Origin of the sequence: Thioalkalivibrio sp. AKL9 (assembly GCF_000377825.1) — a bacterium.
GTDB classification, from domain to species: Bacteria; Pseudomonadota; Gammaproteobacteria; order Ectothiorhodospirales; family Ectothiorhodospiraceae; genus Thioalkalivibrio; species Thioalkalivibrio versutus.
Genome location: NZ_KB905109.1, coordinates 111,805 through 166,881 on the forward strand (window position 1 = coordinate 111,805; position 55,077 = coordinate 166,881).

The following is a 55,077-nucleotide window of genomic DNA, read 5'->3' on the forward strand; positions in this document are numbered from 1 at the left end:
GGTTTCTTTGCCAAGTTCATCATCATCCGCGCGGGCATCGAGGCCGAGGCCTACTGGGTGGTGGCGGTCGCGCTGGTGGTGGGTCTGCTGACGCTGTACTCGATGATCAAGATCTGGGCCGAGGTGTTCTGGAAGGCGCAGCCGGAAGGGGTCGAGGGCGAGACGCTTGACGTCACTTCCGGCCCGATGATCTGGATGTGGGTCCCGGTGATCATGCTGGCGCTGATGACCGTGGCCATCGGCCTGTACGGCGAGCCGATCTACCAGATGGCTTTGATGTCGGCCGAGCAGTTGCTGGATCCGTCGCAGTATATCGAGGCGGTACTCGGGGAGGCCCGCCAATGATCGCGCTGACGTGGAACATCGCGCTGGCCCTGATCTGGGTCTTTCTAACCGGGACTTTTACCACCGGCAATCTGCTGGTCGGATTTTTCCTGGGCTACGTGCTGCTGGCCTTTGCCCTGCGTGACAAGCCGGGGTTTGCCAGCTACGCGCGGCGCGTGCCGCGCTTCATCGGGTTTATCGGCTTCTTCCTTTGGGAGCTGTTTATGTCGAACCTGAAGGTGGCCTACGATGTGATGACACCGACCCACCACATGGTGCCGGGTGTGATTGCCTTTCCGCTGGATGCCAAGACCGATGGCGAGATCACGATTGTCGCCAACCTGATCTCGCTGACGCCGGGGACGCTGAGCCTGGACGTCTCCACCGACAAGAAGGTGCTGTACATCCACGTGATGTACCTCGAGGACCGGGATGCGGTGATCCGCTCGATCAAGTACCTGGAACACCGCGCGCTGGAGGTCCTGCGCTAGTGGGCCATGCGGTTAATAAGGTAACGCTCAGAGCCACTGTGCTGGCGCGAATCAAGGCGCGTTTCGCAGGGAATGGCAGCGTCCTTGCCAAGAAACGCAACGCCGAGTCGCGCCAGCACAGTGGCTCCCGAAGGGCCGTCGCACAAGCGCCGTGGTCTGCGTTCCGCTCGCTTGAATGGGCGAAGGCCAGTCCTGCGCTTGCGCGCCTTGCCCACAACGCTTGTGCGACGGCTGAGCGTTACCTTATTAACCGCATGGCCCACTAGGCGCGGGGAGGTCCGATGTTCGATATCGCCATTATTGCTTCCAATGCGTTGCTGAGCCTGGCCCTGGTGCTGGGGTTCTGGCGGCTGTACCTGGGGCCGACGCTGCCGGATCGCGTGGTGGCACTGGAGCTGATTGCGTCGCTGACCATCGGTTTCATCGCGGTCTACGTGATCTCCAGTGGCCGCACCCCGTTCATCGACGTGGCCATGGTGTTGGCGTTGACCGCGTTCCTTGCCGCAGTGGGCTTTGCCCGTTACCTGGAGAAAGGGGGGCATCGGGACGATGACTGAGTTCTTGACGGGGTTGTTCCTGGTCGTCGGGGCCGCGTTCATGGTGGTTGCGGCGCTGGGTCTGGTGCGCATGCCCGACCTGCCGATGCGCCTGCATGCCACCACCAAGGCCGGTGTGCTGGGGGCGGGTCTGATGATGGTCGGCGTGGCGGTCTACTTTGGCGACGGCGGGGTCACCACCCGTGCGGTGGCGGTGATTGGCTTCCTGCTGCTCACCGCACCGGTGGCCGCGCACGCGATCGGGCGCGCCGGCTACTTTGTCGGGGTGCCGCTGTGGGAGCACAGCAAGACCGACGAGCTGAAGGGCCGCTACGACGAGAAGAATCACACCCTGGCCTCGCCCCCGGAGATGCAGGACGCGAAGCAGGACGACGACGTCCCGCGCGCGTGAGCCCGCCGGCGCTCGTGCGCGGATAGCCGATCATCCGGGTAGGGGACATGACGGCGCGCCAGACACGAAAAAGCCGGGGCGCAAGGCCCCGGCCATGGGTACAGTCGTCGGAGAGACGATCGTGCCTGAATAGCGGCCCTCAGGCCGCGTGGGTTTCCTTCGCCTCGCGGGCGGCCCTCGCCTGTTCCGGATCGTAGGCTGCGCCGGACCAGAGCATCTCGTAGGCGATCTCCTCGTTTCCGTTCTCGCACAGTTCCAGTACCTGCTGAAACAGGGGCTGGAAGGTCTCGCTCTGGTGCGACGCTTCGTGTTCGTCGAAGCTATTCCAGAAGGTGATGATGAGGGCTTCCTTGTCTTTCATCGGGCTCTCGACCGCCTGGCCGATGGTGGAGCCTTCATTGGAGACGGAGCCGGAGTTCAGCGCGACAAAGCCGCCGACGAAGCCGGTATCCGAGTGATAGGTCTTTACGTTCTCGCACAGGACGGCGACACGTTCCTGCAGATCGTCGATGGTGTATTCCGGCTTGAGGATCACGCGGTTGATGGTGACGACACCGTCGGCCGGGAAGTTGTTGATCAGTTGGCTCATGACGTTCTCCTGTTGCAGGGGAAGTGTGCCCGAAGGCACGGGTTGCTCGTTAAGTTAGTAAGCAACTTCTAATTGAAGTTCCCGAGTAAACTACTCAGGAATAGGCGAGACCCCAAAATCACCCAGAAATTGGAGGGCCCGATCCAGCGCGCCCCTGGCGGCGGGAGGGCTTTTCCGCGGCTAGATGCGGGTCATCACCGGACTTGCGTGCGATCCCTGGGTCATCTATCGTTCATTCCAATGAATATTGGAGCGAACGCCGTGTCCGGACGTGAACTCAAGGATTTGCTTTACGAACAGGTGGCCCGCATCGCCCGGGCCGCGGCCAGCCCGAAGCGCCTGGAGTTGATCGAGGTGCTAGTTCAGGGCGAAAAGAGCGTCGAGCAGCTTGCGGCCGATGCAGAACTGAGCGTGAAGCTGACCAGCGCCCACCTGAAGGAGCTGCGTCAGGCACGGCTGGTCGAGGCCCGGCGCGAAGGGCGTCATATGTTCTATCGCCTGGTGGATCAGCATGTCGCCGATTTCTGGGTAATGCTGCGTACCCTCGCGGAGGAGCGCCTGCTCGAGTTGCAGGCCGCGACCCGCGAAATGGCCGAGGGTCCTGGCGAGCTGGCCCCGATGGCCGGCCCCGAACTGCTGGAACAGGCTCGTCGGGGCGATCTCATCGTTCTCGATGTCCGTCCCGGGATGGAATACGCGAACGCCCATCTGCCGTATGCCCGATCCATCCCGATCAGCGAGCTGCGCAATCGGCTCGGCGAGCTCCCGACCGACCGACCGGTGGTGGCTTATTGCCGCGGTCCCTACTGTCTGATGGCCAGCGAGGCTGTAGAGATCCTGGCCGCGCACGGGTTCCAGGCGACCCGGTTCGAGGATGGCGTCGCCGAATGGCGCTATCACGGTCTGCCATTGGCAACTGTGAGCAACGAGGACAAGGAGAACGCCACATGACGGACCATCACAAGGCCGCGGAGGCCTATGCCCACCTGACGCACGGGATCCGGGAGAACCTCGGGCAGTTCGGTCAGCAGCTGATCCAGGTTTTCTTCGTCGGCCTGACGATCGGGATGATGCGCACGGTCGTGCCGGCCCTGGCGGAGAGCGAATTCGGCGTGGCCGAGGGCTCGTTCATGCTGCTGACCGCGTTTGTGGTCGCCTTTGGCGTGGTGAAGGGGGCGCTCAATTTTGTTGCCGGTCGCCTGTCCGAACGGCTGGGCCGCAAGACCGTCCTGATGCTGGGCTGGGTGGCGGCGATCCCGATCCCGTTCATGATCCTCTACGCGCCGTCCTGGAGCTGGATCGTGGCCGCGACCGTGCTGCTGGGCGTGAACCAGGGCCTGGCCTGGTCGATGACCCAGACGGCCAAGATGGACATCACCCGTGCCGATGAACGCGGTTTCACCATGGGGATGAACGAGTTCTCCGGCTATGTCGGGGTCGCAGTGGCGGGGATCGTGACGGGCTACATGGCTGCAGCGTTCGGTCCGCGCATGGGGCTGTTGATTTTTGGCCTGGTGGTCATCGCGCTGGCGATCGTGCTGACCGCGCTGTTTGTGCGCGAGACGCTGGACTGGGCGAAGGCCGAGGGTGCGCGGCATGCCGCGGGGCAGTCCACTGGGCCCATCCCGCGGTATTCGAAGAATATCTCCGATACGCCCAGCACCTGGGAGGTGTTCACGCTGATGTCCTGGCGCGACCGGCGCATGGCCGCGTTCAGTCAGGCGGGGCTGGTCGAGAAGTTCGTGGATGCGCTGGTGTGGGTGTTCTATCCGGTGTTCCTCTATCAGCAGGGGCTCAGTCTCGCGGCGATCGGCTGGGTGGTCGGGATCTACGGTTTTGTCTGGGGCGGATCGCAGTTCCTTACCGGCCGCCTGTCGGACCATGTTGGCCGCCGGCAGCCGATTATCTGGGGCATGTGGATCTGCGGCGGCGGGGTGGCCCTGACGCTGCTGGGCGAGGGCGTGCTGTGGTGGTCGTTCGCGGCGGCGGTGACCGGTCTCGGCATGGCGCTGCTGTATCCCAACCTGAGCGCGGCAGTGGCGGATATCGCGCACCCGAACTGGCGCGGTTCGGCGATCGGGACCTACCGCTTCTGGCGGGATCTTGGCTACGGAGTGGGGGCCTTCGGGTTGGGCATCGTGGCCCATATTGGCGGGTCGGTGGTCTGGGGCTTCTGGTTCGTGGTGATCGCGATGTTTGCCTCCGGCGCCGTGGTCTGGTGGTGGGGCGAGGAGACGCATCCGCGCCTGAACCCCGACGACGATTAGGCGTATGGCGGCTCGTCCGCCGGGCGCCGCTACCAGCGGCGCTTGTCCCACATCTCCGGGTTGGCCCAGAAACGGGCGTTCAGCCAGTCGGGGGTGAGCTTGTAGTCGTACAGACTGGTGCGATAGACCGTGTGATCCGGCGCGGCCGCCTCGGCCTCCGGGTCGTGGCGGAAACCGAGGGCGAGGAAATCGTTCAGGCCCCAGCGTTCGTCGTCCCGCCGATGCAGGATCAGCACCTCGTCGGCCCAGCGGTCGCGCAGCCCGCCCAGGAGTTGCTGGCCCGTCGTGACGTCCAGTGCGCTCAGCGTATCCGGCAGCAGGACCAGCGGCACGCGCGGCCCGGGCGGGTGCTCGAGAAATGCCGCGACGCTCTCCTGCTCCACGCCCGGAGGGCTTTCCTGGCTATTCGAGTCGGCTACAAGCAGGACGGCCCTGCCGTCGCGCAGGCGCCGCGGCAGGTGGCGGCGCAGGGCATCGATGTCGATCAAGCGGTACCTCCCCGGTGGTCTTGGTCGCCCCGTCCCGGGGTCGCGTTCGTTATACTCTAATCTACTCCCACTTCTACTGCGGACCCGTCAGAAGGAAGCCTCTCCATGTCCAAGGAACTGCTGACCGAATTCCTCTCCAAACACCCGATCTCGGCGTCGCTGACGCCGGCCGAGGTCGAGATCCTTCTCGAATACCTGGAGGTGCTGGAAACCCATCACAAGCAGGTGATCGCCGATATCGGCGAGGTCGGGGAGTCGTTGTTCTTCGTCGTCAGCGGGACCGCCGCGCTGTACCACGACGACGGCAACCAGGAGATCGAGGTCGGTCGCATGCAAACCGGCGAGCTGGCCGGGTCCATGTCGTTCTTTGACCGCGTGCCCCGCGGCGTGCGCATGCGCGCCCTGAGCGACAATACCCGCCTGCTGCGCCTGTCGCGCTCCATGTATGACCGCCTGCGCGTCGAACAGCCGTACATCGCGGTGAACCTGCTGGAGTTCGCCATCATCAGCCTGGATCACCTGATCCGCCGGGTTTCCGAGGACGTGGCCACCTACGCCCACTACCTCTACTCCCCGGGCAAGAAGTAAAGCGGGGCGCAGGCGGAGAGCGTCGTGCTCGCGTCCCTGCAGACGGCGATCGAATACCTGCTGCTGCCCCCGGGGCTGGGGATTGCGCTGACCCTGGTCGGGGTCGCCTTCTGGCGCGCCGACTGGCGCGGGGGGCGGCCGTTATTGGCGCTGGGTCTGCTGGCGCTGGTGCTACCGAGCCTGAATGTCGTCGCCCAGCCGCTAGCACACAGTATCGAGCGCGATCTGCGCGATGCCGTGGTCGCGGTGGGGCGGGCCGATGCCATCGTGGTGCTGGGCGGCGGACGCTGGCCCGGACGCGGCGAGGACGGCGGCCGCGATGCCCTGAATCCCCAGACCCACGAGCGTCTGCGCCATGCCGCCAGGCTGCACCGCGACACCGGGCTGCCGCTGCTGGTCTCGGGCGGGCGTCCGGGCGCGTTGCCCGGGCGGCGCTCCGAGGCCGAGCTGATGGCGGCCACCCTGCAAGCCGATCTGGGGGTGCCGGTGCGCTGGCTGGAGAGCACCTCGCGCAACACCTGCGAAAACGCCACGCACACCCGCCAGCGCCTGCAGCAAAGCGACGTGCAACGGGTGCTGGTGGTGACCCAGGCCCTGCACATGCCGCGTGCCCTGGCCTGCTTCGAACGTGCCGGCCTGGCGGCCGACCCGGCACCGACCGGCTTTCGCGGCCCCACGAGCGATCTACGGCGGGTCGAGGACTTCCTGCCGACCCTCGAGGCCTTGGAGACGTCGCGCTTCGCGATGCGTGAATGGCTGGCCCGCCTGGCACCGCCGCTACGCGACCGTCTGCCGGAGCGGGGCGACCCGGCCTGATGCTCGCGCTGCGCCGTGCACCGGGCTTGTATGGCGCGGCGGCCGGGCTGCTCTTTCTGCTGGCGGGTGTGGCCGTGGCCGCGGATGCGGAGGTGGAGTTCGATGGCGGCATCCAGCTGGATCTGCGGATCGAATCCCTGTTGCGCGACGATCTCGACGCGCATGGCCTGAGCACCCGTGTGCAATGGACGCGCGAAGGCCTGTCCCTGGCGATCCGCGCGGATCGCGTCGAACTCCCCGAGCCCATCGGGGCCCTGCAAGACCTGCGCGTGGAATGCAGTGATCTGCAGGTAAGTCGTGCCGAGGTCCGCTGCGATACGGCGCGACTCTGGGGTGATGCCGGGGATCTGCACCTGCGGGGTGCCCCGGTAGGCCTGTATTGGGGGCGCGAGACGGGCGCGCTTGCGCTGGCGGGTGCGTGGCCCGGTTGGTTCGGGGCGCAGGGCGATTTCCACGTGCGGCTGGATCCCGCCCGCGGCTGGGATGTGCGGGCCGATTTCGCGGGGATCAACCTGGCGGCCCTGGCCGGGTCGGCGCGCCTGCCAATGGAGTTGCCCGTGCATCTGGGGCAGGGCACGGCGGATCTCGCGCTGCACTGGCGTGAACGCGGGCGTTCCGAGGGCACGCTGACGGTGCATGATCTCGCATTCAGCGACGATCTGGGCCTGCAGGCGGGGGAAGAACTGGACGGCCGGCTGCGCCTCGCGGGCGATGCCGACGGCTGGGATGTTGATCTGGCACTGACAGCGGGTGTGGTGTTCGTCGATCCCTGGTTTGTCGACCTGGATGCCGAGGGTCCGCTGACCCTGGACGCCCGCGGGGTGGTGGTGGACGGCGAGAGCCGAGCGGTGCGAGCGGAGTCGCTGTCACTGGATTATGGCGAGGCGGCCTCGCTGCAGGGACAGGGCCTCGCCTTCGCGCCCGAACGTGGTCTGGATGGCCAGTTCCGGGGTGAGGTCGGGGCACTTGGCGTGATCTACGAGACCGTGCTGTCGCCGTGGCTGGTGGGCACAGCCCTGGGCGAACTGGATGCCGCAGGGCGTATGAGCGGCGAGGTCGAGGTGCAGGCCTCCGAGCCGCACTACGCCCGGCTCGAATGGTCCGGGGTCGAGGCCCAGGACCGGCGTGGGCGTTTTGGTGTGAGCGGTGCGCGGGGCGAGCTGGACTGGTCCGCCACCGTGCCGGGTGGCCCCGGCCGCATCGGCTTTGATGCGGCCCATCTGTACGGCCTGCCGTTCGACGGGTTTTCCGCCCGGGTGCGTGCGCGGCCACAGGGGCTGGAATTGCTGGAGGCGACCGAGATCCCGATCCTCGATGGGGGCCTGCGGGTCAGGGCCTTCAGCGTGCAGCAGACCGAGACCGGGCCGGACGTGCAGTTCCAGGGGGGGATTCGGGCGATCAGTCTGGAGTTGCTGACCGACGTGCTGGGCTGGCCTCGCTTCTCCGGTCAGGTGGCCGGGATGATCCCGCGGGTGCGCCTGGAGGACGGTGATCTGAACGTGGATGGGCGGCTTCTGGTCCAGGTGTTCGATGGCGAGGTGGTGCTGCGCGATGTCTATATTCACGATCTGTTCGGGTACGCACCGGAGCTCGGGTTGTCGACGCAGATCCAGCGTCTGGACCTGGAACTGGTCACGCGGGCCTTCGATATCGGCCGGATCCAGGGACGGCTGTCGGGGCACGTGAACGACCTGGTGATGGTGGACTGGTCGCCGGTGCACATGGACCTGGAGCTGATGACACCAATGGACGATCCGGGACGGCGGCGCATCAGCCAGCGGGCGGTGGAGAACATCACCGAGCTGGGTGGCGGCCTGCAGGCGGCGGCTTCGTCGATCTTCCTGCGCGTTTTCGAGAACTTCAGTTATCGCCGCCTGGGCTTTCGCTGCGAACTGCGCGGGGACGTGTGCACGGCCTCCGGGGTGGCAGACCGCCCGGACGGCGGGTTCGTACTGGTACAGGGCGGTGGCCTGCCGCAGATCGAGGTGATCGGCTACAACCGCCGGGTGGACTGGCCGGAACTGATCGACCGCCTGGCGCAGATTCAGGGCGGCGAGGGGCCGGTCGTGCAATGAGTCAGTCGCGGTGTTTGGTTACGGTTCAGGATGATGGTGTAGATTGGGCACATGCGGGGTTCACCCGCCCGAACAAGGGATGACAGGCATGAAGGCTTTGTGGAGTGTTCCGGGACTGGCTCTGATGTTCGCGCTGCTCGCGGGCTGCGTGACCATCAATATCTACTTCCCCACCGCAGCGGCGGAGGAGGCGGCGCGCGCCATCGTGCGGGATGCGCTGCAGGTGCCCGAGGCCGAGCCGGCACCGGAGCCCGAGTCCGGTGTGCAGCTGCATCCGTCGGAGCCGCGCCACACGGGCACGACGAGCGCCGCGCCGGTGCTCGTGTGGGTGCTGGAACGCCTGGTGAGCCCGGCCGCCGCGCAGAGCCCGGACCTGCAGATCGAGACCCCGGCCATTAACCGCATCCGGGCCTCGCTGCGCGAGCGGGGGCCGCAGCTGGCACCGCATTTCCGCAGCGGTGCGATCGGTTTCGGTAACAATGCGGATGTGGTGATCCGCGATCTCTCCGAGGTTCCGCTGCGCGATCGCAGCACCGTGCAGCGACTGGTCAGCGAGGAGAACTCGGATCGGGATTCGCTCTACCGCGAGATCGCCCGGGCCAATGACCGTCCGGACTGGGAACGCCAGATCCGCGAGACCTTTGCTCGCGTCTGGGTGGAAGAGGCCCCCTCGGGTTACTGGTACCAGGACGGCAACGGCCAGTGGCAGCAGAAGTAACGGCGCGTGAGGGAACCCCCCATCCACGGGAGTGATGCGTGGCCGGCATAGCCTGGGCCGAGCGCCTGGATGCCCGGCGCCGCCAGTTGACCGAGCTGGTCAATGACACGGATCTTTCGGCGTTGCCGCGCTGGAAGGCCGTCCCGCTCGGGATGGTACGCGGTGTCTTCGCGCTGGTGCGCGAGGTCTCCGAGGGGCAGCTGACGCTGCGCGCGATGAGCCTGGTGTTCACCACCCTGTTGTCGATGGTGCCGCTGCTGGCGCTGTCATTCTCGGTGCTCAAGGCCTTTGGTGCCCACAACGCGGTGGAACCATTCTTGCTGGGCGTGCTCGAGCCGCTGGGCGAGCAGGGGGTGGAGATTGCCCACAATGTGCTCGAGTTTGTCGACAATATGCGCGTGGGCGTGCTCGGGTTCGTGGGTCTGCTGTTCCTGGTCTACACGGTCATCGCACTGGTGCAGAAGATCGAGCTGGCCTTCAACGCCATCTGGCGGGTGGAGAACAACCGCAGCCTGGCCCAGCGCTTCTCCAACTACCTGTCGGTGATCCTGATCGGTCCGGTCCTGGTGGTTTCCGCCCTGGGGGTGACCGCCACCGTGATGTCGTCGGCGGCGATGCAGACGGTCGCCGGGATCGGGCCCGTCGGTATGCTGATCACCGAGATCTCGCGGCTGGTGCCCTATCTCCTGATCATCGCCGCCTTTGCCTTTATCTATGTGTTTGTGCCGAACACCCGGGTGAAGGTGATCCCGGCGCTGCTCGGGGCCGTGGTGGCCGGGTTGCTGTGGCAGAGCGTTGGCTGGGTGTTCGCCAACATGGTGGCGGGTTCGACCCGCTATGCGGCGATCTACTCCAGCTTCGCGATCATGATCATGCTGCTGATCTGGCTCTATCTCGCCTGGCTGATCCTGCTGATCGGGGCGAACGTCGCCTTCTTCGTGCAGCACCCGGAATACATGAACGTGCGCGGTATCCGCCTGCGCTTGTCCGGCGCGGGGCGCGAGCGCATGGGCCTGCACCTGATGCAGCAGGTCGGACTGCGCTTCCATGACGGGCATCCGGCGCCGACGCTGGACGAGGTCGCCGCGGCGCTGGCCGTCCCGGGCAATGCCCTGGGAGGCTCCGCGCGCCGGCTGGAGGAGGCCGGGCTGTTGCTGAAGGCGGGCGAGGACGGGCAGCAGCTGGTCCCGGCGCGGGATCTCGACGCCATCCGTGTGGACGAGATCCTGGAGGCCCTGCGCGCGGACACCGACGACCGCGCGATCCGCCGCTTGCGTGGCAGTGCGGCGGTGGAGCGGACCCTGAAGGACGTCGATGTGGCGCGGCGGGAGCGTCTGGATGGACGCACCCTGCGCGATCTATTGAACGAGGCTGCCGGCGATTCCGGGGCGGTGGAAACCGCCTGACGGCTCGCCTGCAGGGCCGTCAGGCGCGTGGCGCCTGGGCATCCAGGCGCTGCTGGGCGCGGTCCATCAGCTGCCCCGATACGCGCTCCACCAGCGACTGGGCGACGCGTCGCACGGCGGCATCCAGGATCGGATTCAGCTTGTACTCCAGTTCGAAGTCCACCCGCGTATGGCCCTCGCCATCGGGGGTCAGCCGGTAACTGCCGCGATTGTGAATCCCGCGGATGGACCGCCAGGCGAAGTGTTCGGGGGCGATGGCGCTGCAGACTTCGACGTCGAAGCCCATGCGCATGCCGGCGGCGCGAATGGTCCAGCGGTAGCAGTCATCGCCCAGTCGCTCGATATGTTCCACGTGGTCGCACAGGTCCACGAAATTGGGGACGTGGCTCAGGAGCTCGAAGACCCGATCCGGCTCGGCGCGCAGGGAGGTGGAGTGGCTGATCGTTCGCATGGCGGATTCGTCTTCGCTGGCGGCTCTTTGGACTAAGAGCCTGGCGCGGGTTCGGGGTTCCACGCAAGCGTGGGTCGGATCGGTTTCCACCGGCTTGTCGCATCCGGGGTGGGGGCCTACGATGTTCGCTTACGCTGGCGACCCCCGGATGCCCTTGATGTCCACCGCGCAACAATGTCCCGAACTCGACTTCCTGCAACGATTCGAGGCCGGGTCCACCGGCATCCTGTACTGGGAGCAGCTGGACCAACTGTGGGAGCGTCTGCGCGCGCGCGCAGACGCCGGATGGTACGTCTATGCGGTGGGCGACGACGTCCCGGATCAGCCGGTGCCGGAGGAGACCTTCCGGCGTTTCGTGGACGAAGTCGACGCCCTCTTGCGGCGTGATCACGACGAGGATTACTGCGGGATCGTGTACGTCGATGACCGCGAGCATCCGGAGTTCGTGAAGATCTTCGATCCCAACAACCTCGGCTCCAGCTGTGGCTCCTCCGGGCTCCGGGTCCTGCCGGGCTGGGTCGTGTCGCGGGTGCCGCCGGTGGATCTCGAGGTCGCGGTGCCCCCCACCGGCAGTCGCCGGCGCTGGTGGCAGCGGCTGTTCGGTGGTGCACAGTGAGACCAGGGGCCGGGTTGCTGGTGCGGTTCGTCCGGGCGCGGCTGGAAGCGTAGCGTGAGCGGGTCTGTCTGGCATCGCCTGCGCGCCCAGTCCCGGTTGTTCATCGCCCTGGGCATTCTGATCCTCGTGGTGGTCTGGATCGTCTCCGGGATGCTCGGGCGCGAGACGGAGGAGGCGCCGCGGGCAAGCGATCCCCAGCCCATGGCGGTGGCGGTAACGGCGCTCACGGCCGAGCCGGTAGAGCGTTTGCTGGTGCTGCAGGGGCGGGTAGAACCGGATCTGCGAGTAATGGTGCGGGCGGAGACCGAAGGCCAGGTCGCGGAGTGGGCCGTGGCCCGCGGGGCGCGGGTGGATGTGGGGGATGAACTCGCGAACCTGCGCATGGATGATCGCGAGGCGCGGCGGCGGCAGGCGATTGCCCGGTTGCGCGGGGCGGAGAGCGAATACGAGGCGGCCCAGCGCCTGCACGACCAGGGCCATGTCTCGCGTACCCAACTGGAGGCCCGCGAGGCGGAGCGCGAGGCCGCACGGGCCGAGCTCGAGGCAGTCGAGCTGGATATCCGCAACACGCGGATCGTCGCACCCGTCGCGGGGATCGTGAATCAGCGCCTGGCGGATCGCGGCGGCTTCGTCAGTCGCGGCGATCCGGTGGCGGAGGTGGTCGACAACGACCCGCTCCTGGCGGTGGTGCATGTCCCCCAGCACCAGATCGGGCGGGTCGAGCCGGGCCAGCCGGCGCGGATCCGTTTTCTCGATCGACGGCGTGCCGAGGGCGAGGTGCGGTTTGTTTCGCGCGTGGCCGAATCGGGCACGCAGACCTTTCGCGTCGAGATTGCCGTGCCGAACCCGGACGAGGCCCTGCCGTCGGGTATCAGTGCCGGCGTCGAGATCCCGACCGCCGTGGTGCGGGCGCACAAGCTGTCCCCGGCCTGGATGGGGCTGGATGACGCCGGGCGTGTGGGCGTGAAGACGGTCGACGCGGCGGATCGGGTGGTGTTCCACGCCGTAGAGGTGATCCGGGCCGCGGCCGATGGCGTCTGGGTGACCGGCCTGCCCGAAACGGCACGGGTGATCACCATCGGCCACGGTTTCGTGACCGATGGCGAGCGGGTGCGCCCGCAAGCGGCGCAGGCGGACCCCGGGGCGGCGGTGCCGGAATCGGTGGACGGGGCGGCGCCGTGAGGTCCCTGATCGCCTGGGCGGTGGCACATGCCCGGACGGTACTGCTTTTTCTTCTGTTGATCCTGGTGCTGGGGGCGACCGCCTACCACATCGTGCCCAAGGAGGCGGCACCGGAGATTGATGTGCCGATCTTCTTTGTCTCGGTGCCGTATCCCGGGGTCAGCCCGGAAGACGCCGAGCGCTTGATGCTGCGTCCGCTGGAGCGCGAGCTGCAGGCATTGGCCGGGGTGGACGAGATGCAGTCCTGGGCGGGCGAGGGTTTTGCCCTGGTGCGTCTGGACTTCGAGCCGGGCTGGGACAATCGTCAGGCGCTGTCGGACCTGCGCGAGGAGGTCGACCAGGTGCGTCCCGAGCTGCCGGCGGGTGCAGAGGAGCCGAGCGTCTCCGAGGTCGATCTGTCGCTGTTTCCGGTGCTGACGCTGAATCTCTCCGGGCCGCTGGACGAGCGGGCGCTGGTGCGCCTGGCGCGCGAGCTGCGCGACCGGGTCGAGGCGATCCCCGGGGTGCTGGAGGCGGATGTCGGCGGGGATCGCGAGGAGCAGATGGAGGTCCTGGTCGATCCCCTGGTGCTGGAGACCTATTGAACTGTCCTTCAGCGAACTGACCCGCGCGATCGAGCGCAACAACCGGCTGGTGGCGGCCGGCGCGCTGGACACCGGGGCCGGGCGTATTCCGCTGCGCGTGCCGGGCACCATTGATGATGTCGACGACGTGCTGGACACCGCGATCCGCGTGGAGGGCGATGCGGTGGTGCGGGTGCGCGATGTCGCGGAGGTACGTCAGACCTACCGCGACCCCGAGGGCTTCACCCGCATCGATGGTCAGCCTTCGGTGTCCCTGGAAATCCGCAAGGCGTCGGAGGCCAATGTCCTCGAGGTGGTCGCGGCCGCCCGTGCGACCATCGAGGCTGCCCGCGCCGACTGGCCGGAAGCCGTGGAGGTGACCTATCTGCAGGACATGGCGCGGGATGTGGGTGACCTGCTGGGGGACCTGGAGAACAGCGTGATCACCGCGATGCTGATCGTGGCGCTGGTGATCCTGGCGATGATGGGGGCGCGGGCGGCGCTGCTGGTGGGAATGGCGATTCCCGGGGCCTTCCTCGGCGGCATCCTGGTGATCTACCTGATGGGTTTCACACTGAACGTGGTGGTGCTGTTCGGCCTGATCCTGGTTGTGGGCATGCTGGTGGACGGTGCCGTGGTGGTCGTGGAGCTGGCGGATCGCTACGTGGCCGAGGGTATGGCCCGGGCGGATGCATTCCGCGCGGCCGCCCAGCGCATGGCCTGGCCCATCACAACGGCCATTGGGACCACGCTGGCGGTGTTCGCGCCCATGCTGCTGTGGCCCGGCATGGTCGGCGAGTTCATCGTCTACCTGCCGGCCACCGTGATCGTGACCCTGATCGCCTCGCTGGCGATGGCACTGGTCTTTATCCCGGCGCTGGGTGCCGTGATCGGGCAGAGTCGGCCGATCAACGCCGCGCAGACGCGCTACGTGCGCGCGGCGGAGGAGGGACGCTACGACGAACTGCAGGGGATTACGCGTGCCTATATCCACCTGCTGCAATCCCTGGTGCGGCATCCCGGCTGGACGCTGGCGGGGACGGTCGCGGTGGTCGTGGTGGCCTACGCGCTGTATGCCACGCAGGGCCGGGGTGTGGAGTTCTTCCCGCAGGTCGAGCCTGACTTCGTGCAGGTCCAGGTGCAGGCACGCGGCGATCTCTCGGTATGGGAGGCGGATGCCCTGGTCCGCCAGGTGGAGGGCACTCTGCACGGCGTACCCGAGATCCGCCACGTCTACGCGCGCACCATTGGGACCCAGCTGGGCCGTCTGCAGGGCGACTATGCCGAGGACGTGATCGGGGTGATCCAGCTGGAACTGATTGGCTGGCGGCAGCGGCCACCGGCGGAGTCGATCATCGAAGACCTGCGCCGGCGGACCGCGGACCTGCCGGGGATTCGCCTGCAGTTCCGCGCCCAGGAACGTGGACCGAGCGAGGGTCGTCCGATCGTGCTCGAAGCCGCCAGCGCCGACCCCGAGCGGATCGCACCCGTGATCCGGCAGCTGCGCGCCGAAATGGACGTCCTCGGCGGGTTCGTGGACGTGACCGACGACCTGCCCCTGCCCGGGGTGGAGCTGGAGGTGCGCTTTGACCGTGAACAGGCGGCTCGCTTCGGGGTTGATGTCCCGTTGCTGGGCGAGGGCGTGCAATTGGTCACCAGCGGGATCTTGCTGGGAACCTACCGTCCGGACTACAGCGACGAGGAGGTTGATATCCGCTTGCGCTTGCCGGCCGCGCAGCGCCATCTTCAGCAGCTGGCGGGCCTGAACCTGCCGGGGGCCACCGGGCTGGTGCCGCTGGCCCATTTCGCCGAGCTGGTGCCGGTGCCGGCGACCGGCCTGATCAAGCGCCGCGATGGCCAGCGTGCGTACACCCTGGAGGCGGATGCGGGCCCCGGCTATCTGGTAGACGAGCGCCAGCGTGCGCTCGAAGGCCGGACGGCCGACCTGGAGCTGGACGCCGAGGTGCAGCTGCGCTTTCGCGGTCAGGCCGAGGAGCAGGCCGAGGCCACGAACTTCCTGCTGGGGGCGTTCGGGCTGTCGCTGTTCCTGATGCTCGTGATGATGGTGACCCAGTTCAATCGCTTCTCCCAGGCCTTTCTGGTGCTCTCGGCCATCGTGTTTTCCACCGCCGGGGTGCTGCTGGCGTTGCTTCTGCGCGGGGAGCCCTTCGGTATCGTGATGAGCGGGATCGGCGTGCTGGCGCTGGCGGGGATCGTGGTGAACAACAACATCGTGCTGATCGATACCTACAACGAGCAGCGCAGGCTTGGGCTGGATGCGATGGAGGCCGTCCTGCGCGCGGCCGCGCAGCGGATGCGGCCGGTGCTGTTGACGGCGATCACGACCATCCTCGGCCTGTTGCCGATGGTGCTGGCGTGGACGGTGGACTTTGCCGGGCGGGACTTCTACGTCGGCGCGCCGGTCACCGGGTTCTGGGTCCAGCTGGCGACGGCCATCGCCGGAGGGCTGTTGTTTGCGACTCCGCTGACCCTGCTGTTTACGCCCGCCATGCTGGTATTGCTGGACCGCTGGGGTCTGGACCGACGGCCGGTATCGGTGGGCGGGTCGGGTTCCGCGGTCAGCGGCTCGCCAGGCGCTTGATGCACTCGAGGTAGGCGTTCTCGTCGGGCGCGGCGTTGCTGCGCTGGGCTTCCCACAGGATCTGGCCCAGGCACTCCATCATCCGGTGCTCGGCATCCATGACGCCAAAGCGGGCGCACAGGCCCTGGTGCAGCTGGCGGGTGCCGGCCGGGCGGTCGGTGCGGGCCTGGTCGCGCAGGCTCAGGTGCATCGCCATGTGCAGGAAGGGATTGGAGGTGCCGAGTTCGGGCGGGAACTCGCCGGTCAGCGCGGTCTCGCGGTCCTTCAGGTACTCGTGGTACTCGGGGTGGTCCGAGATCACGTCCACCAGCTGCTGTTCCAGGTCGGTCAGGGGCTCGCCGGCCAGCGCCTTCTGCCAGGCGTCGACGAACTGGGTGCGGATCTGGTCGCGGTTACCGTACATGGGATGTTCCTTGAAGGGGACAGGTTCGTTCAGGCGCCGACCGGGGCAGGCGTCTTCGCCTTGTATTCGCACAGGTCCGCGATCGGGCAGCGCCAGCACTCCGGTTTGCGCGCCTTGCAGACGTAGCGCCCGTGCAGGATCAGCCAGTGATGGGCATCCTGCAAGTAGGCCTTCGGGGTCAGGCGCATCAGGCGCTTTTCCACCTCCAGCACCGTCTTGCCCGGGGCCAGGCCGGTGCGGTTGGCGACCCGGAAGATGTGGGTGTCCACCGCGATGGTGGGGACGCCGAAGGCGGTGTTGAGGATGACGTTCGCGGTCTTGCGCCCGACGCCGGGCAGGGCCTCCAGCGACTCGCGGTCACGGGGGACCTCGCCGCCGTGGCGCTCGACCAGCATGCGGCAGGTCTTCATTACATTCTCGGCCTTGGCGTTGTACAGGCCGATGGTCTTGATGTGTTCCTTGAGGCCGTCGAGGCCCAGCTCGAGGATCGCCTCGGGCGTGTTGGCGACCGGGTAGAGGCGGCGGGTGGCCTTGTTGACGCCGACATCCGTGGCCTGGGCGGACAGGATGACCGCGATCAGCAGTTCAAACGGGGTGGCGTAGTCGAGCTCGGTGGTCGGCTCGGGATTCGCCGCCTTCAGGCGCTCGAAGATGGCTTCACGCTTCGCGGCATTCATGGATGCGGGGGGGCTCCAAACAAACCGGCCCCGCTTCGCGGGGCCGGCAACTCGCGTAGTGACGTTGCTCAGACGTGGCGGAAGAGGCCGACATCCGGCGCGGCGTCGCGCGGGTTGGACTCGGCTTCCTTCTCCAGGTCCTTGATCAGCTTGGCGTGCTTTTCTTCGATGTCGTGCATCGCCTTTTCGTCCATCTTCGGGAAGATGACGTCACGGATGAACGAACCCAGCTCGTCCAGGCAGCTCGGCCAGTACTTGTCGTTCAAGTGGAACGCATGGTGGGCATGGGTGCCCATCGGGTAGCTGTCGAACTTGCGGATCATGGTGTAGGACAGGTCGCTGTCCTTCTCGACAAAGTCCTTGGCGAAGTCGTACCACCACTTGTAGTACTTCTCCTGGAGCTCGTCGTTGAACCCGTGGTTCTCGAAAAAGGCGGCGATCGTGCCGCGCGGGGCGAGGCCGTAGCGCGTGCCGCGCTTGCCAGCAAACGGGAAGTGTCCAGCCATGCCAATCTCCTGGGACGTTTGAATGTCCGGGGCGGTGGCCCCGGTAGAACGGATTCGTGGCGCCGGAAGTTTACCGGCTGACAGCCAGGAATCAAGGCCGGAGCCGATCAGGCGTTGTCGGGGCTCGCCTCGGTTGCGGTCGCGGTCTCGTCGCCGGTGGGGCTCGGTTCCGCTTCGAACTGGCTGTCGATCCAGTTCTTGGCGGCGATCAGCAGGCCCATGGCCATGAAGGCGCCGGGGGGCAGCAGGGCCAGCAGGAAGCCGTGCTCGGACGGGTAGAGCTGTAGGGTCATGCCGTGGCCCCAGTCGCCGAACAGCAGGTGGGCGTTGGCCATCAGGGTGCCCTGGCCGAGCACCTCGCGCAGGGCACCCAGGGCAATCAGCACGCCGGTGAAGCCCAGTCCCATCATCAGTCCGTCCAGCGCGGCGCGCGGAACCGAGTTGCGCGAGGCGAAGGCCTCGGCGCGGCCGATGATGGCGCAGTTGGTCACGATCAGCGGGATGAAGATGCCGAGGATCAGGTACAGCCCGTGAAACCAGGCGTTCATCGCCAGTTCGATCGCGGTGACGATGGAGGCAATGATCAGCACGTACACCGGGATGCGGATCTCCGGGCGCGCATGGTCACGGATCAGCGAGACCAGCACGTTCGACAACAGCAGGGTCAGGGTGGTCGCGATGCCGAGGCCGATCGCGTTGACCATGGTCCCGGAGATCGCCAGCAGCGGACACAGTCCCAGCAGCTGCACCAGCCCGGGGTTGTTGTGCCACAGGCCGTCGCGAATGATGTCGGTCAGGGTCGGGTTCATCGGCTTGCCTCGTCGTCCCCGTTGGTCTCGCTGGTCGGGAGCGGTTCCGTGACGGAGCCGGTTTCCTCGGGCCGGGTCGCCAGCAATTCGTCACGGTGATGGTCGAAGTATTCCAGCGTGCGATAGACGGCGCGAACCACCGCACGCGGGGTAATGGTGGCCCCGGTGAACTGGTCGAAGACCCCGCCGTCCTTGCGCACGTGCCAGCCCTCGGCCGGTGGGTTGCCCAGCGAGCGCCCGTCGAAGCCGCGGATCCAGTCGGAGCGCTCGGCCTCGATGGCATCGCCCAGGCCCGGGGTCTCGCGGTGCGCGGAGACCCGCACGCCCTGGAGTTCGCCGTCGCGGTCGACGCCGATCAGCAGGTGGATATTGCCACTGTAGCCGTCCGGGGCGATCGCGGAGAAGACGATGCCGACCACCTCGTCCTCGGCATCGCGGGCGAACCAGACCGGCAGGGGACCTCCACCCAGCAGATCGTGGTTCAGATCGATGGTGTCGTGGACGGGGTCGTTGCGGTAGTCGAGTTCCCCGGTCAGCTCCGCGATGCGGTTGCGATTGACCGCCATGCGGTTCTCCGCGATGCGCGCCTCGGTGGAGTCCTGTACCAGGGCGACGATGCCGGCCCCGGCGGCGGCAAACCCAGCGAGCAGGGCGGTCGCCAGCAGGATGTCCCGTGGCTTCAGGTTACCCATGGCCGTCCCCCGGTGGCGGTCCGCGGCGCTCGCGCCCGAAGATGCGCGGGCGCGTCAGGTGGTCCAGGGTCGGGGCGACCATGTTCATCAACAGTACGGCGAAGGCGACCGCATCCGGGTAGCCGCCCCAGGTGCGGATGACGAAGATCAGCACGCCGATGCCGGCCCCGTAGAGGATGCGCCCCAGCGGAGTGGTGGAGGCGGACACCGGGTCGGTGGCAATGAAGAAGGCGCCAATGATCACCGCGCCGCTGAATACATGGAAGGCCGGCGAGGCGAAGGAGTCCGGGTCCAGCATCCAGAAGAAGCCGGCCGGGATCGCCACGCCCAGGATCACCGCCACCGGGATGTGCCAGTGGATGATCCGCCGGAACAACAGGTACAGCCCGCCGAGCAGGAAGAAATTGCCGATCCACTCCCAGCTGGTTTCGCTGAAGGTGCCGAACAGCGGGCTGGTGGTGATCTCGTTGACCGTGCGCCCGGCGCCCAGGCCCTCGCGCATCGCATCCAGCGGTGTGGCGCGGGTGATGGCATCCCAGTCCATGGCGGCCGGCAGGCTGCCGGTGAGGACCGTCTGCAGCGTCTGCCCGAGGCCCAGCGACATCTCGGACAGGGTGTCCGGGGCCGGCCACAGGGCCATTTCGCGCGGGAACGAGACCAGTACCACCACGTAGCCGACCATCGCCGGGTTGAACGGGTTGTAGCCCAGCCCGCCATACAGGTGCTTGGCGACGATGATGGCGAAGGCGATGCCGATCAGGGTGACCCAGACGGGTGTGAGCGGCGGTACCGCCAGCGCGAACAGCCAGCCGGTGACGATCGCCGAGTTGTCGCCCAGCGTGGCCATCACCGGGCGCTTGCGGGCGGCGACGATCGCGGCCTCGAAGGCCACCGCGAACAGCACCGCCAGGACCACATTGACCAGTACGCCCCAGCCGAAGAACCAGGCCATCGCGAGGGTGCCGGGCACCAGCGCCATCAGGACCTGCTGCATGACCCCGCCCACCGAGTGGGCCGGGATCATGTGCGGCGAGGATTCGGTGCGAAAGCGCATCAGCGGTTGCCCGTGTCCGTGGAATCGCGTTCGCCGGATTGGGCGGGTTCGGTGTGCGTCTCGGGGGTGGCGGCCGCCTTGTCCGCTTGCTCGGTCGCCGCGCCCTCGACGGCGTCCCCGGCCTTGGCGGCCTTGCGCGCTCGGGCGCGCTCGAGCGCGGCCTGAATGGCGGCCTGTTTGTCGCTGTTTTCGTTACTGTCGCCGTCGGCGCTGCTGTCTTTCTTCTTGAGCGCGGCCTTCTTCTTGGCCATGCGTTCGGCCTTTTCGCGTTCCTCGCGCTCGATGCGTTCCTGGCGGAACTCGTAGCGTTCGCGCGCGATATCCGACTTCTGGCGCTCCTTCTCGCGCGCCCAGATCTCGTTCTTGGCATAGCGGTAGTACTGCACCAGCGGGATGTTGCTGGGGCAGACATGCGCGCAGCAGCCACATTCGATGCAGTCGAACAGGCCGTAGTCCTGGGTCGCGTCGAAGTCCTTGGCCCTGGCCTGCCAGTACAGCTGCTGCGGCAGCAGTTGCGCCGGGCAGACGGCCGCGCACTCGCCGCAGCGGATGCAGGGCATCAGCGGGCCGGGTGCGGGCGTGTCCTGCGGACGGGTCGCCAGCAGGCAGTTGGTTCCCTTGATGACCGGGATGGCGTCATCATGGACCGAGAAGCCCATCATCGGGCCGCCCATCACCAGGCGGTCCACGCCCTCGGCATAGCCACCGGCGGCGGCGATCACATCGGCGAACGGGGTCCCCAGCAGGGCCTCGACATTGCGCGGATGCTGCACGCCCGGCCCGGTGACGGTGACGATGCGCGACAGTAGCGGGCGACCCTGGATCACCGCATCGCAGACCGCCTTGAAGGTACCCGGGTTGTTGCAGATCATCCCGATATCCGCCGGCAGGCCGCCGCTGGGGACCTCCTGGCCGGTGAGGACCTTGATCAGCTGGCGCTCGCCGCCGGTGGGATAGATGGATGGCACCGAGACCAACTGGACCCGCTCGCGCAGTTCGCCGGGGAGGGTCTCGGTCAGTGCCCGCATGGCCTCCGGCATGTTGTCTTCCACCGCGAACAGTACGCGCTCCACACCCAGCAGGTGGGCGACGATGCGGATGCCCTCGAATACCGCCTCGGGGGCGCTGCGCAGCAGCGAGTCGTCGGCGCTGATGTAGGGTTCGCACTCGGCCCCGTTCACGATCAGCGTGTGGATGCGCTGGCCGGCGCGCGGATTGAGCTTGACCGCGGTAGGAAAGGCCGCCCCGCCCAGTCCGACGATCCCGGCATCGCGAATGCGTTGGCGCAGCTTGCGCGGGTCGCGGGTGTCCCAGTCCAGCCAGGGCTCCATGCGGGTTTCGCCCCAGTCGTCGCGGCCATCGCTTTGGATGGTTATGCAGGGGGCGCTGAGGCCCGAAGGGTGGGGTACCGCGTGGTCGGCGATCTCCACCACCTCGCCGGAGGTGGGGGCATGCACGTGGGCTGCGATATAGCCCTTGGACTGGCCAATCCGCTGGCCCTTGGTCACATGGTTCCCGACCGCCACGCAGGGCTCCGCCGCCTCGCCGATATGCTGGCCCAGGGGGACGATCAGCCGGGACGGCACGCCCATCACCAGCACCGGGTCGCGGGTGCTGGCGTCGGTCTCTTCGGCCAGTTTCAGGCCCCCATGGAAGCGATGCAGCTGCATAAGCGTATTCTAACGGTTCGCGGGCATCCGGCTCAGCCGGGCTGCCGCGAACCGTCCGCGATGACGTGGATGGGCCGTTCGATCGGCGAAGGGTCCGGCTCCGACCAGCGCCATTCGGTGATGTCGGTGCCGACCGGGACCATGGTGATGCAGTCCACCGGGCAGGGCTCGATGCACAGCTCGCAGCCGGTGCATTCTTCCTCGATCACGGTGTGCATCTGCTTGGCAGCCCCGAGAATTGCGTCCACCGGGCAGGCCTGGATGCACAGGGTGCAGCCGATGCAGATGTTCTCGTCGATGATGGCGACGGCCTTCTCCTGCTCTTCTTCCTCCAGCGGTGTGGGCTCGCGGTCGAGCAGGTCCGCGAGGGCACGCACGGTCGCCTGGCCGCCGGGCGGACAGCGGTTGATGTCCGCCTCGCCCGCGGCGATGGCCTCGGCGTACGGGCGGCAGCCGGGATACGAGCACTGGCCGCACTGGGTCTGCGGCAGCAGGGCATCGATCTGATCGACGACTGGATCCGCCTCCACGCGAAAGCGCTGCGCGGCGAAGCCCAGGATCACCCCGAAAACGGCGGCCAGGCCGCCGATCGCGAGGATGGCGTACAGCACGCTCACAGCCGAACCAGCCCGGAGAAGCCCATGAACCCCAGCGACATCAGCCCGGCGGTGATCATGGCGATCGCGCTGCCGCGGAACATCACCGGTACGTCGGCCACCGCGATCCGCTCGCGGATGGCGGAGAACAGGATCAGGACCAGCGAGAAACCGACCGCGGCGCCGAAGCCGTACAGGGCCGACTCGACGAAGTTGTGCGCCTCCTGGACGTTCAGCAGGGCGACGCCCAGCACCGCGCAATTGGTGGTGATCAGAGGCAGGAAGATGCCCAGCACGTTGTACAGCAGGGGCGAGGTCTTGCGCACCACCAGCTCGGTGAACTGCACCACGGCGGCGATCACGAGGATGAAGGCGATGGTGCGCAGGTACTCCAGCCCGAGCGGGAGCAGCAGGTATTCGTTGATCACGTAGGAGCTGACCGCGGACAACGTCAGCACGAAGGTCGTGGCCAGGCCCATGCCGGTGGCCGTCTCGACCTTGCGTGAGACCCCCATGAACGGGCACAGGCCCAGAAACTTCACCAGTACGAAGTTGTTCACGAGGATCGTACTGATGAGTATCAGGACGTATTCCACGTTAAATCCGAGTCGTCAGGTCAACAATACAGTATCCGGGAGTGGTACAGCGTACTCAACCCCGAGGGCTTCGTGGGTACCCGCTTTCTGCGGGTTGACCCCGTCTTTGGGCGGCTTCCAGGTGTGCGGCGGACAACCTTCTTGTCAGCGGTCCTGAGTAAGAGACTAGTTGCCCTGCGCGCCCGCGGGCATGAGCGAGGTCAAGGGCCGTACCGGATGCGCGTCCTGCGCATTCGGGTCGGCCTCGGGCCGGGCGGTCATTAGCCAGGCCTGGTGCGCGCAATCGAGCTCGTCGCCACGCGCGGACAGGACCAGCACCGTCTCGGGCGTGCGGCCGATCTCTTCCGCCAGACGGCGGTAACTGCCGGCATCCCGCCGGCCCCCGATCCGGGTATCGAACAGCCCGTCCAGGCACTCTTCCACTTCCGGGTGCGGGCTGTGGCGCAGCCAGTCGCGCTGCACCGGGGCCGGGGCTGCGCCGAAACTGTAGAGGGCGACGCCGGCCGCGTGCAGGCGCACTAGGGCTTCGGCTGTGGCCGCGTCCAGTTGCGGCTGCAGCGCGCCGGCCTCCAGCGCGTCCGCCCAGACCATGCCCTGCAGTTGGCGCACCGGGGTAATGTCCTGGCCGCCGCGAATCCAGGCGCGGATCTGGGCGAGCAGGCCATCCGCGTCCAGCTCGCGCCCGGAGTAGGCGAGGATATCCGCCAGGGTGCGCTGTACCGCGGTGGACTCCGCGTGACGCTCGAGGAAGCCGGGCAGCGCCTCTTGGGCATGTGGCTCCAGTGTCTCGCGCAGCACGCCGGATGGGGCAAGGATCCCTTCGAAGGCCAGGATAATGGCCTGAGGCGCCGAATGCGCGGCAGAGGCGGCCATTACACGACGAGCTGGCGGGCCAGCGTCTCGCATTCGAACATGAACTCGAAGGCTTCGGTTCGCTGCATCGCCAGTTCTACGGTCTGACCCCAGGTGTAGAGGCCGTGCCCGTTGATCAGATACCCGGCGAGCTCCGGATTGCGCGTCATGGCGGCGTCGACCTGGGCGGCCAGCTGCTGCATGTCCGGGTGATTGGCAAACACCGGGATCTGGAGGCCGCGCGAGGGGTGTTCGCAACCCGGGAGTTCGCGCAGGGCCTCGTAATCGCGCAGCAGCAGCGTCCCGGCGACCTGGCGCGAAAGCACCGTGCCGTGGACGCTGTGCGTGTGCAGCACGGCTCCCAGCTTGGGGTCGTGGCGGTACATGATGATGTGCAGGAAGGTCTCGGGCCCGGGGTCTCCGCTGCCGGAGATCAGGTGGCCTTCCAGATCGACGACCATGAAGTCGTGCGCATCCAGCAGATCCTTGCCGCGCCCGGGAGCGGTAATGACAATGTGCTGATCATCCAGGCGCGCGGAGAAGTGCCCGGTGCGCGCGGGGAGCCAACCGCGTTCCGCGAGTTCGCGTCCGGCGTCGGCCAGCAGGCGGACCTGTGCTTTGAATTCGGGGCTTTGTTCCATGCGTCCGGGGACCGAGAAAAGAGCGGCAGCTTACGCGAGCAACGGGCGCAAATCCATGGGCCGCGGGTGTTCTGCGTAAATCGCGCCGCCGGGGGCGAGCACTACTTGACGCGCATGCCGGGCCGGGCGCCGTCATCCGGATTCAGGATGTACAGCTCCGAGCCGCCCGGGCCGGCGGCCAGCACCATGCCCTCGGAGACGCCGAAGCGCATCTTGCGCGGGGCCAGGTTGGCGACCATCACGGTATGCCGACCGATCAAGGCCTCCGGCGCGTAGGCGGACTTGATGCCGGCGAATACCTGGCGCGTCTCGTCGCCGATGTCCAGGGTCAGCTTCAGCAGCTTGTCCGCGCCCTCGACGTGTTCGGCGTTGGCGATGCGCGCGATGCGCAGATCCACCTGGGCGAAGGTGTCGAAGTCGATGGTCGCGGCGATCGGGTCCACGTTCGCCTCCGGGGCGGCGTTGTCGGTGGCACTGGATGCCTCGGTCGCGGCCAGGGTGGCCTTCGACGCCTCCAGCAGCTTGTCGATGGTCTCCGCTTCGATGCGGGTCATCAGCGGCTTGAATTTCTGGATGCTGCGTCCGACCAGCGGCGCGCGGCTGGCCCAGCGGGTGTCTTCCAGATTCAGGAACTCGGCGGCGTCGGCGGCGAGCTTTGGCAGCACCGGGGCGAGATAGACGATCAGGATCCGGAACAGGTCCAGCCCCTGGGTGTTGATCGCCTGGACCTCTGCCTCGCGGCCCTCCTGCTTCGCCAGGACCCAGGGTTGGGCCTCGTCGATGTACTGGTTGGCCTGGTCGGCCAGGGCCATGATGCGGCGCATCGCCTGGGCGAATTCGCGCTTCTCGAACGCCTCGGCAATCACCTCGCCCTCGGCAACGAAGGCCTCGTGCAGGTCGGGCCGCGGGAGTTCCGCGGCCAGTTCGCCGTTGGAGCGCTTGTTGATGAAACCGGCGCAACGGCTGGCGATGTTGACCACCTTGCCGACCAGGTCCGAGTTCACGCGCTGCACGAAGTCTTCGAAATTCAGGTCCAGGTCGTCGACGCTGTCGCCTAGCTTGGCGGCCAGGTAGTAGCGCAGGGATTCCGGGTTCAGGTGCTCCAGGTAGTCGCGGGCGCGAATGAAGGTGCCGCGCGACTTGGACATCTTCTGCCCGTTGACGGTCAGGAAGCCGTGGCAGAACACCGCCGAGGGGGTGCGATAGCCCGCACCGTGCAGCATGGCCGGCCAGAACAGGGTGTGGAAGTAGGCGATGTCCTTGCCGATGAAGTGATACAGCTCGGCGTCGGAGTCCGCGCCCCACCAGGCGTCGAAGTCCAGCCCCTGCTGCGCGGCGTAGGCGCGAAAGCTCGCCATGTAGCCGATCGGTGCGTCGAGCCAGACGTAGAAGTACTTGCCCGGCGCATCGGGGATCTCGAAGCCGAAGTAGGGTTTGTCGCGGGAGATGTCCCAGTCACTGAGACCGGTGTCGAACCACTCGTCCAGCTTGTTGCGGATCGCGTCCTGCAGGCGTCCGGAGCGGGTCCATTCGCGCAGGAAGGCCTCGAAGTCGCCGAGCTTGAAGAAGTAGTGCTCGGAGGCGCGCGACTCCGGGCGCGCACCGCTGATCGCGGAGACCGGGTCCTTCAGGTCCAGCGGGCTGTAGGTCGCGCCGCAGGCCTCGCAGGAATCGCCGTACTGTTCCGCGGCGCCGCATTTGGGGCAGGTGCCCTTGATGAAGCGGTCCGGCAGGAACATCCCGGCCTCGGGGTCATAGGCCTGGTCGATGGTGCGGGTCTCGATATGTCCGGCATCGCGCAGCGCGGTGTAGATCTGCCCGGCCAGCTCGCGGTTCTCGTCCGAATGGGTGGAGTGGTAGTGGTCGAACCCGATGCGGAATTCGGCGAAGTCGGCCTCGTGCTCCTGGCGCACGCGGGCGATCAGTTCTTCCGGCTCGATGCCCTCGGCGCGCGCCTTGAGCATGATCGGCGTGCCGTGGGCGTCGTCCGCGCAGACATAGATGACCTCGTGACCGCGCGAACGCTGGAAGCGCACCCAGATATCGGTCTGGATGTACTCCACCAGGTGGCCCAGGTGGATCGGGCCGTTGGCGTAGGGCAGGGCGCTGGTGACGAGGATCTTGCGCGGGGTATCGGTCATTGCTTGGCTCGTTTGGGTGGCACCGGGCGCGGGTGCAGGGGCGCTATTGTCGGGTTTGGATCGCGGGTTGTCGAGGCGTGCCAAGGGCTCCGGCATGTTGTCCACAGAAGTTGTGGATAACTCTGTGGGCAACCCGGTGGAATCGGTCGCCAGGCCTTGCCACACAAGGCCGCATGACAAATTGGTTAAAAAACGACCAACACATAATAAGTCAGGGAAAACAGTATCTTGAAGAACAATGGTGCAGCGACTTAGATGCTTGTTCGCCTATCTTGGCCGATGTTCCCTATCTTCAGGCCCTTTGTGCATAAAACCGTCGCAAGGGCCTTGACACCTGCCTTGATTCGCGCCTGGGGGGCTACGGAAAGGACGGGTGGCTCGTGGTGCCATTGGCGTGGTGCACCGAGGCCAGTAGAATCGCGCGATCACTCCCAACATCGGATGCCACGTACCCATGGCCGAACTCGCGCGAGAGCAGATCGAAAACGCCCTGAAGACCGTTCAGGACAAGTACCTCGAGCAGGACCTGGTCGCCGCCGGCGAGGTCCGGGACATTCGCGTGGACGGTGCCCGTGCCGCGATCGATATCCAGATGGGGTATTCCGCTGCTGGGTACCACGACGAGCTGCGCGCCGCCATTCAGGGTGCACTGGCGGGTGTGGCCGGGCTCGAGTCCTCCGAGGTCACCATCAGCACGAAGGTCACGACCCACGCGGTGCAGAAGAGCCTGAAGCCGATGGCGGGGAGCAAGAACATCATCGCCGTGGCTTCCGGCAAGGGCGGGGTGGGCAAGTCCACGACCGCGGTCAACCTGGCGCTGGCCCTGGTCGCCGAGGGCGCACAGGTCGGTATCCTGGATGCCGACATCTATGGCCCCAGCCAGCCGCGCATGCTGGGGATCAAGGACAAGCCGGAATCCAAGGACGGCAAGAGCATGGAGCCGCTGGAGCGCCACGGCGTGCAGGCGATGTCCATTGGTTTCCTGATCGACGAGGACACGCCAATGATCTGGCGTGGCCCGATGGTTACCCAGGCGCTGGAGCAGCTCCTGAACGAGACCAACTGGAAGGAGCTGGACTACCTGATCATCGACCTGCCGCCGGGCACCGGTGACATCCAGCTCACCCTGTCGCAGAAGATCCCGGTCTCCGGTTCGGTGATCGTGACCACGCCGCAGGACATCGCGTTGCTGGATGCGCGCAAGGGCCTGCGCATGTTCGAGAAGGTCGAGGTGCCGGTGCTCGGCATCATCGAGAACATGAGCATCCACATCTGCTCGAAGTGCGGCCACGAGGAATACATCTTCGGTCAGGGCGGCGCCGAGGGCATGGCAGAGGAATACGGCGTGGATCTGCTGGGTGCCCTGCCGCTGGACATCCGCATCCGCGAGCAGGCGGACGGTGGCGAACCCACCGTGGTCGCCGACCCGGAGGGCCGCATCACGGAGATCTACCGCGAGATCGCACGGCGCACGGGTGCCAAGCTGGCCGAGCAGTCCAAGGACTACAGCAGCAAATTCCCCAACATCGTGATCCAGGACAACTGATCCGGTGCGCCACCAGGGACAGGGCCAATGAGCATCAAGGCGGACCGCTGGATTCGGGAGATGGCCGAGACGAAGGGCATGATCGAGCCCTTCGAGCCCGGCCAGATCCGCTACCGCGACGAGCAGCGGATCGTGTCCTACGGGACCTCGAGCTACGGCTATGACGTGCGGTGCTCCGATCACTTCAAGATCTTCACCAACATCAACTCCAGCATTGTCGACCCCAAGGGCTTCGACGAGGGCAGTTTCGTGGACGTGCAGTCGGACTGCTGCATTATCCCGCCGAACTCCTTTGCCCTGGCGCATACGGTCGAGTACTTCCGCATCCCGCGCGATGTGCTGACCATCTGTCTGGGCAAGTCGACCTACGCGCGCTGCGGCATCATCGTGAACGTGACCCCACTGGAGCCCGAGTGGGAGGGCCACGTGACGCTGGAGTTCTCCAACACCACGCCGCTGCCCGCCAAGATCTACGCCAACGAGGGCGTGGCGCAGATGCTGTTCCTGCAGTCCGACGAGGTCTGCGAGACCTCCTACAAGGACCGCGGTGGCAAATACCAGGGCCAGCGCGGCGTCACGCTTCCGCGCACCTGACCCAACCCTTCAAGTACGGAGTAGGCCCGCCATGCGTATCGTGATCGCGCTGGGCGGCAACGCCCTGCTGCAACGCGGCGAGACCCCCTCGGCCGAGGCCCAGCAGCACAACGCCCAGCGTGCGGCGGCAGCCATCGCGGCCGTGGCGCGCGAGCACGAGGTGGTCGTCACCCACGGCAACGGGCCCCAGGTGGGGTTGCTCGCCAATCAGGCGGAATGCGATCGCATCGCCTGGCCGCTGGATGTGGTCGGGGCCGAGAGCCACGGCATGATCGGCTACATCCTGGCGCGGGAGCTGCATAACGCGCTGGGCCATGACCGGGTGGCGAGTCTGCTCACCCAGACCGAGGTCGACCCGAACGACCCCGCCTTCGACCACCCGGAAAAGTTCATTGGCCCGACCTGGGACGCGGCCCGCGCCCGCGCGCTGGCCGACGAGCGCGGCTGGCACGTGGCACCAGACGGCGAGGGCTGGCGGCGGGTGGTGGCGTCGCCGGAGCCGCAACGCCTGCTGGGTATGGAGGCCGTCCGCAGTCTCGTGGATGGCGGGTCGGTGGCGATCTGTGCCGGGGGCGGCGGCGTACCGGTCGCGCGTGACGGCGACGGGCGTCTACACGGCATCGAGGCCGTGGTGGACAAGGACCTGACGGCCGCGCGCCTGGCCGCGCATGTCGGGGCGGACAGGTTGTTGATGCTGACCGATGTCGACGGCGTCTACATGGACTGGGGCACACCGGACGCCCGGCGCCTGAAGGCGCTTCTGGTTACGGCCGTGGAGCCGGCGGCGTACCCGGGCGGTTCCATGGGGCCCAAGATGGAGGCTGCACGGCGCGCTGCCCAGGGCGGCATTCGGGTTGGGATCGGTTCGCTGGAGGACGCCGCGGCTATCCTGGCCGGGCAGGCGGGGACCCGGATCCTGCCGGTGGGCGCCGCCTGAAGCCCTTGCCGGAACCCCCGCCTGTTACACTCGATGTTGCACGCCCGCCGCAGAGTTTGCAGGCTTCGAGTACACATGGATCAAGAGTGAAGATGATGCGAGAGATTCAGCGAGCCGCCCCCCTGGTGATCGGTCTGACGGCCGTGGGTCTGCTGGCGCTAGGCTGCGGCAGCGGCGAGCCGGAGGAGTCGGCCGGCCCCGCCCAGGGCCTGGAGCAGGGCGGCATCACGCCGCAGGACATGTCCAGTGACGAGGCGCGGCGCCCGCAGCAAAGCGGCATGCCCGCCGCGGACGTGAAGCGCGCAACCGACTGATTGGATCGCTGGCCTGCGGGGATTCCCCTGCGGGTCACCACATGAGGTCGTCGGGTACCACGTAGTCCTTGTATGGGTCGTCCGGGGCGGGTTCCGATCCGGTTTCGTCCTCGGCGGGGATGACCAGTGGCCATTCCGGATCGCGCTCGCGGATGCGGTCGGCGGTCTCGCGCGGGATGACCCGGAACCCCTTTTCCGGGCGCACATCCAGGCCGGCAAGCGCGGCGCGGCCGTCGGCCAGGCGCTTTTGCAGGTCGGCGGTCACCGGGAGGTGGCGGATCTGCCCGCCCTGCTGGAAGTGATAATCCAGCGCGGAATCGCCGGTGGGAATCGGCGCCAGGTGGGTGCTGACCAGTTCGCGGATTTGCGCGTGGCGGGCCCGGCGTTCGGCACGTTCCTGCTGTTCGCGGTTCTTCTGTCGCGAACGCTCGGCCTGCTCGGCCTTGCGCGCCTCGGCCACGCCCGGGTCCGGACCCGTGTTGCGGTCCTTCTTCTTCTTCGCGTTCCCCTTCTGGGCCTTGTGCTTTTGCGACTTGGCCTGGCGAACCTGTTTTTCGTCGACCAGCCCCGTTTTCAGGAGCTGGCTGCGCAGATCATCCGACATGAATCCTGCCGTGTTCGGTCAATGTGCGGGGAGGATAGCCGGAATGCGGCCTTGCGTGCACCACGTGCTGTTCAGGCGGCCGTGAACTCGCGCAATCCGTCGCGGATCTCGGCGTCCGGCAGGTCGGGGAACAGGGTGTGCAATCGGCGCTGGCGGTCGATGGCGAATGCGGGGGTGGTCTGCGGCGCCACGCGCCGGGCCTCCGCGAGCAGTTGCAGGCCGGCGAGCCGCTCGCTTTGAAGCTCCAGTGCCAGCACCTCGCGGTAGAGCGCGTTGCGCTCGGGGGTGTGGAGCCGCCGGCGCAGTGCGCGGAGGCGTTCGGTGGAGGATGACTGCCAGCGCCGGGCCGTTTGCCGCAGTACGCGCCATTGCGAGGGTCCGAGGGGCTGCGGGTACCACAGGGCAAACAACGCCAGCATCACGTCCACGCCAAATTCGTCCTGCCAGCGCATCAGACGTTCGCGAGCGGTGCGATCGACCCACAGTGCGTCGGCGAATGCCCAGAAGGCGTCGAAGTCCGTGGCCGGCTCCGGGGTGTCCCCGGCTTCAGGCACTGCTCGCGGCGGAGGTGAAGGTGACCCCGGCCGTGTTGCGCAGGCCGTCGGGCTGGAGGATCTCCAGGTCCCGGGTGTGCAGGTTGATTACGCCCTGGTTGCGCAGCTGAGTAAACAACCGGCTGATGGTTTCCTGGGTCAGGCCCAGGTGGTTGGCGATGTCTGCCCGGGACATGGGCAGGTAGAACCGTTCGGGGGACAGGCCGCGGGCGCGATGACGCTCCGACAGGGCGATCAGGAAGGTCGCCAGACGCTGCTCCGCGGTACGTTGGCCGAGCAAGGCGTGCAGGCTTTCGTCCTGGGCCAGTTCCTGGCTCATCACGCTCATCATGTGCTGGCGGAAGGTTGGCAGGCGGCCGGCGAGGTCGTCGACATGCCCGTAGGGCACGGCGCAGACGCTGGTGGACTCCAGCGCAATGGCACTGACCGGATGCTTGCCGGAGTGGATCGCGTCCAGCCCCAGGAGGTCGCCGGCCAGCGCGAAGCCGGTGATCTGTTCGGTCCCGTCATCGGAGATCAGCACCGTTTTCAGTGCCCCGGTGCGGACCGCGTACAGCGCTTCGAACTTGGTCCCCATGGTGAACAGGGGCGCACCCTTGGCGATCGGCCGGCGTTGCTGGACGATTTGGTCGAGTTGCCAGAGTTCATCCTGGGGCAGGCCCATAGGCAGGCAGAGCTGGCGGAGGGTGCAGTGCTGGCAGGCTTGAGTGGGTCGTAGCGTCATGGGTGCAGGGTAGCCGTTTTTTCGACGTTGGGGAAAGCGATTTTCGGGGTATGCCATCGGGGGCGGGAATGCGGTACTGTCCCCAAGAGTTGTAGGCGATTACAGAAGGTTTTGCCGTCGGTCAGGGGGTCGCGCCCCGAGATGACTCGGGGTCCCCTCCCTCCGACGGCTGCGTGGACAATGCGGGCCATCGGTAATTAGACTGAGTCTAAAGTCTGCGGCGTGGTCAGGGTCGGCATTACGCGTGGGGGCTGAGAGACCCGACTGCCAGAACAAGGACAGGGGGAGCGATGATCGAGCGGTTACTGGAGCAATACATACGCTACGGGACCTTCGTGCTGCGGCATCCGGATGGCCGTGAGCAGCGTTTCGGGAACGGCGCGCCGGAAGTCACCATGCAGGTGCATGACAAGGCGGCGTTGCGCAAGATTGGGCGCGACCCGGGCTTCCAGCTGGGCGAGACCTACATGGACGGCCTGTGGTCGCCCGGCCCCGAGGGCCTGCAGGTGTTCCTCGACGTGGCCATGCGCAACTTCGCGCCGATGTTCAAGCAGCGGGTCAACCCTGCAGTGCGCATGCTGCGGGCCCTGATCGAGCAGGGCAACAAGGTGGCGCGCTGCTACCAGAACATCGCCCATCACTACGACGTCGATGAGTGGCTTTATCGTCAGTTCCTGGACGAGGGCATGTTCTACAGCTGCGCCTATTTCGAGCGCCCGGACATGACGCTGGAAGAGGCGCAGCAGGCCAAGTGCGCAATGCTGCGCAAGAAGCTGATGCTGGAGCCGGGGATGCGCGTGCTCGACATCGGTTGCGGCTGGGGCGGTCTGGCCTTCCATCTCGCCGAGCATGCCGACGTGCAGGTAGACGGCGTGACGCTGTCGAAGGAGCAGCTGCGGGTTGCCCGTGACGAGGCCAAGCGTCGGGGGCTCGAGGATCGAGTGCGGTTTCTCTATCAGGACTACCGCGAACACGACGACCAGTACGACCGCATTGTCAGCGTCGGCATGTTCGAGCATGTGGGCACGCCCAACTACGAGACGTTCTTCCGGCGCGTACATGATCTGCTGAAGCCGGAAGGCATCGCGGTGCTGCACACCATCGGGCGGCAGGAACCACCGGGTACCTCCAACCCCTGGCTGAGCAAGTACATCTTTCCGGGCGGGTATACGCCGGCCCTGTCCGAGGTGATGGGCGCGCTGGAGCCCACGCCGCTGTGCACCACCGATATCGAGTTCTGGCGCCTGCATTACGCCGAGACGCTGGCCGAGTGGTATCGCCGCTTCCAGACGGTGCGGGCCGAGGCCGTCGAACGCTTCGATGAGCGTTTCTGCCGCATGTGGGAGTTCTACCTGGCCAGTTGCGAGGGCACCTTCCGCTGGTGGGATCAGGTGGTGTTCCACGTGCAGATGGCCAAGCAGCAGGATGCGGTGCCGCTGACCCGCGATTACCTCTATCGGGACGATGCCCCCGAAGTGATCTCCACACCGCCCGGGAAGGCCCGGGCACAGCGCAGCGACGCCGCCTGAAGGCGAGGCGAGGCGAGGGGAGCGATCCGGGGCCGATCCCGAAAGTACTGCAAAACTCGGGCGAACCGAACGCGCATTCCCTACACTAGTGGTCACGTTGCGGCCATGCCGGCGGTAACCACCCATTCCGGAGCAGGGGCGCGTGTTCGGTCGCTTTCGTAAACGCAGGGAGGCACAGGGCCAGGAAAGCCCGCAGGCCGGCGGACCGTCACAGGAACATGTCCTGATCGAGGCGGCCGGGCGCAGCCGCATTACCGAGGTGGCCGCCACCGCGCGGCGTGTTCCCTGGTCGCTGAACTTCCTGCAGTTGCTGTGGGCCGCCGGGCCAGTCACGTTCCTGGCGATGCAGGGCGGCTACTTCCTCGGTTTCGGCCATGCCGCCCCGGCACAGAACTTCATCTTCTTTGCCGTTTACACCCTGCTGTTCGGGGTCATCGGCCTGGTCGCGCGCTTCGTCGCGGATGCCACACGGGGCAAGCGCCAGGAGCGCTCGCGCGATCAGCTGCGCAACACCATCGACTTGCTGCCGGATCTGCTGTTCGTCACCCGCGACCTGGCGATGGGCGAGATGACCCCGGACATGCGTCGGCGCAAGGCAGCCCAAGTCCTGCTGCACGAAGTGGATATCGCCCCCGAGGCCGTGGCGGTCGCGGTGCGCGAGATGACCGGCGATGCCAGCCTGGCGGCCGCCGCGGAGCAGATCGAGATTTATCGTCGCCTGGGTCTGCGCTCGCGCGTCGCGGATCTGGTGGATGCGACCGAGGACTCCCGGCTCGCGGCCCTGGAGAAGCTGCATCACGAGGCGCCGGAGGTTGCGGACCTCCTGCGCGACCGCCTGCGGGGCGTGGCGCCAACCCAGGAGGACGGTGTGCGCCGGGTGGATCAGTTCCTGGATCGACTGTTCTCCGCCGCGGACGCCGATGACCTGGCGCGCTGCACCCTCGACGACGTACAAGCGATCTTTGTCCTCGCCTTCGAGTTGGTGAACGGACGCCAGATCAAGCGGCTGAGCTTCGAATGGTCGGGGGGCTGGCAGCTCGGGGCGGCCCTGGACCGCCTCGAATCCCAGGGCAACCGCTTCCGTGTGGCTCAGGCCGGGGTAGTCAGCCGCCTGCGCTCGCTCGGCATCCTGCTATCCCAGCACGAGGCGTCGGGCCTGGATCCACAGGCCCTGCGCGAGCCGATCGTCAGTCTGGGACGTCAGGTGCTGGAGGCGCTGCAGCGACTGGAGGATCTCGAACCTCCGGAAAATTCCGCGGATGGGCAGCTCCTCGGTCTTGCGCTGCGCCGAGTCGAGGACCTGCGTGAGGCGCGCGACCACCTGATGCAGTCGCAAAGCCGCTACACCAACGCGGTGGAACGCTGGGAGGCCCTGCGTCGGGCGCAGGTGGAGAAGCGCGGCGAGAAGCGCTGGTTCAAACGCAGCGTGCGCGGCATCCGGGTGAGCGAGGAGCTGATCGAACTGACCGACGACCAGAAGCTGAAACTGGCCAGCCACTTCTGCTCTTTCCTCAAGGAACTCAAGATCGAGCGCGAGGGTGACCTGTTTTACTTTGGCGGCTCGGCACTGGATGCGGAGACCGCCAAGCGGATCGGGATCCAGCTCGCCTTGATCATGGAGCCGCTGGTGGATCTTACGAATCCCAGTATCCAGCGCGCGATCTATGCCAACCCCGCGGCCTATCTGGGCGGGCTCTACGTGGGCATGAGCGCGGATGCCAAGGCAGGCCTGGGCTCGGCCATGGTGCGCAAGGTCCGGCAGGATCTCGGGCGCATGGCCGAGTGGCTGGCGCTGCGCCTCACGCGCATCTACAACCTGCCACTGAGTGACTCCATGCGCGATTTTCTGGTCAGCCACTATGGGGCCAATCGCGAGCGCCTGGAGATGCTGGCGACCCATACCGGGGACGAGTCGCACCCGGTGGCGCTGCGTGCCGAGCGCTCGCCTGAGTTCGACGCCATGCTGCAGGACAAGGCTTGGGGGCTGCTGCTCAAGCGCGGGACCCGCTACCTGTACGCGGAGGAACGGCGCCGCCGCTGATCGGCGGCGACACGCGAGCCTGCCAGCGTCATGCGAGAGCGCCTGGTGGGTGGGTTGGAGGCTGGTAATTTTGCACCCAACTGTGTAGGGTTCGCTGCGTTCCTCGGTGCCCGACCAGGCCTGGCTTGGCGGGTTAAACGGGAAGATCGGTGAGTCTCCGGCGGGCTGCAAGGCCTCGGGACGAGTCCGACGCTGCCCCCGCAACGGTGATCGAGCGAGAGACCGTCCGTCGGTTTCTGATGGTCGCGGCCAGTGCCACTGAACATGATGTTCGGGAAGGCGCCGCACCGGACGCTCGTCAGCCCGGAGACCGGCCAGGGAATGATCGCGCGGCATGCGGCGGGCATGCGAGGCGGATGATCGTGCCGGGCCGTTCGCCGGTCCTGGCCGATCCCCCTCGTGTCTGTCTCCCCCTGTCTGCGCGATCCCGACGAATCAACGGCGTGCGGGCGGCTCGCCGGGAGACTCTACACAATGAAACGCACAGCACTTTCCGCGGCCATCCTGCTGGCCACCAGTCCCGCCCTGGGGGACACACCGAATACCGACGAAGCCCAGACGCTGGAGACCGTCCAGGTCACCGCCTCGCGCATCGCCCAGACAGTGGACGAGACGCTCGCTTCGGTGACCATCATCGACCGCGAAGAGATCGAACGCCTGCAGCCCCAGCAGTTCACCGACCTGCTGGAAGGGCGGGCCGGGATCGAGACCTCCCAAAACAGCGCCTTCGGCAAGACCAGCTCCGTCTACACCCGCGGGACAAGCTCCGACCACACGCTGCTTCTGATTGACGGCGTGCGCATGGGGTCCGCCACTAGTGGTGGCGCCAGCTGGCAGTTTCTGCCGCCAGAGGCGATTGAGCGTGTGGAGATCGTGCGTGGGCCACGTACCAGCATCTACGGTTCCGATGCGATTGGTGGTGTGGTGCAGACCTTCACCCGAGAAGGCCGCAAGGGGCCTCCGAAAGTCAACGCGTTTGTGGGAGGCGGCAGCTTCAATACGCGGGAAGCGGGGGTTGGCGTAGCGGGCGGCACCGATAACACGAACTACAGTTTCTCGGTCAGCCACTTCGAGACCGACGGCATCAACGTGCAGGACGGTGTCGGTGACGACGACCGTGATGGTTACGACAACACCTCGTTGGCGACCAAGGTGTCGCACCGTCTGGATAACGGCGTCGAATTCTTCGGAAACATCCTGTATTCGGAAGGAACGACGGAGTTCGACAGCGGCTCGATCTTCTCTCCGGATGAATCCGACTTCGTGCATGCCGCACTTCGCGGTGGCGTAAGGATTCCCGTGACGCAGCGCTGGGATACCGAGCTCGCTGTTGGGCACAGTCGTGACGAATCGGATAACTTTCTTGAGGGTGAATTCTTTTCCCAGTTCGATACGCGGCGCGATCTGGTCGACTGGCGCAACGATATCGAAATTGCGGATAACGTTTATTTAATTACCGGCATCGACGCGTACGAGGACCGGGTAGAAAGTACAACCGACTACGACGAAGATTCGCGGTACAACGTCGGTGCGTACTCCGTGATTCATGTGGACCTCGGTCGGCATGACCTGGAAGGCAGCCTGCGCTACGACGACAACGAACAATTTGGTGACAAGGTTACCGGGCAGGTGGCCTGGGGTTATCAGATGACCGACCCGCTCCGTCTGCGGGCGTCCTACGGCACTGCGTTCAAGGCACCGACCTTCAACGACCTCTATTTCCCCGGATTTGGTAACACCGACCTGGAGCCGGAGAATTCGCGGACCTTCGAAGTCGGGGCGCGCTACACGCAAGGGGCCTACTATGCCGATGCCGCCATTTTCCGCACCGAACTGGACCAGATGATCGGTTTTGATCCGGTTGCATTCCGGGCTGAAAATATCGATGAAGCGCGCGTTCAGGGTGTCGAGCTGGAAGCGGGTTACGCGAGTACGCGCTGGGTCTCCCGCGCTTCGCTGACGTTGATGGATGCCGAAGACCGTGAGACGGGCAATGAACTTCGACGGCGCTCGCCAGTGACGGCGCGGTTCGATCTGGATCGGCAGCTTGATCGTTTCTCGGTTGGCGGCTCGGTGATCGCCAAGAGCCGGGCATTCGACGATCAGGATAATGATGTACGCCTGTCGGGTTACGGGTTGCTGAACCTGCGCGCGAGCTATCAGATCCATCCGGAATGGCAGCTTCAGGCTTCGGTCCAGAACGTGTTCGACAAGGACTACGAGACGGCGGGCGGCTACAACCAGCCGGGGCGTGCCGCGTTCGTGAAACTGCGCTATCAGCAGAGGTGATCCATGGGTAATCGACTGTCGAAGATTGCGACCCGCACGGGTGATGAAGGCCGAACCGGCCTTGGTGACGGCTCGCGAGTGGACAAGGACTCGCATCGCGTCGAGGCCTTCGGTGATGTGGATGAGCTGAACAGCGTGATCGGCCGGTTGCTGATCCATGACCTGCCCGAAGAGGTCCGGCGCTCGCTGGCGCTGGTGCAGCACGAGCTGTTCGACCTGGGGGCGGAACTGGCCGTGCCGGGCCATCAGGCGTTGCCGGATGCCTCCGTGGAGCGTGTGGACGTGGAGCTTGAGTCCTTCAACGATGATCTGCCGGCCCTGGAGGAGTTCATCCTCCCGGGCGGCGGGCCTGCCGCGGCCGATTGTCATATCGCCCGTACGGTCTGCCGCCGGGCGGAACGGCGTCTCGTTGCGCTCAATCACCACGAGGCGTTGCGCCCGGGTTCGCTGGCCTACATCAACCGGCTGTCGGATCTCCTGTTTGTGCTCTGTCGCGTGCTCGCGCGCCACGAGAACGGCGAAGAGGTCCTCTGGCAGCCGGCCAGCCGGCGTGGCTGAAGCGCTCTTCTGAGGGGCGCCGCTGCGGCGGCGCCCCAATCCCATTGCAGTGGTCGCTGGCGTGTCGGGTACACGCCTCGCGGCCCCTTGCGCCTGTTTTTCGGGAAATCTCCATGCGTTTTCGTCGCACAACCCTGATTGCTATTGCGTTTTTTCTATTCGGCGTCGGAACGGCCGGGGCCGGGCCGCTCCTGGTGGGTGTTGTTTCCGATCGCTCGGCGGCGGAGGTCGCCGCCGGGGCGCATCGCTTCCTCGAGGCCCATCCGGAGGCGGAGGTCGTACTGCGCACCCCGGAGCAGCTCACGGACAAGTCGGACGAGGCCGTCGCGGCGCTGTGGCGCGAGGCGGACGCGGTGCTCGTCGCGGCCGTCTTCGGGGATCAGGCCGCGCGCCTCGATCGCCTGTTGCGGGAGGCCCCGCCGCCCGAGGGAGCCCCGATCCTGGCCATCAACAGCGTTCGCCACCTGACGGCGTTGTCGCGGATCGACGGTGAGGCCGTACTCGCGGGGCTCGATGACGAGATGCGTACCGAACTGGCGGCCAACCCGGATCCGGGTGAGGACCCGCGCGCGCACCTGTCCCGACAGCAGGAGCGCTTCCCCGAACAGGCGGACTGGCTGACCGGGCGGGCGTTCTACCAGGGGCGCACGCCGGAGAACATGGAGGGCCTGATGCGCTGGCTGGCCGCGCATGGCGGGCACGCGATCGACGTACCGGACCCGGACCCGCGCGAGACCATCCGCTACTACCGCCATGGCAGCTCCAGCCCCGATTCGGACGCCCTCGATCTGGAGGAGGGTCCGGCCGTGGCGCTCCTGGATCTGGATACCGGCGACCGGCCGGGCGACCGCGCCCTGCTGGATGCGGCCTGCGAGGCCCTGGAGAACCGCGACATCCAGTGTTTTGTGGTGCTCGCGCGCTGGGGCGGGGCGAGCCGCGAGGCGATCGAGACGCTGGAGAAGGTGACCGGGCCGGCGGATCTCGCCGGGATCGTGAGTCTGCAGGACTTCGTGGTCGGCGGGGGCGGCAACCGCGAGGCGGTGGCCGAGGCCTTCGGCGAGCTGGATGTCCCGGTGATCAAGGGCATCCGCCTGGCGGATGTGAGCGCAGCCCAGTGGCGGCTGTCGCACGAAGGCATCCCCTGGGACAAGGTGCACTACCACGTGGCCATGCCGGAGTTGCAGGGTATGAGCCAGCCGATGGTGCTGGCGGCCGCGGGCGCCCCGGAACAGGATGAACGCACGGGTGTGCGCCTGATACTGACCGAGCCGGTGGGCGAGCGCGTGGAGGCTTTGGCCGACCGGGTGGCAAGCTGGCAGCGGCTGCGCACCCTCGACAACGCGGACAAGCGGGTCGCGGTCGTCTACTACAACCATCCGCCGGGTCGCCAGAACATCGGCGCGGACAAGCTGGATGTGCCCGAGTCCCTGCTGGAGATGTTGCAGCGGCTGGAGGCGGCCGGCTATGACCTGGGCGACAACGTGCCGGAGGATGCCGAAGCCCTGCTGGACATGATCCAGGACCGGGCGGTGAATCTCCCGGAGCAGGCAGATGCGCTGGACGCGATCGCCGGCCGGGTGGCCGCGCTCGATCGCGAGCAGTACCAGGCCTATTTCGACGCCCTGCCGGAGTCGATCCGGGCCGAGTTGGTGGATGGCCCGATCGGCTACCTGCAGGCGAGGCTGGAGGCGGCCAAAGCCGCCGACGAGATCGATTTGGCACAAGCCGCGCTGGAAAGCGGTGTCGGTGATCTGCGCCACATGCTCGAGAGCTATCCGCACGCGGCCCAGGATCGAGCGCTGGATCTGCTCGCACAATTCGAGGCGGCCTGGGAGGCCACGCTGGCGGGTGAGGACGCGCATGCGACGACCGAGCAATTGCGCAAGGCGCTGGTGCGCACGGGCATCCCCGGCCTGACCGGCTGGGGCGAGCCGCCGGGCGAGGCGATGACCCGCGACGGCGAGATGCTGTTCCCGGGGATCGAGTTCGGCAACGTGTTCATCGGCCCGCAGCCGCCGCGCGGCTGGGAGGTCAGCGAGCGCCTGCTGCACGCGAATACCACCTTCCCGCCGACCCACCAGTATGTCGGTTTCTACCACTGGATCCGCGATCACTTCGAGGCGGATGCGCTGGTCTATGTCGGCCGCCACTCGACCCGGGAATTCCTGCCTCGCCGGCGCGCGGGGCTGGCGCCGGATGATTACCCCGAGATCCTCGGGGGCGCCCTGCCAATCATCTATCCCTACATCGTCGATGGCGTGGGTGAGGGCATCCAGGCCAAGCGCCGGGCCATGGGCGTGATGATCAGCCACCTGACCCCGCCACTGGCGGCCACCGAGCTGTACGACAGTCTGCTGGAGCTGCGCCAGCTGGTGGAGACCTACGAGGCGGCCGCGCAGCCGGATGCCGCGACACGTTCGCGGGCGGCCCAGACCCTGCGCGAACGTATCGAGGATCTCGGCCTGACCGAGACCATCGAGCACGAACTGGCCCGGGGCCATCATCATGACCACGGGCACCACCATGACGAACACGGGGATCACCACGACGGTCATCATGATGAACCCGATTCCGGGCACGGCGAAGGTCACGAGGATGATCACGGCGACGAGTCTCGGGATGCGGATCATCACCGGGAACATGGGGATGAAGCGCACGAACATGCCCATGAGCATAACCACGAGAACGAGCATGCGGACGAGGGTCATGACGACCACGGAACCACCTCGCTCACGGAGATGGACGAGGAGCTTCTGGTCCACGAGATCGGCCACTACCTGACCGACATGCAGGAAGACCAGATGCCGCTGGGGCTGCACGTGTTCGGGCGCGACTGGAGCGACGAGGCCGTGGACACCATGCTCGAGTCGATGGCCGGTGACGAAGCGGTCGGGGACGACTGGGCCGCCAAGCTGCGTGGATCCCCGGCCAGTGAACGTGCGCATCTGCTGGCGGCACTGGAGGGACGTTTCGTGCCACCGGGGCAGGGCAACGATCCGATCCGCACGCCGGAGGTGTTGCCAACCGGGCGCAACTTCCATGCGCTGGCGGCGGATCTGGTGCCCACGCGTATCGCCTGGGGCATTGGTCAGGAACTGGCTGCGGACGCCCGTGAGCACGGCGATCCCGAGGCCGACGGCAGCGAGGCGATCATCCTCTGGGCGTCGGATACCGTACGCGATGAGGGCGTGATGATCGCCTTTGGCCTGGACATGCTGGGCATTCGCCCGGCCTGGAACAGCCGCGGGATCGTTCAGGGGCTGGAACGCATGGACCTCGACGAGGCGGAGCGTGACCGCCATCGCGATGCCCTGTTCACCACCTCCGGTCTGTTCCGCGACCTGTACGAGGACCAGCTGGTGTGGCTGGATCGTGCCGTCCGCCTCGCGCTGGATGGCTCGTCCGAGATCATTCTTGCGGAATACCCTGAGCTGGAACCGGCACTGGAAGCGGCCCTGGCCCCGCTGGGGCCGGACCTGCGCGATCCGGGCGACGAGCCGCTGGCGCGTAACGATGTGGCCGCGCAGTGGGTGGAGGACACCCAGGCCCTGCGCGGCGCAGGCCTCAATGGCGTCGAAGCGGGTCAGCAGGCCGCGCTGCGTGTGTTTGGTACCGCCCCCGGGGCCTATGGGGCCGGGGTCAATCGTCTCGCGGACCGTTCCGGGGCCTGGGAGGATCGTGCCGAACTGGGCGCCGCCTATATACGCCGCATGGGACATGCCTACGGGGCGGACGAATCCGGCGGCTCCGCGCACGAGGCCTTCGAGGCCCGGCTGGGCCAGGTCGGGCGCACCTACCTTGGGCGCGCCTCGCACCTCTACGGCCTGCTGGACAACGACGACGGTTTCGATTTCCAGGGCGGGCTGTCGACCGCGGTCGAGAGCATCCGCGGCGAGGTGCCGGACAACCGCGTGCTGCAGCACGCCGATCCGGACGACCCGCGGGTGGAGACACTGGGCCGCGCGTTGATGCGCGAGCTTCAGGGGCAGAACCTGAACCCGCAGTGGATCGAGCCGCTGATGGATCACGGCTATGCCGGGGCCCGCACCATGGCCCGGGATTTCGTCGACAACCTTTGGGGCTGGCAGGTCACCAACCCGGAGATCATCCGCTCCTGGGTCTGGGACGAGGTGCACGACGTGTATCTGCAGGACCGCCACGGGCTGGGCCTGGACGCGTTCCTGGCCGACGGCCACAACGTGCACGTGAAGACCCATCTGCAGGCCGTTCACCTGGTCGCGGCCAGCCACGGGTTCTGGGACGCCGATCCCGAGGTGCTGGATGCCTTGTCCGAGCGCTTCGCGGAACTGGTCGCCGAGCACGGCCTGCCCGGCAGCGGTCACACGCGCCCGGATCATCCCATGCTGGACGAGGTGGCCGAGCGCCTGGACGACGCTGACCTGCGCGAGGCCTTCGACGCCGTGCGGGCGGCCGCGCAGATCGATCGGGCGGAGCCGGAAGCCGACCCCAGCCGTGTCACCGAGATCCAGCCGCTGGAAGATCCGGCGGCGCGCGAGATGCAGGAGATCCTCGAGCCGGCCAAGACCGAGGGCGGCCAGGAGCCCGGCGACGAGACGGCGGGTATGCCCTGGCTCCCCTGGCTGGTTGCCGCTGCGCTGTTTCTGCTGCTGCTCGGCGGCATCGCTGCGGGTCGACGGCGATAACCGGGGCGTGGGCATTTTCGGGCCTGTAGGAGCCGAGCCCTCTCGGCGATTGCAGCGTCGGATACGCCCCATCGGCCAGAGGCTGGCCTCCTACACAGGGCCGTGCGAACAAAGGGTAACGAGGTAAACCGAATGACTTTCTCGATCACGATGGAACTGATGGACACCGTGGTGCGCTGGCTGCTGGAGCCAGTGATCGTTGGCCTGCTGGTGCTGGTCGCGGTCGCCGTCTGGGAGCTCGGGCTGGCACTGGGTGAACGCTCCGGTGGGGTACGCCGTCTGGAATTGAGCGGCGATGCCGAACGCCTCGCTTACCGTGCCCGGCGGCGCATCGACCGCGCCGATCTGCTGGCGCGCATCGGCCCGATGCTCGGGCTGATGGGGACGTTGATCCCGCTGGGTCCGGGGCTGGCCGCGATGGGCCGGGGCGAACTGGAAATCCTCGCCCAGGCCGTTACGGTGGCCTTCAATACCACGGTGCTGGGACTGCTGGTCGGCATTCTCGGCTTCCTGCTCGGGCGCCTGCGTCGCCGCTGGTATGACGCGGCGATGGAGCGTATGGAGGCGGCGGCATGAGGGTCCCGCACTACCGCGCCTCGCGCTTCGACGCGCCCGACGAGGAGCCGATGGGCCCGCTGGCCAATCTGGCCGACATCATGCTGGTGTTCGCCGTCGGCTTGATGGTGGTGATGGCCGCCTCGGGTAGCGGGCTGGAACCGGCCAGCGGCGGTGCCGAGATCGAACCCGGGCGCGAGATCCCGGACCCGCCCGAGGGGGCCGGCGAGGCCGGCTCGGGCTTCGAATCCATGGGGCAGGTCTACCGGGACCCGGACACCGGTCGCATGATCCTGATCGGCGAGTGAACGCCGTTGCGTGCCGTGTTGGCCCGCGGGCAATAATCAAGGGGAGTTTCCGATGATCACTCAGGTCTGCCGATACACGCGCGCATTCGGTTGCAGCTGGCCATGGACCCCGGGGACCGGGTTTCTGGCCCTTGTCCTGACCGCGGGGTTGGTGTTTCCGGTAACGGCGACAGCGGGCGAGTGTCCGCGGATTGTCAGCCAGTCGCCGTACATTACGCACTCGCTGGAGTACCTGGAGCTGACCCCCTGCATCGTGGGGGCGAGCCGCTACGACGATCTCGACGTGGAGGATACCGGCGGCATTCTGGACCCGGACGAGCAGGCGATCAGCCGCGTCGAACCGGATCTGGCGTTCACCTCGAGCTGGGTCGAGCGCGATGACTGGGCCGATACCGTGCCGGCCGGGACCCGGGCCATCGTGCTGGGCGGCTTCGAAGGGATGGATGCCGTGCGCGAAAATCTCGAACGCATTGCGGATGCTGCGGGCCTGGACGACGGTGCGGTGCGCGCCGCCGCATTCGACGATGCGTGGCAGGAGGCGGCCAATGCCGTGGGGGCCTCCGGCGAGCGTGCGGTCCTGATGTCCTCGTGCAGCGCGCAAGCCTACGTGTACGGCCCAAAGACCTGGCTGCATGATGCCTTCACCCGCGCGGGATTCGAGGTCGTTGCGAACCAGCCAGGTGTGCATCACCTGAGGCTGTCGGAGGACACCGACGAACTGGCCGATCTGATCAACCAGTATGACGCTGACGTGGTGTTCACCTTCTCTGGGTCCGAGGCTCGCAGCTGCCGAGCGGTGGTCGCATCGAGCCCGGTGAGGGTGGTGAATCTGCCAAGCGGGTATTTCTCGCACCCGGCACCGGTGATCCTGGATGGACTGGCCGAGCTTGAAACGCGGCACACCGAGTGGGCGGCGGCCCAGTAGCTTGTCCGGCCGCACCCGCACCGCGTTTTTCCATTACGAACTGCAGGAGAGAGCGACATGACCAACGATACCGACGCGGCCAAGGCCGAACGCCACGCGCAGCGTATGGCGCGCAAGAAGGAAGTGGTGGACCGCAAGATCGCCGAGGCGCAGGAAGAAAAGGGCGTGTTCCTGATCCTGACCGGCAACGGCAAGGGCAAGAGCTCCTCCGGCTTCGGCATGGTCGCCCGGGCCCTGGGGCACGGCATGCAGGTCGGCATCGTCCAGTTCATCAAGGGGCAGTTCGCCACCGGCGAGGAGGCCTTCTTCCGTGGTCAGGACCACGTGCAGTACCACGTGATGGGCGAGGGCTACACCTGGGAGACCCAGGACCGCGAGAAGGACGTGGAGGCGGCCCGCGAGGCCTGGGCGCATGCCCGCGACATGCTGCGCGACCCGAACGTCGACCTGGTGCTGCTCGACGAGCTGCACATCGCGCTGAAATATCAGTACCTGGACGTGGACGAGGTGCTGGAGGATCTCGCCAATCGCCCGCCCATGCAGCACGTGATCACCACCGGTCGCGCCGCGCCCAAGGCCCTGATCGAGGCCGCCGACACCGTCAGCGAGATCGGTGTGGTCAAGCACGCCTTCCAGGCCGGCATCAAGGCGCAGAAGGGGATCGAGCTGTGAGTGTGAGCTGCCCCGCCGCGTTCGTGGCGGCCCCGGCCTCGGGCCAGGGCAAGACCACGATCACCGCCGGCATCGCCCGCTACCACCGCAACCAGGGCCGCCGCGTGCGCGTGTTCAAGACCGGCCCCGACTTCCTCGACCCGATGATCCTGGAGCAGGCCTCCGGCCACCCGGTCGACGCCCTGCATCTGTGGATGGTCGGGGAAGAAGCCTGTCGGGCGATGCTGTACGAGGCGGCCCAGGAATCCGACCTGATCCTGGTGGAGGGCTCGATGGGGCTGTTCGACGGGGATCCCTCCGGCGCGGATCTGGCCCAGGCCTTCGGCTTGCCAATCCTGGCCATGGTCGATGCCAGCGGCATGGGCCAGACCTTCGGGGCGCTGGTGCATGGCTTGTCGACCTACCGTCCGGGCCTGTCGTTTGCCGGCGTGATTGCCAACCGGGTGGGTAGCCCCGGCCATGCGCGGATGCTGGAGGACTGCACCCCGGAGGCGATCCGCTTCTTTGGTGCCGTGCAGCGTAACGAGACGCTAAGTGTCCCGGATCGCCACCTGGGCCTGGTCCAGGCGGGGGAGATCGGCGATCTGGATGCGCGGCTGGAGGCGGCGGCGGCCGCGATCGAAGAGGCCGCCGTGACAGGGCTTCCGGAGCCCGTGACCTTTCATCCAGAGGCGATCGCGCCGATCGAGGCGGCGCTGTCCGGCGTGCGCATTGCCATTGCACGGGATGCGGCCTTCGCCTTCATGTATCCGGCCAATCTGCGCCTGCTGGAGAAGATGGGCGCCGAGCTGCGGTTCTTTTCCCCGCTTGCGGGGGACGGGCTGCCAGAGGCCGATGCCGTCTGGCTCCCGGGCGGTTACCCCGAGTTGTATCTGGATCAGCTGTCCGCCAATACCGGCCTGAAGTCGGACCTGGAGGCCCATCATGCGGCGGGCCGCCCGATTCTGGCGGAGTGCGGGGGCTTTCTCTACCTGCTGGACGAACTGGCCGATCGCGAGGGCCATGCCGCGCCCATGGCCGGGCTGGTGCCGGGCAAGGCCCAGCTGGCGGACCGCCTGCAGGGCCTGGGTCTCCAGGCGGCCCCGCTGCCCGAGGGCGAGTTGCGGGGGCATACCTTTCACCACACCCGCTCGGAAGTCGGGCTGGAACCCTATGGCCACTGCTGGCGGGCCCGCGGGACGGGCTCGCAGGGGGAGGCGATCTATCGCGATGGTCGCCTGACCGCCACTTACCTACATGCCTGGTTCCCTTCTAACCCCGCGGCCACGGCTCAGCTGTTTCGATCATGAGTGATCGGCAGCGGGACAAGGTGACGCGGATCGGGTGTGGGGCACGCGCCGGGGCCCGCCTTCCGTTACGCGGCGAGCGAAAGCCCGGCTGCGTGGATCTGGTCGGAGCAGGGCCGGGCGATCCGGGTCTGCTGACGCTGGATGCGGTGGCCGCGATGCAGCACGCCGATGTCCTGCTGCACGACCGCCTGATCCCGGAGGCGATCCTCGAGCTGGCCAATCCGCAGGCGCAGCGCCTGTATGTGGGCAAGGCCCGCTCACGGCACAGTTGCGATCAGGGGGACCTGAACGAGCGCATGATCGCGCTGGCACGGGAGGGGCACTACGTGGTGCGCCTGAAGGGTGGAGATCCGTTCGTCTATGGGCGCGGCGGCGAGGAGGCCGCGGCGATCGCCGCGGCCGGGATCCCGGTCCGCATCGTGCCGGGGATTACGGCAGCGGGTGGCTGCGCGGCGTATGCCGGGATCCCTCTGACCCATCGCGATCATGCCTATCGCTGCCAGTTCGTGACCGCCCATCGGCGTGCCGGCGAGACGGATCTTGACTGGGCCTCGCTGGTCCAGCCGCAGCAGACTCTGGTGGTGTACATGGGGCTGCACACCCTGGCCGAGGTCTGCGGCGAGATGATGGCGGCGGGCGCGGATGGTGCGATGCCGGCCGCGCTGGTGGAGCAGGGCACACGCCCGATGCAGCGCGTCATCGAGGGCACGCTGGCTGACCTCCCGACGCAGGTGGCGGATCTCGCCATCCAGTCGCCCGCGTTGCTGATCGTGGGCGAGGTGGTGCGCCTGCGCGAGACGATTGCCGCGCAAGGTGCCCAGTCCGTCCCGGGAACGCATGAAATCGGCTGACACGAACCATCCGCGGGGCGCCATGCGCCCGGAGACGCCCGAGACCACCGGGCGCCTGCGCACCGGCCTGACCACCGGTGTCTGCGCGACCGCGGCCGCCGTCGCCGATGCCCGCTGGCTGCTGGAGGGGCAGCGGCTCCAGACGGTCGAGGTCACCCTGCCTAGGGGACAGGTGGTGAGCCTGGCACTGAACGACCTGGAACCGACCCCGGGTGGTGCGGTCGCCGGGGTTATCAAGGATGCCGGCGATGATCCAGATGCGACCCACGGGGCGCGAGTCTGGGTCGAGGTGACCCTGTGCGGTGCGCCCGGCGTCGAATTCATGGCGGGCGCCGGGGTGGGTACGGTCACGCGTCCGGGTCTGGTGCTCGCACCGGGCGAACCGGCAATCAATCCGGTCCCGCGGCGCATGATGCAGGGCCACCTGGAGGCGCTTGCCGAGGCGAGCGGTTACAGCGGGGGCTTTCGCGTCACGGTTGGCGTGGACGGCGGCGAACGGATTGCCGAACGGACCATGAACGCGCGCCTGGGCATCCTCGGGGGTCTTTCGATCCTGGGCACGACCGGGATCGTGCGGCCGTTTTCCTGTGCCGCCTATATCGCGTCCATCCATCAGGCCATCGACGTGGCCCGCGCCAACGCGTCTTCGCGCGTGGCCTGTTGTACCGGCGGCACCAGCGAGGCGGCGGTGCGTGATCGCTACGGCCTGGACGACATGGCGTTGATCGAGATGGGGGATCTGTTCGGGGCGGCGCTGAAATACCTGCGGCGCAACCCCTTGCCCGCAGTGGTGCTGGCCGCGGGCTTCGGCAAGCTCAGCAAGTTTGCGGCCGGGCATCTGGATGCCCATAGCCGCAAGTCGCGCATCGATCTCGATGCCCTGGCGGAGGAAGCCGCGGATCTGGGCGCCAGCCCGGACCTGGTGGCGCGCATCCGCGCGGCCAACACCAGTGCCCAGGCCCTCACGGACTGCCTGGAACAAGGCGTGGCGCTGGCCGACCGGATCAGTGCGCGCGCCTGGCAGCGGGCCCGCGGGATGTTGCCGGAGACCACGGCGCTGGAGGTCTGCGCGGTGGATCGGGCGGGCCGCATCGTCGGGTTTGCGGATGGTGCCGCGGGGCTCGCGCCATGACGGCCGCGGCGATTGCCCTGCAGTCGGTGGCCAAGCGCTACGCCGGTGGCCGGGTTGGGCTGGCGAACGTGGATCTGGAGGTGCCGGCGGGCCGCTTTTTGGGCCTGCTGGGGCCGAACGGGGCCGGTAAGACCACCCTGGTGGGGTTGTTGACCACGCTGGTGCGGGCGGATCGCGGTTCGATCCGGGTCTGCGGGTACGACGTGGCCACGCAGGCGGTTGCGGCGAAGGCGTGCATGGGCGTGGTACCGCAGGAGGTCAACTTCAACAGCTTCGAACCGGTGGGCGAGATCGTCGAGGCCCAGGCGGCTTACTACGGGCTGTCCCCAAGGCGCGCGCGCGAGCGAACCGGCGAGGTGCTGAAGCAGGCGGGGTTGCTGGACCGGCGCGAACAGTCGGCCTGGGGCCTGTCGGGGGGCATGAAGCGGCGGCTGATGATTGCCCGGGCCCTGGTGCACCGCCCCCGCGTCCTGCTCCTGGACGAGCCGACGGCGGGGGTGGACCTGGAGGGGCGCCATGCCACTTGGGAGCTTTTGCGTGGCTTGAACGCGGACGGCGTGACGATCCTCCTGACCACCCACTACCTGGAGGAGGCGGAGACCCTGTGCGACACCCTTGCGATCCTGGATCAGGGCGAGATCGTCGCGCGCGGTGACACCGGCGAACTGCTGCACGGGCTGAACGTGCAGACCCTGGTGCTGGAACTGAACGCGCCGCTGGACGCGGCCCCGGCGCTGGAGGGGTTGGCGATGCGTCTGACCGATCGCTGGACCCTGGAGGTCGACCTGCCGCAGGGCATGGAGGTGAATGACCTGTTCGACCGCCTGGGCGCAAGCGGGGTGCGTGTCGCGGGAGTGCGCAACAAGCGCAACCGGCTCGAGTCGCTGTTCCTGCAGCGCATCGCGGAACGCGCTGCCGCACCGCCGGGGAGGGGGACATGAGACTCGCGGCTTACGGATTTGCCTACCGCGGGATGGTGGTCAAACAGGTGCGGCGTTTCCTGCGCGCCTGGGTGCAGAACCTCCTGCCATCGGTGGTGACGACGGTCCTGTTCCTGGTGATCTTCGGTCACCTGATCGGGCGTGAGCTCGGCACCATGCGGGGTGTCGATTACGCCGATTTCATCCTGCCCGGCCTGATCATCCTGGCGGTGGCCACCAATGCCTACAGCAATGTGACGCTGGCGTTCTACGGCGCACGGCTGCAGCGACATATCGAGGAACTGCTGGTCGCGCCGCTGCCTGCCTGGCTGATTGTGGCGGGCTTCGCCACCGGCGGTGTGATTCGCGGGCTGCTGGCGGGTGCGCTGGTGGCGCTGGTCGCGATTCCGTTTACCAATCTCCAGTTGCACCACCTGGCGGCCACGCTGGGGATTGCGCTGATCAGCGCCTTGCTGTTCGCCCTGGCCGGGCTTCTGAACGGCCTGTATGCGCGCAGCTTCGACCATACCTCCGTGGTGGCCACGTTCGTGCTGACCCCGCTGATCTACCTGGGCGGCCTGTTCTACCCGGTAGAACGGATGCCCGAGCCCTGGCAGTCCCTGGCGGTACTGAACCCGCTTTATTACATGATCGAGGGCTTTCGCTACGGCCTGCTGGGGACCGGCAGCTTTGCCTGGGCCGCGACCTTCTGGGTGCTCGTGGGTGCAACCCTCGTCGTTGGCGGGCTGGCCTGGGCGCTGGTGGCCCGCGGTGTGAGGATCCGGACATGAGTGTGGGTAAGGTGCAGCGATGAGCGCTGATCATTCGCGGACGCGCCAGGCCTGTCCGGGCGTGGCCGCGCCGATGGCCACCGGGGACGGTCTGCTGATGCGGGTGCGGCACCCGATCGGGGGGCTGGATGCAGGGCAGGCGCAGATCATGGCGGAAGTGGCGCGTCGCTTTGGTTCCGGTGTCCTGGAGTTGACCAGCCGCGGCAATCTGCAGTTGCGTGGTTTGGACGCGGCGGGGTTGGAGCCGGCCCGCGCCGAGCTGGAGCGTGCGGGGTTGGCGGATCGCGACCCTAAGGCGGAGGCGGTGCGCAATGTCCTGGTGGCCCCGGTGACCGATATCGACCCGGAGGCGGCCATGGATGTGCAGCCTGTCGCGCGGGATCTCGTGCGGGCGCTGGGGGACCACCCGCGCCTGCGGGCATTGCCCCCGAAGGTGGGGGTGCTGGTGGAGGCCGGCGGCGGTTTGCCGCTGGATGAGGTGCCGGTGGATTTGCGACTGGAGGCCTGTACGGCGCTGGGAGGGGTTTGGTTTCGCGTAGCCGTGGGGACGTCCAGTCGCACGGCTACGGTGCTGGGCTGGACGTGCCCGGAGAAGGTCGTGGACGTTGCCCTGGCGGTGCTCGAACGATTCGTCGCATTGCGCGTAGGCGATGTGGATCCGCCGGGGCGGCTGGCTGGCGCCGTGGCCCGGCTTGGCCCCGAGGCGTTGACGCCGCCGGGGCTGGAGCGGGTGCTCCCGGGCGGCGACTGGGTCGCGGCGCGGATCCCCGGATACGCGGATGCCGGGATTGGGATGTGTCTGAACGGGCGCGCCTTCGGGATCGTGTTTCCGTTCGGGGCCTTGCGCGCCGAGGCGCTGCAGGGGCTGGCCGAGCATATCCGGGCGCACGACGGACGCTTGCGGCTGACGCCGTGGCGCAGCCTGCTTCTGACCGGGGTACCTCCTGTGGAGCCGGACCGCGTCACCGAGTGGGGTGGCGTGACCGATCCGGACGACCCGCGCCTGGCGGTGAGTGCCTGTATTGGGCAGATGGGTTGCTCCGCGGGCAGTACCGCCACGCGGGCGGATGCAGAGGCAGCCGTCGCCGCTGCCTGCGGGTTGCTTGCGGGGGGCGGGCAGGTGCATGTGAGTGGCTGCGACAAGCACTGTGGGCGTCCCGCGAATGCGCAGGTCCTGCTCACGGCGCGGGAAGGCCGTTATGACCTGGCGCTGCAACGCGCCCCCGCGCGATGGGAGACCGTCCTGAAGAGGCTGGAGCCGGGGCAGGTCGAGCCGTCTCTTGCGGCCCTCGATGCCATCGCCCACGAAGAGGGTGGCGGGAATGACTCGAGGATCGAGGCCCTGCAACGGCTGGAGGGAACCGTGCTGACGAGACGTATGAACGCGAAGATGAACAACGGAGATTCAGCATGACGCAGAGCGATACGGCCGGGGCCGTACCCGACTATATCCGCGACGGGGCGGCCATCTACCGGGAGTCCTTCGCGATTATCCGGTCCGAGGCGGAACTGGACCGCTTTCCACAGGAGCTGGTGCCTGCGGTGGTGCGCATGATCCATGCCTGCGGCATGACCGACCTGCCGCGGGACGTCGGGTTTTCGGCCGGCGTGGCCCGGGCGGCCCGCGAGGCGCTGGCCGCCGGCGCGCCGATCCTGTGCGACAGCAACATGGTGGCGCACGGGGTCACGCGGGCCCGGCTTCCGGCGGACAACCCGGTGATCTGCAGCCTGCGGGAGGACGGGGTGGCGGCGGCCGCCGAGCGTCTGGGCACCACGCGTTCGGCCGCGGCGCTGGAATGGTGGCGACCGCACCTGGACGGCGCGGTCGTGGCCATTGGCAATGCACCTACGGCGCTGTTTCACCTGCTGGAGATGCTGCACCAGGGTGCGCCGCGGCCGGCCGTCGTGCTCGGCATCCCGGTGGGGTTTGTTGGCGCGGTGGAGAGCAAGGAGGCGCTGGCCACCAGCCCGCTGAACCTCGATTACCTGACCATTTTCGGGCGCCGGGGTGGCAGTGCCATGGCCGCGGCGGCCATCAACGCCTTTGCGAGTGACCGGATATGACGACATCTCACGAGCTGCATGAAACCTCGGATGCGGGCTGTTTGTATGGCGTGGGCACCGGGCCCGGTGATCCCGAGTTGCTGACACTGAAGGCCGCGCGGCTGATTGCCGAGAGCCCGGTGGTGGCCTACTTCTGTCGCCGAGGCGGTCGTGGCCAGGCGCGCGCCATCGTGGACGCCCACCTGAGTACGGGGCAGCAGGAGATGCCGCTGGAGTATCCGGTGACCAACGAGATCCCGCACGGCTCCGACGAATATCGCCGCCGCATCGAGCAGTTCTTCGATGCCGCCGCCGAGCAGCTGGCCGCCGAATTGGCAGCCGGACGTTCGGTGGTGGTGCTGAACGAGGGCGATCCGTTCTTCTACGGATCGTTCATGCACGTGTACCTGCGGCTGAAGGATCGGTTTCCCACCCACGTGGTGCCCGGCGTGACCTCGATGATGGCCTCGGCTGCGCAATTGTCGACGCCGCTGACCATGCGCGATGACCTGCTGACGGTAATCCCCGGCACGATGCCGATCGACGATCTGCGCCAGGCCCTGCAGGGGACCGATGCGGCGGTCATCATGAAGGTCGGAACCCATCGCGATGCGGTGGTCGGTGTCCTTCAGGAGCTGGGGCTGGATGAACGCGCCTGGTACGTGGAACGCGCCAGCACCGCCGAGGAGCGGGTCCTGCCGTTGTCCGAGATCCCGGAGCGGGTGCCCTATTTCTCGATGATTGTGATCCCCGGGCGCGGGGTTCGGCGATGAGCGGGGATGGCGGTCAGCCGGTCGGTCGGTTGAGTGTGGTTGGGGTCGGGCCAGCCGGGCCGGAATGGATCACGCCGGAGGTCGCTGCCCGTCTCGAAGCGGCAACCGACCTGGTGGGATACGGGCCGTACCTGGAACGGATTGCGGGCACCCATCACCGTGTGCACGCCTCGGACAACCGCGAGGAACTGGCGCGTGCGACCCATGCCCTGGACATGGCCGCCGAGGGGCGGGACGTGGCGGTGGTTTCGGGCGGCGATCCGGGCGTGTTTGCGATGGCGGCGGCGGTCTTCGAGGCCCTGGAAGGGGCGCAGGCTCGGCTCTGGGCGGGCGTCGAGGTGGAGGTGGCCCCCGGGGTTTCGGCGATGCAGGCGGCCGCCGCGCGGCTGGGTGCGCCGCTGGGAAACGATTTCTGCGTGATCTCGCTTTCGGACAATCTCAAGCCCTGGTCGCTGATCCAGCGCCGGGTACGGCTAGCGGCCGAGGCCGACTTCGCCATGGCCTTCTACAACCCGATCTCGCGCGCACGCCCCTGGCAGCTGGGCGAGGCACTGGGCATCGTACGCGAGGTGCAGGGGCCGAACACCCTGGTTGTGCTGGCCACCGCGGTGGGCCGCGGCGAACGCGAAGACGTGCAGATCTCCTCCCTGGGCGAAGTGGACCCGACCACGGCGAACATGAGCACGTTGGTGATCGTGGGTGCCGCGTCCACCCGGGTGGTGGAGCGTCCGTCGGGCCGGCGGCATGTGTACACCCCGCGTTATGTCGAATCGGCGGAATGAGGCGGGAGCCGCGTTAGCCGTGTGCGTCCGGGAGATCCTCCAGCCAGTCGAGTATCGCCTGCGGGGCGTGGAATCGTGGCACCCCGGGGGCGTCCGGCGGGCGTTCGACCATCACGACCGGGATACCCCGTTCGCGAGCCGCCTGCAGCTTGGCGGCCGTGGCATCGCCGCCGCTGTCCTTGGTCACCAGAACGTCAATCGCGTGTTCCCGCAAGAGGCGCGCCTCGTCCTCGGCCGTGAACGGGCCCCGGGCGTGGATCCAGGTGACCCGCGGCAGCGCCGGCGGCGGTTCGGGCGGGTCGATGGTGCGGATCACGTAGTCCAGCTCGGGCGCGGCCTCGAAGGCCTCCAGGTGCTGGCGGCCGGTGGTCAGCAGCACGCGTCGGCCGATATCCGGAAGGGCGCGGGCGGCGGCCGCGAGGTCGGGCACGCGGATCCAGCGGTCCTCCGGCCCGGCCTCCCACGACGGCCGGGTCAGTCGGGCCAGCGGGATGCCGGTGTTGCGTGCGGCCGTGACGGCGTTGGCCGAGATCTGCCGCGCGAACGGGTGGGTCGCGTCCACCAGTGCGTCAATCGCGTGTGCGTGCAGCCAGGCGGCCAGGCCGTCGGCGCCGCCGAACCCGCCGGTGCGCCGAGGCAGCCGCGACGGTCCCGGTTTTCGGGTGCGCCCGGCCAGCGAGACGGTGGCCTGCAGCCGCGGGTGCGCATCCAGCAGCGGCTCCAGCGCTGCGGCCTCGGTGGTGCCGCCCAGCAGCAGAACGTGCCGGGGGCGAGCTGCCCTGGGGCTGGAGTCAGGAGATGAACGGGAGCTCATGAGGATGACCAGTCTAGCCACGAACAGCGAACGAACGCCATGGCTGAACATTGTCGGTGTGGGCGCGGACGGCCTGTCCGGACTGGCAACGGAGGCCCGTGAGGCCG

55 protein-coding genes, 1 pseudogene and 1 riboswitch (2 of these 57 cut by a window edge) are annotated in these 55,077 nt (G+C 67.3%); of the genes and pseudogenes, 37 read left to right on the forward strand and 19 right to left on the reverse strand.

Translation table 11 applies throughout. The features are described 5' to 3' along the window. The 4 genes from D573_RS0108205 to mnhG form a co-directional block, all read left to right on the forward strand. Positions 1 to 345, forward strand: the 3' portion of a protein-coding gene (locus D573_RS0108205) for a Na+/H+ antiporter subunit D (RefSeq protein ID WP_018938681.1). Its footprint begins 1,161 nt before the window's first position; the window shows 345 of its 1,506 coding nt (coding positions 1,162-1,506); its start codon lies beyond the left edge, outside the window; its stop codon occupies positions 343 to 345. Continuing rightward, positions 342 to 815, forward strand: a complete 474-nt coding sequence (locus tag D573_RS0108210) for a Na+/H+ antiporter subunit E (RefSeq protein WP_018938682.1) — start codon at positions 342 to 344, stop codon at positions 813 to 815. The genes D573_RS0108205 and D573_RS0108210 overlap by 4 nt, the downstream gene beginning before the upstream one ends. 281 nt (positions 816 to 1,096) lie before the next feature. Then, positions 1,097 to 1,372, forward strand: coding sequence for a cation:proton antiporter (locus D573_RS0108215; RefSeq protein WP_018146060.1), 276 nt, complete (start codon positions 1,097 to 1,099; stop codon positions 1,370 to 1,372). After that, positions 1,365 to 1,763 (forward strand): monovalent cation/H(+) antiporter subunit G, encoded by a 399-nt coding sequence (gene mnhG, locus D573_RS0108220; RefSeq protein WP_018146059.1) that lies wholly within the window; start codon positions 1,365 to 1,367, stop codon positions 1,761 to 1,763. The genes D573_RS0108215 and mnhG overlap by 8 nt, the downstream gene beginning before the upstream one ends. A 139-nt stretch (positions 1,764 to 1,902) precedes the next feature. On the opposite strand, the gene D573_RS0108225 is transcribed toward mnhG, so the two are convergent. After that, on the reverse strand, positions 1,903 to 2,352 hold the full coding sequence (locus tag D573_RS0108225; protein ID WP_018146058.1) for a hypothetical protein: 450 nt from the start codon (positions 2,350 to 2,352) through the stop codon (positions 1,903 to 1,905). A 240-nt stretch (positions 2,353 to 2,592) separates the two neighbouring features. Between D573_RS0108225 and D573_RS0108230 the strand changes: the two genes are divergently transcribed. Then, a complete protein-coding gene (locus D573_RS0108230; RefSeq protein ID WP_081618752.1) occupies positions 2,593 to 3,303 on the forward strand; it encodes a metalloregulator ArsR/SmtB family transcription factor in 711 nt (236 codons plus the stop codon). Further along, entirely contained in the window at positions 3,300 to 4,619 is a 1,320-nt protein-coding gene (locus D573_RS0108235; RefSeq protein WP_018938684.1) for an MFS transporter, read from the forward strand. Before D573_RS0108230 ends, D573_RS0108235 begins: the two co-directional genes overlap by 4 nt. 29 nt (positions 4,620 to 4,648) lie before the next feature. Here D573_RS0108235 and D573_RS0108240 read toward each other — a convergent pair whose 3' ends face one another. Continuing rightward, the gene (locus tag D573_RS0108240; RefSeq protein ID WP_018938685.1) at positions 4,649 to 5,107 is read right to left on the reverse strand and encodes a DUF6231 family protein; all 459 of its coding nucleotides are present in this window, start codon (positions 5,105 to 5,107) and stop codon (positions 4,649 to 4,651) included. Between the two features lie 105 nt (positions 5,108 to 5,212). On the opposite strand from D573_RS0108240, the gene D573_RS0108245 reads away from it, so the two are divergent. The 5 genes from D573_RS0108245 (at position 5,213) to D573_RS0108265 (ending at position 10,710) form a co-directional block, all read left to right on the forward strand. Continuing rightward, a complete protein-coding gene (locus D573_RS0108245; protein WP_018146053.1) occupies positions 5,213 to 5,695 on the forward strand; it encodes a Crp/Fnr family transcriptional regulator in 483 nt (160 codons plus the stop codon). A 24-nt stretch (positions 5,696 to 5,719) separates the two neighbouring features. Then, positions 5,720 to 6,511 (forward strand): YdcF family protein, encoded by a 792-nt coding sequence (locus D573_RS0108250; RefSeq protein ID WP_018938686.1) that lies wholly within the window; start codon positions 5,720 to 5,722, stop codon positions 6,509 to 6,511. Then, on the forward strand, positions 6,511 to 8,586 hold the full coding sequence (locus D573_RS0108255) for a hypothetical protein (protein ID WP_018938687.1): 2,076 nt from the start codon (positions 6,511 to 6,513) through the stop codon (positions 8,584 to 8,586). Before D573_RS0108250 ends, D573_RS0108255 begins: the two co-directional genes overlap by 1 nt. 88 nt (positions 8,587 to 8,674) lie before the next feature. Then, on the forward strand, positions 8,675 to 9,304 hold the full coding sequence (locus tag D573_RS0108260) for a YdbL family protein (protein ID WP_038039780.1): 630 nt from the start codon (positions 8,675 to 8,677) through the stop codon (positions 9,302 to 9,304). Positions 9,305 to 9,342: 38 nt separating this feature from the next. Beyond that, the gene (locus D573_RS0108265) at positions 9,343 to 10,710 is read left to right on the forward strand and encodes a YihY/virulence factor BrkB family protein (RefSeq protein WP_018938689.1); all 1,368 of its coding nucleotides are present in this window, start codon (positions 9,343 to 9,345) and stop codon (positions 10,708 to 10,710) included. A gap of 19 nt (positions 10,711 to 10,729) precedes the next feature. Here the strand turns inward: D573_RS0108265 and D573_RS0108270 are convergent, their stop codons facing one another. After that, complete coding sequence (locus tag D573_RS0108270) at positions 10,730 to 11,161, reverse strand: SRPBCC family protein (protein WP_018938690.1); 432 nt, start codon at positions 11,159 to 11,161, stop codon at positions 10,730 to 10,732. Between the two features lie 157 nt (positions 11,162 to 11,318). Between D573_RS0108270 and D573_RS0108275 the strand changes: the two genes are divergently transcribed. The 3 genes and pseudogenes from D573_RS0108275 (at position 11,319) to D573_RS13800 (ending at position 16,124) form a co-directional block, all read left to right on the forward strand. Continuing rightward, on the forward strand, positions 11,319 to 11,777 hold the full coding sequence (locus tag D573_RS0108275) for a hypothetical protein (RefSeq protein ID WP_018938691.1): 459 nt from the start codon (positions 11,319 to 11,321) through the stop codon (positions 11,775 to 11,777). A 54-nt stretch (positions 11,778 to 11,831) separates the two neighbouring features. Beyond that, the gene (locus D573_RS0108280; protein WP_018938692.1) at positions 11,832 to 12,959 is read left to right on the forward strand and encodes an efflux RND transporter periplasmic adaptor subunit; all 1,128 of its coding nucleotides are present in this window, start codon (positions 11,832 to 11,834) and stop codon (positions 12,957 to 12,959) included. Next, positions 12,956 to 16,124: pseudogene (locus D573_RS13800) on the forward strand (efflux RND transporter permease subunit). The gene D573_RS0108280 and the pseudogene D573_RS13800 overlap by 4 nt, the downstream one beginning before the upstream one ends. Here the strand turns inward: D573_RS13800 and D573_RS0108290 are convergent. The 12 genes from D573_RS0108290 to metG all read right to left on the reverse strand — a co-directional run bounded on the left by D573_RS0108290 (position 16,102) and on the right by metG (position 26,761). Further along, positions 16,102 to 16,527 (reverse strand): DUF1841 family protein, encoded by a 426-nt coding sequence (locus D573_RS0108290; protein WP_018938693.1) that lies wholly within the window; start codon positions 16,525 to 16,527, stop codon positions 16,102 to 16,104. The pseudogene D573_RS13800 and the gene D573_RS0108290 sit on opposite strands and share 23 nt — an antisense overlap. A gap of 29 nt (positions 16,528 to 16,556) precedes the next feature. Next, positions 16,557 to 17,204, reverse strand: coding sequence for an endonuclease III (nth, locus tag D573_RS0108295; RefSeq protein ID WP_018938694.1), 648 nt, complete (start codon positions 17,202 to 17,204; stop codon positions 16,557 to 16,559). A 68-nt stretch (positions 17,205 to 17,272) separates the two neighbouring features. Next, positions 17,273 to 17,710, reverse strand: a complete 438-nt coding sequence (locus tag D573_RS0108300) for a hypothetical protein (RefSeq protein WP_018146042.1) — start codon at positions 17,708 to 17,710, stop codon at positions 17,273 to 17,275. A gap of 107 nt (positions 17,711 to 17,817) precedes the next feature. Continuing rightward, positions 17,818 to 18,519 carry an electron transport complex subunit E gene (locus D573_RS0108305; RefSeq protein ID WP_018146041.1) on the reverse strand — a complete coding sequence of 234 codons (702 nt, stop codon included), beginning with the start codon at positions 18,517 to 18,519 and terminating at the stop codon, positions 17,818 to 17,820. Further along, positions 18,516 to 19,211 carry an electron transport complex subunit RsxG gene (gene rsxG / locus D573_RS0108310; protein WP_018938695.1) on the reverse strand — a complete coding sequence of 232 codons (696 nt, stop codon included), beginning with the start codon at positions 19,209 to 19,211 and terminating at the stop codon, positions 18,516 to 18,518. The genes D573_RS0108305 and rsxG overlap by 4 nt, the downstream gene beginning before the upstream one ends. Then, complete coding sequence (gene rsxD / locus D573_RS0108315; RefSeq protein ID WP_018938696.1) at positions 19,204 to 20,265, reverse strand: electron transport complex subunit RsxD; 1,062 nt, start codon at positions 20,263 to 20,265, stop codon at positions 19,204 to 19,206. Before rsxD ends, rsxG begins: the two co-directional genes overlap by 8 nt. Next, positions 20,265 to 21,935, reverse strand: a complete 1,671-nt coding sequence (gene rsxC / locus D573_RS0108320) for an electron transport complex subunit RsxC (RefSeq protein ID WP_018938697.1) — start codon at positions 21,933 to 21,935, stop codon at positions 20,265 to 20,267. Before rsxC ends, rsxD begins: the two co-directional genes overlap by 1 nt. A 32-nt stretch (positions 21,936 to 21,967) precedes the next feature. Then, entirely contained in the window at positions 21,968 to 22,552 is a 585-nt protein-coding gene (gene rsxB / locus D573_RS0108325; protein ID WP_018169455.1) for an electron transport complex subunit RsxB, read from the reverse strand. Beyond that, positions 22,549 to 23,127, reverse strand: a complete 579-nt coding sequence (gene rsxA, locus D573_RS0108330; RefSeq protein ID WP_018146036.1) for an electron transport complex subunit RsxA — start codon at positions 23,125 to 23,127, stop codon at positions 22,549 to 22,551. The genes rsxB and rsxA overlap by 4 nt, the downstream gene beginning before the upstream one ends. A gap of 165 nt (positions 23,128 to 23,292) precedes the next feature. Beyond that, positions 23,293 to 24,000, reverse strand: a complete 708-nt coding sequence (locus tag D573_RS0108335) for a hypothetical protein (RefSeq protein WP_018938698.1) — start codon at positions 23,998 to 24,000, stop codon at positions 23,293 to 23,295. After that, positions 24,000 to 24,620 carry a methylthioribulose 1-phosphate dehydratase gene (mtnB, locus tag D573_RS0108340; RefSeq protein ID WP_018938699.1) on the reverse strand — a complete coding sequence of 207 codons (621 nt, stop codon included), beginning with the start codon at positions 24,618 to 24,620 and terminating at the stop codon, positions 24,000 to 24,002. Before mtnB ends, D573_RS0108335 begins: the two co-directional genes overlap by 1 nt. Positions 24,621 to 24,721: 101 nt before the next feature. Further along, positions 24,722 to 26,761, reverse strand: a complete 2,040-nt coding sequence (metG, locus tag D573_RS0108345) for a methionine--tRNA ligase (protein WP_018938700.1) — start codon at positions 26,759 to 26,761, stop codon at positions 24,722 to 24,724. 454 nt (positions 26,762 to 27,215) lie between these two features. On the opposite strand from metG, the gene apbC reads away from it, so the two are divergent. From apbC to D573_RS0108365, 4 genes are all read left to right on the forward strand, one after another. Further along, the gene (apbC, locus tag D573_RS0108350) at positions 27,216 to 28,307 is read left to right on the forward strand and encodes an iron-sulfur cluster carrier protein ApbC (protein ID WP_018938701.1); all 1,092 of its coding nucleotides are present in this window, start codon (positions 27,216 to 27,218) and stop codon (positions 28,305 to 28,307) included. A 27-nt stretch (positions 28,308 to 28,334) separates the two neighbouring features. Beyond that, positions 28,335 to 28,901 carry a dCTP deaminase gene (gene dcd, locus D573_RS0108355; protein WP_018146031.1) on the forward strand — a complete coding sequence of 189 codons (567 nt, stop codon included), beginning with the start codon at positions 28,335 to 28,337 and terminating at the stop codon, positions 28,899 to 28,901. A 31-nt stretch (positions 28,902 to 28,932) separates the two neighbouring features. Continuing rightward, positions 28,933 to 29,838: a carbamate kinase gene (locus D573_RS0108360; protein WP_018938702.1), complete on the forward strand. Its 906-nt coding sequence runs from the start codon at positions 28,933 to 28,935 to the stop codon at positions 29,836 to 29,838. Positions 29,839 to 29,933: 95 nt separating this feature from the next. After that, entirely contained in the window at positions 29,934 to 30,152 is a 219-nt protein-coding gene (locus D573_RS0108365; RefSeq protein ID WP_026287977.1) for a hypothetical protein, read from the forward strand. Positions 30,153 to 30,186: 34 nt separating this feature from the next. Here D573_RS0108365 and D573_RS0108370 read toward each other — a convergent pair whose 3' ends face one another. From D573_RS0108370 to fnr, 3 genes are all read right to left on the reverse strand, one after another. Further along, positions 30,187 to 30,756 (reverse strand): DUF2058 domain-containing protein, encoded by a 570-nt coding sequence (locus D573_RS0108370; protein WP_018938704.1) that lies wholly within the window; start codon positions 30,754 to 30,756, stop codon positions 30,187 to 30,189. A gap of 71 nt (positions 30,757 to 30,827) precedes the next feature. After that, positions 30,828 to 31,310, reverse strand: coding sequence for a DUF2390 domain-containing protein (locus D573_RS0108375; RefSeq protein WP_018938705.1), 483 nt, complete (start codon positions 31,308 to 31,310; stop codon positions 30,828 to 30,830). Beyond that, entirely contained in the window at positions 31,303 to 32,034 is a 732-nt protein-coding gene (fnr, locus tag D573_RS0108380) for a fumarate/nitrate reduction transcriptional regulator Fnr (RefSeq protein WP_038034789.1), read from the reverse strand. The genes D573_RS0108375 and fnr overlap by 8 nt, the downstream gene beginning before the upstream one ends. A gap of 290 nt (positions 32,035 to 32,324) precedes the next feature. Between fnr and D573_RS0108385 the strand changes: the two genes are divergently transcribed. From D573_RS0108385 to cobJ, 18 genes are all read left to right on the forward strand, one after another. Continuing rightward, on the forward strand, positions 32,325 to 33,563 hold the full coding sequence (locus D573_RS0108385; RefSeq protein WP_018938707.1) for a cyclopropane-fatty-acyl-phospholipid synthase family protein: 1,239 nt from the start codon (positions 32,325 to 32,327) through the stop codon (positions 33,561 to 33,563). Between the two features lie 142 nt (positions 33,564 to 33,705). Beyond that, positions 33,706 to 35,604, forward strand: coding sequence for a hypothetical protein (locus tag D573_RS0108390; RefSeq protein ID WP_018938708.1), 1,899 nt, complete (start codon positions 33,706 to 33,708; stop codon positions 35,602 to 35,604). An 87-nt stretch (positions 35,605 to 35,691) separates the two neighbouring features. Next, a riboswitch (cobalamin riboswitch) is annotated at positions 35,692 to 35,938 on the forward strand. A gap of 140 nt (positions 35,939 to 36,078) precedes the next feature. Then, complete coding sequence (locus D573_RS0108395; protein ID WP_018938709.1) at positions 36,079 to 37,893, forward strand: TonB-dependent receptor domain-containing protein; 1,815 nt, start codon at positions 36,079 to 36,081, stop codon at positions 37,891 to 37,893. 3 nt (positions 37,894 to 37,896) lie between these two features. Further along, positions 37,897 to 38,451 (forward strand): cob(I)yrinic acid a,c-diamide adenosyltransferase, encoded by a 555-nt coding sequence (locus tag D573_RS0108400; protein WP_026287978.1) that lies wholly within the window; start codon positions 37,897 to 37,899, stop codon positions 38,449 to 38,451. 113 nt (positions 38,452 to 38,564) lie between these two features. Continuing rightward, on the forward strand, positions 38,565 to 43,115 hold the full coding sequence (locus D573_RS0108405; RefSeq protein WP_018938710.1) for a cobaltochelatase subunit CobN: 4,551 nt from the start codon (positions 38,565 to 38,567) through the stop codon (positions 43,113 to 43,115). Positions 43,116 to 43,247: 132 nt separating this feature from the next. Then, a complete protein-coding gene (locus D573_RS0108410) occupies positions 43,248 to 43,691 on the forward strand; it encodes a MotA/TolQ/ExbB proton channel family protein (protein WP_018938711.1) in 444 nt (147 codons plus the stop codon). Next, positions 43,688 to 43,978 carry a DUF2149 domain-containing protein gene (locus tag D573_RS0108415; protein ID WP_018866862.1) on the forward strand — a complete coding sequence of 97 codons (291 nt, stop codon included), beginning with the start codon at positions 43,688 to 43,690 and terminating at the stop codon, positions 43,976 to 43,978. The genes D573_RS0108410 and D573_RS0108415 overlap by 4 nt, the downstream gene beginning before the upstream one ends. Before the next feature lie 52 nt (positions 43,979 to 44,030). Further along, positions 44,031 to 44,903 carry an ABC transporter substrate-binding protein gene (locus tag D573_RS0108420; RefSeq protein ID WP_018938712.1) on the forward strand — a complete coding sequence of 291 codons (873 nt, stop codon included), beginning with the start codon at positions 44,031 to 44,033 and terminating at the stop codon, positions 44,901 to 44,903. 57 nt (positions 44,904 to 44,960) lie between these two features. Next, positions 44,961 to 45,575, forward strand: a complete 615-nt coding sequence (gene cobO, locus D573_RS0108425) for a cob(I)yrinic acid a,c-diamide adenosyltransferase (protein WP_017942377.1) — start codon at positions 44,961 to 44,963, stop codon at positions 45,573 to 45,575. After that, a complete protein-coding gene (locus D573_RS0108430) occupies positions 45,572 to 46,864 on the forward strand; it encodes a cobyrinate a,c-diamide synthase (RefSeq protein WP_017942378.1) in 1,293 nt (430 codons plus the stop codon). Before cobO ends, D573_RS0108430 begins: the two co-directional genes overlap by 4 nt. Then, positions 46,861 to 47,715 carry a uroporphyrinogen-III C-methyltransferase gene (gene cobA / locus D573_RS0108435; protein WP_026143077.1) on the forward strand — a complete coding sequence of 285 codons (855 nt, stop codon included), beginning with the start codon at positions 46,861 to 46,863 and terminating at the stop codon, positions 47,713 to 47,715. Before D573_RS0108430 ends, cobA begins: the two co-directional genes overlap by 4 nt. Before the next feature lie 22 nt (positions 47,716 to 47,737). Further along, positions 47,738 to 48,847 carry a cobalt-precorrin-5B (C(1))-methyltransferase gene (locus D573_RS0108440; protein ID WP_017942380.1) on the forward strand — a complete coding sequence of 370 codons (1,110 nt, stop codon included), beginning with the start codon at positions 47,738 to 47,740 and terminating at the stop codon, positions 48,845 to 48,847. Beyond that, on the forward strand, positions 48,844 to 49,788 hold the full coding sequence (locus D573_RS0108445) for an ABC transporter ATP-binding protein (protein ID WP_018938714.1): 945 nt from the start codon (positions 48,844 to 48,846) through the stop codon (positions 49,786 to 49,788). The genes D573_RS0108440 and D573_RS0108445 overlap by 4 nt, the downstream gene beginning before the upstream one ends. Then, a complete protein-coding gene (locus D573_RS0108450) occupies positions 49,785 to 50,558 on the forward strand; it encodes an ABC transporter permease (RefSeq protein ID WP_018940762.1) in 774 nt (257 codons plus the stop codon). Before D573_RS0108445 ends, D573_RS0108450 begins: the two co-directional genes overlap by 4 nt. Before the next feature lie 19 nt (positions 50,559 to 50,577). Then, positions 50,578 to 51,972, forward strand: coding sequence for a precorrin-3B synthase (gene cobG, locus D573_RS0108455; RefSeq protein WP_018938715.1), 1,395 nt, complete (start codon positions 50,578 to 50,580; stop codon positions 51,970 to 51,972). Further along, on the forward strand, positions 51,969 to 52,622 hold the full coding sequence (locus D573_RS0108460) for a precorrin-8X methylmutase (protein ID WP_017942384.1): 654 nt from the start codon (positions 51,969 to 51,971) through the stop codon (positions 52,620 to 52,622). Before cobG ends, D573_RS0108460 begins: the two co-directional genes overlap by 4 nt. Then, positions 52,619 to 53,374: a precorrin-2 C(20)-methyltransferase gene (locus D573_RS0108465; RefSeq protein ID WP_018938716.1), complete on the forward strand. Its 756-nt coding sequence runs from the start codon at positions 52,619 to 52,621 to the stop codon at positions 53,372 to 53,374. Before D573_RS0108460 ends, D573_RS0108465 begins: the two co-directional genes overlap by 4 nt. Then, the gene (gene cobJ, locus D573_RS0108470) at positions 53,371 to 54,156 is read left to right on the forward strand and encodes a precorrin-3B C(17)-methyltransferase (protein WP_018938717.1); all 786 of its coding nucleotides are present in this window, start codon (positions 53,371 to 53,373) and stop codon (positions 54,154 to 54,156) included. The genes D573_RS0108465 and cobJ overlap by 4 nt, the downstream gene beginning before the upstream one ends. Before the next feature lie 13 nt (positions 54,157 to 54,169). On the opposite strand, the gene D573_RS0108475 is transcribed toward cobJ, so the two are convergent. Beyond that, on the reverse strand, positions 54,170 to 54,970 hold the full coding sequence (locus tag D573_RS0108475; RefSeq protein WP_026143078.1) for a cobalt-precorrin-6A reductase: 801 nt from the start codon (positions 54,968 to 54,970) through the stop codon (positions 54,170 to 54,172). 4 nt (positions 54,971 to 54,974) lie between these two features. Between D573_RS0108475 and D573_RS0108480 the strand changes: the two genes are divergently transcribed. Next, positions 54,975 to 55,077, forward strand: the start of a protein-coding gene (locus D573_RS0108480) for a bifunctional cobalt-precorrin-7 (C(5))-methyltransferase/cobalt-precorrin-6B (C(15))-methyltransferase (RefSeq protein ID WP_026287979.1). 1,133 nt of this gene lie beyond the right edge of the window; 103 of the gene's 1,236 nt are visible here — the first part of the coding sequence; it begins with the start codon at positions 54,975 to 54,977; its stop codon lies beyond the right edge, outside the window.

Excerpts from the sequence above, each read along its gene's own strand:
- metG (WP_018938700.1), bottom strand. The coding sequence starts at position 26,761 with ATGACCGATACCCCGCGCAAGATCCTCGTCACCAGCGCCCTGCCCTAC.
- D573_RS0108370 (WP_018938704.1), bottom strand. The coding sequence starts at position 30,756 with ATGTCGGATGATCTGCGCAGCCAGCTCCTGAAAACGGGGCTGGTCGAC.
- D573_RS0108395 (WP_018938709.1), top strand. The coding sequence starts at position 36,079 with ATGAAACGCACAGCACTTTCCGCGGCCATCCTGCTGGCCACCAGTCCC.
- D573_RS0108465 (WP_018938716.1), top strand. The coding sequence starts at position 52,619 with ATGACGACATCTCACGAGCTGCATGAAACCTCGGATGCGGGCTGTTTG.
- D573_RS0108440 (WP_017942380.1), top strand. The coding sequence starts at position 47,738 with ATGCGCCCGGAGACGCCCGAGACCACCGGGCGCCTGCGCACCGGCCTG.
- cobA (WP_026143077.1), top strand. The coding sequence starts at position 46,861 with ATGAGTGATCGGCAGCGGGACAAGGTGACGCGGATCGGGTGTGGGGCA.
- D573_RS0108235 (WP_018938684.1), top strand. The coding sequence starts at position 3,300 with ATGACGGACCATCACAAGGCCGCGGAGGCCTATGCCCACCTGACGCAC.
- D573_RS0108460 (WP_017942384.1), top strand. The coding sequence starts at position 51,969 with ATGACGCAGAGCGATACGGCCGGGGCCGTACCCGACTATATCCGCGAC.
- D573_RS0108475 (WP_026143078.1), bottom strand. The coding sequence starts at position 54,970 with ATGAGCTCCCGTTCATCTCCTGACTCCAGCCCCAGGGCAGCTCGCCCC.
- cobG (WP_018938715.1), top strand. The coding sequence starts at position 50,578 with ATGAGCGCTGATCATTCGCGGACGCGCCAGGCCTGTCCGGGCGTGGCC.
- D573_RS0108365 (WP_026287977.1), top strand. The coding sequence starts at position 29,934 with ATGCGAGAGATTCAGCGAGCCGCCCCCCTGGTGATCGGTCTGACGGCC.
- D573_RS0108300 (WP_018146042.1), bottom strand. The coding sequence starts at position 17,710 with ATGGCTGGACACTTCCCGTTTGCTGGCAAGCGCGGCACGCGCTACGGC.
- mtnB (WP_018938699.1), bottom strand. The coding sequence starts at position 24,620 with ATGGAACAAAGCCCCGAATTCAAAGCACAGGTCCGCCTGCTGGCCGAC.
- D573_RS0108245 (WP_018146053.1), top strand. The coding sequence starts at position 5,213 with ATGTCCAAGGAACTGCTGACCGAATTCCTCTCCAAACACCCGATCTCG.
- cobO (WP_017942377.1), top strand. The coding sequence starts at position 44,961 with ATGACCAACGATACCGACGCGGCCAAGGCCGAACGCCACGCGCAGCGT.
- D573_RS0108275 (WP_018938691.1), top strand. The coding sequence starts at position 11,319 with ATGTCCACCGCGCAACAATGTCCCGAACTCGACTTCCTGCAACGATTC.
- nth (WP_018938694.1), bottom strand. The coding sequence starts at position 17,204 with ATGAATGCCGCGAAGCGTGAAGCCATCTTCGAGCGCCTGAAGGCGGCG.
- D573_RS0108420 (WP_018938712.1), top strand. The coding sequence starts at position 44,031 with ATGATCACTCAGGTCTGCCGATACACGCGCGCATTCGGTTGCAGCTGG.
- D573_RS0108290 (WP_018938693.1), bottom strand. The coding sequence starts at position 16,527 with ATGTACGGTAACCGCGACCAGATCCGCACCCAGTTCGTCGACGCCTGG.
- D573_RS0108405 (WP_018938710.1), top strand. The coding sequence starts at position 38,565 with ATGCGTTTTCGTCGCACAACCCTGATTGCTATTGCGTTTTTTCTATTC.
- D573_RS0108305 (WP_018146041.1), bottom strand. The coding sequence starts at position 18,519 with ATGAACCCGACCCTGACCGACATCATTCGCGACGGCCTGTGGCACAAC.
- fnr (WP_038034789.1), bottom strand. The coding sequence starts at position 32,034 with ATGACGCTACGACCCACTCAAGCCTGCCAGCACTGCACCCTCCGCCAG.
- D573_RS0108230 (WP_081618752.1), top strand. The coding sequence starts at position 2,593 with ATGAATATTGGAGCGAACGCCGTGTCCGGACGTGAACTCAAGGATTTG.
- D573_RS0108215 (WP_018146060.1), top strand. The coding sequence starts at position 1,097 with ATGTTCGATATCGCCATTATTGCTTCCAATGCGTTGCTGAGCCTGGCC.
- D573_RS0108450 (WP_018940762.1), top strand. The coding sequence starts at position 49,785 with ATGAGACTCGCGGCTTACGGATTTGCCTACCGCGGGATGGTGGTCAAA.
- D573_RS0108255 (WP_018938687.1), top strand. The coding sequence starts at position 6,511 with ATGCTCGCGCTGCGCCGTGCACCGGGCTTGTATGGCGCGGCGGCCGGG.
- rsxC (WP_018938697.1), bottom strand. The coding sequence starts at position 21,935 with ATGCAGCTGCATCGCTTCCATGGGGGCCTGAAACTGGCCGAAGAGACC.
- mnhG (WP_018146059.1), top strand. The coding sequence starts at position 1,365 with ATGACTGAGTTCTTGACGGGGTTGTTCCTGGTCGTCGGGGCCGCGTTC.
- D573_RS0108410 (WP_018938711.1), top strand. The coding sequence starts at position 43,248 with ATGACTTTCTCGATCACGATGGAACTGATGGACACCGTGGTGCGCTGG.
- D573_RS0108225 (WP_018146058.1), bottom strand. The coding sequence starts at position 2,352 with ATGAGCCAACTGATCAACAACTTCCCGGCCGACGGTGTCGTCACCATC.
- rsxD (WP_018938696.1), bottom strand. The coding sequence starts at position 20,265 with ATGCGCTTTCGCACCGAATCCTCGCCGCACATGATCCCGGCCCACTCG.
- D573_RS0108270 (WP_018938690.1), bottom strand. The coding sequence starts at position 11,161 with ATGCGAACGATCAGCCACTCCACCTCCCTGCGCGCCGAGCCGGATCGG.
- cobJ (WP_018938717.1), top strand. The coding sequence starts at position 53,371 with ATGAGCGGGGATGGCGGTCAGCCGGTCGGTCGGTTGAGTGTGGTTGGG.
- apbC (WP_018938701.1), top strand. The coding sequence starts at position 27,216 with ATGGCCGAACTCGCGCGAGAGCAGATCGAAAACGCCCTGAAGACCGTT.
- D573_RS0108415 (WP_018866862.1), top strand. The coding sequence starts at position 43,688 with ATGAGGGTCCCGCACTACCGCGCCTCGCGCTTCGACGCGCCCGACGAG.
- D573_RS0108360 (WP_018938702.1), top strand. The coding sequence starts at position 28,933 with ATGCGTATCGTGATCGCGCTGGGCGGCAACGCCCTGCTGCAACGCGGC.
- D573_RS0108335 (WP_018938698.1), bottom strand. The coding sequence starts at position 24,000 with ATGGCCGCCTCTGCCGCGCATTCGGCGCCTCAGGCCATTATCCTGGCC.
- D573_RS0108445 (WP_018938714.1), top strand. The coding sequence starts at position 48,844 with ATGACGGCCGCGGCGATTGCCCTGCAGTCGGTGGCCAAGCGCTACGCC.
- D573_RS0108260 (WP_038039780.1), top strand. The coding sequence starts at position 8,675 with ATGAAGGCTTTGTGGAGTGTTCCGGGACTGGCTCTGATGTTCGCGCTG.
- D573_RS0108400 (WP_026287978.1), top strand. The coding sequence starts at position 37,897 with ATGGGTAATCGACTGTCGAAGATTGCGACCCGCACGGGTGATGAAGGC.
- dcd (WP_018146031.1), top strand. The coding sequence starts at position 28,335 with ATGAGCATCAAGGCGGACCGCTGGATTCGGGAGATGGCCGAGACGAAG.
- rsxG (WP_018938695.1), bottom strand. The coding sequence starts at position 19,211 with ATGGGTAACCTGAAGCCACGGGACATCCTGCTGGCGACCGCCCTGCTC.
- D573_RS0108385 (WP_018938707.1), top strand. The coding sequence starts at position 32,325 with ATGATCGAGCGGTTACTGGAGCAATACATACGCTACGGGACCTTCGTG.
- D573_RS0108210 (WP_018938682.1), top strand. The coding sequence starts at position 342 with ATGATCGCGCTGACGTGGAACATCGCGCTGGCCCTGATCTGGGTCTTT.